This window comes from Kitasatospora sp. NPDC057738, assembly GCF_042798815.1.
GTDB lineage: Bacteria > Actinomycetota > Actinomycetes > Streptomycetales > Streptomycetaceae > Kitasatospora > Kitasatospora lactacystinica.
This window is the reverse complement of the sequence record NZ_JBHVJT010000048.1, coordinates 1-56,109: the sequence shown is the minus strand read 5'-3', so window position 1 is coordinate 56,109 and position 56,109 is coordinate 1. Positions and strand designations below refer to the sequence as shown.

General features: G+C 72.9%; 54 protein-coding genes and 1 rRNA gene (1 of these 55 only partly in view). 18 read left to right on the top strand and 37 right to left on the bottom strand.

The annotated features are described in order from the left end of the window. The 5 genes from ftsH to dacB all read right to left on the bottom strand — a co-directional run. Positions 1–1,654 carry the 5' portion of an ATP-dependent zinc metalloprotease FtsH gene (gene ftsH / locus ACFVGO_RS24860; RefSeq protein WP_359909371.1) on the bottom strand. The gene continues 401 nt to the left of window position 1, outside the view, so only the first 1,654 of its 2,055 coding nucleotides appear in the window; it begins with the start codon at positions 1,652–1,654; its stop codon lies beyond the left edge, outside the window. A gap of 226 nt (positions 1,655–1,880) precedes the next feature. After that, on the bottom strand, positions 1,881–2,435 hold the full coding sequence (hpt, locus tag ACFVGO_RS24855) for a hypoxanthine phosphoribosyltransferase (RefSeq protein ID WP_280685463.1): 555 nt from the start codon (positions 2,433–2,435) through the stop codon (positions 1,881–1,883). Between the two features lie 71 nt (positions 2,436–2,506). Next, positions 2,507–3,634 (bottom strand): tRNA lysidine(34) synthetase TilS, encoded by a 1,128-nt coding sequence (tilS, locus tag ACFVGO_RS24850; RefSeq protein WP_359909374.1) that lies wholly within the window; start codon positions 3,632–3,634, stop codon positions 2,507–2,509. Between the two features lie 283 nt (positions 3,635–3,917). Continuing rightward, positions 3,918–5,090, bottom strand: coding sequence for a zinc-dependent metalloprotease (locus ACFVGO_RS24845; RefSeq protein WP_380634094.1), 1,173 nt, complete (start codon positions 5,088–5,090; stop codon positions 3,918–3,920). Between the two features lie 108 nt (positions 5,091–5,198). Then, complete coding sequence (gene dacB, locus ACFVGO_RS24840; RefSeq protein WP_380634091.1) at positions 5,199–6,833, bottom strand: D-alanyl-D-alanine carboxypeptidase/D-alanyl-D-alanine-endopeptidase; 1,635 nt, start codon at positions 6,831–6,833, stop codon at positions 5,199–5,201. Between the two features lie 76 nt (positions 6,834–6,909). Between dacB and ACFVGO_RS24835 the strand changes: the two genes are divergently transcribed. Both ACFVGO_RS24835 and ACFVGO_RS24830 read left to right on the top strand, forming a co-directional pair. Then, positions 6,910–7,401, top strand: a complete 492-nt coding sequence (locus ACFVGO_RS24835) for an inorganic diphosphatase (RefSeq protein ID WP_188300447.1) — start codon at positions 6,910–6,912, stop codon at positions 7,399–7,401. 245 nt (positions 7,402–7,646) lie between these two features. Further along, positions 7,647–8,315, top strand: coding sequence for a heme oxygenase (biliverdin-producing) (locus ACFVGO_RS24830; protein WP_380634088.1), 669 nt, complete (start codon positions 7,647–7,649; stop codon positions 8,313–8,315). 76 nt (positions 8,316–8,391) lie between these two features. Here the strand turns inward: ACFVGO_RS24830 and ACFVGO_RS24825 are convergent, their stop codons facing one another. Then, entirely contained in the window at positions 8,392–10,023 is a 1,632-nt protein-coding gene (locus ACFVGO_RS24825; RefSeq protein ID WP_380634085.1) for an HtaA domain-containing protein, read from the bottom strand. A gap of 55 nt (positions 10,024–10,078) precedes the next feature. Continuing rightward, positions 10,079–11,638 carry an HtaA domain-containing protein gene (locus tag ACFVGO_RS24820; RefSeq protein ID WP_380634082.1) on the bottom strand — a complete coding sequence of 520 codons (1,560 nt, stop codon included), beginning with the start codon at positions 11,636–11,638 and terminating at the stop codon, positions 10,079–10,081. A gap of 169 nt (positions 11,639–11,807) precedes the next feature. Here ACFVGO_RS24820 and ACFVGO_RS24815 point away from each other — a divergent pair, with 169 nt between their 5' ends. From ACFVGO_RS24815 to ACFVGO_RS24805, 3 genes are read left to right on the top strand one after another with little or no spacing between them, the layout of a single operon-like run. Next, complete coding sequence (locus tag ACFVGO_RS24815) at positions 11,808–12,824, top strand: hemin ABC transporter substrate-binding protein (RefSeq protein ID WP_380354424.1); 1,017 nt, start codon at positions 11,808–11,810, stop codon at positions 12,822–12,824. Continuing rightward, positions 12,821–13,882: a FecCD family ABC transporter permease gene (locus ACFVGO_RS24810; protein ID WP_380634078.1), complete on the top strand. Its 1,062-nt coding sequence runs from the start codon at positions 12,821–12,823 to the stop codon at positions 13,880–13,882. Before ACFVGO_RS24815 ends, ACFVGO_RS24810 begins: the two co-directional genes overlap by 4 nt. Further along, positions 13,873–14,697: a heme ABC transporter ATP-binding protein gene (locus tag ACFVGO_RS24805; protein WP_380354432.1), complete on the top strand. Its 825-nt coding sequence runs from the start codon at positions 13,873–13,875 to the stop codon at positions 14,695–14,697. The genes ACFVGO_RS24810 and ACFVGO_RS24805 overlap by 10 nt, the downstream gene beginning before the upstream one ends. A gap of 58 nt (positions 14,698–14,755) precedes the next feature. Here ACFVGO_RS24805 and ACFVGO_RS24800 read toward each other — a convergent pair whose 3' ends face one another. The 3 genes from ACFVGO_RS24800 to ACFVGO_RS24790 all read right to left on the bottom strand — a co-directional run bounded on the left by ACFVGO_RS24800 (position 14,756) and on the right by ACFVGO_RS24790 (position 16,716). After that, positions 14,756–14,965 carry a dodecin gene (locus ACFVGO_RS24800; RefSeq protein ID WP_359909395.1) on the bottom strand — a complete coding sequence of 70 codons (210 nt, stop codon included), beginning with the start codon at positions 14,963–14,965 and terminating at the stop codon, positions 14,756–14,758. Between the two features lie 98 nt (positions 14,966–15,063). Next, on the bottom strand, positions 15,064–16,023 hold the full coding sequence (locus ACFVGO_RS24795) for an asparaginase (RefSeq protein ID WP_380354420.1): 960 nt from the start codon (positions 16,021–16,023) through the stop codon (positions 15,064–15,066). A gap of 72 nt (positions 16,024–16,095) precedes the next feature. Beyond that, positions 16,096–16,716, bottom strand: a complete 621-nt coding sequence (locus tag ACFVGO_RS24790) for an ABC transporter substrate-binding protein (protein ID WP_380634074.1) — start codon at positions 16,714–16,716, stop codon at positions 16,096–16,098. 633 nt (positions 16,717–17,349) lie between these two features. Here ACFVGO_RS24790 and dtd point away from each other — a divergent pair. Beyond that, positions 17,350–17,790 carry a D-aminoacyl-tRNA deacylase gene (gene dtd / locus ACFVGO_RS24785; protein ID WP_224283110.1) on the top strand — a complete coding sequence of 147 codons (441 nt, stop codon included), beginning with the start codon at positions 17,350–17,352 and terminating at the stop codon, positions 17,788–17,790. A gap of 7 nt (positions 17,791–17,797) precedes the next feature. Here dtd and ACFVGO_RS24780 read toward each other — a convergent pair whose 3' ends face one another. The 3 genes from ACFVGO_RS24780 to ACFVGO_RS24770 all read right to left on the bottom strand — a co-directional run bounded on the left by ACFVGO_RS24780 (position 17,798) and on the right by ACFVGO_RS24770 (position 19,963). Beyond that, entirely contained in the window at positions 17,798–18,760 is a 963-nt protein-coding gene (locus ACFVGO_RS24780; RefSeq protein WP_359909431.1) for a folate-binding protein, read from the bottom strand. Positions 18,761–18,779: 19 nt separating this feature from the next. Further along, positions 18,780–19,244 (bottom strand): Fur family transcriptional regulator, encoded by a 465-nt coding sequence (locus ACFVGO_RS24775; RefSeq protein WP_359909404.1) that lies wholly within the window; start codon positions 19,242–19,244, stop codon positions 18,780–18,782. Positions 19,245–19,360: 116 nt separating this feature from the next. After that, positions 19,361–19,963 carry an FABP family protein gene (locus ACFVGO_RS24770; RefSeq protein WP_359909407.1) on the bottom strand — a complete coding sequence of 201 codons (603 nt, stop codon included), beginning with the start codon at positions 19,961–19,963 and terminating at the stop codon, positions 19,361–19,363. Positions 19,964–20,311: 348 nt separating this feature from the next. Here ACFVGO_RS24770 and ACFVGO_RS24765 point away from each other — a divergent pair, with 348 nt between their 5' ends. Next, the gene (locus ACFVGO_RS24765; protein WP_359909410.1) at positions 20,312–20,674 is read left to right on the top strand and encodes a DsrE family protein; all 363 of its coding nucleotides are present in this window, start codon (positions 20,312–20,314) and stop codon (positions 20,672–20,674) included. A 15-nt stretch (positions 20,675–20,689) separates the two neighbouring features. Here ACFVGO_RS24765 and ACFVGO_RS24760 read toward each other — a convergent pair whose 3' ends face one another. From ACFVGO_RS24760 to ACFVGO_RS24730, 7 genes are all read right to left on the bottom strand, one after another. Continuing rightward, positions 20,690–20,962 carry a DUF3099 domain-containing protein gene (locus ACFVGO_RS24760; protein ID WP_359909413.1) on the bottom strand — a complete coding sequence of 91 codons (273 nt, stop codon included), beginning with the start codon at positions 20,960–20,962 and terminating at the stop codon, positions 20,690–20,692. A 73-nt stretch (positions 20,963–21,035) separates the two neighbouring features. After that, positions 21,036–21,326, bottom strand: a complete 291-nt coding sequence (locus ACFVGO_RS24755; protein WP_030059605.1) for a DUF1416 domain-containing protein — start codon at positions 21,324–21,326, stop codon at positions 21,036–21,038. Positions 21,327–21,379: 53 nt separating this feature from the next. Then, positions 21,380–22,213 carry a sulfurtransferase gene (locus tag ACFVGO_RS24750; RefSeq protein WP_380354414.1) on the bottom strand — a complete coding sequence of 278 codons (834 nt, stop codon included), beginning with the start codon at positions 22,211–22,213 and terminating at the stop codon, positions 21,380–21,382. Positions 22,214–22,445: 232 nt separating this feature from the next. After that, positions 22,446–22,526, bottom strand: coding sequence for an Ms5788A family Cys-rich leader peptide (locus tag ACFVGO_RS24745; protein WP_353652343.1), 81 nt, complete (start codon positions 22,524–22,526; stop codon positions 22,446–22,448). A gap of 266 nt (positions 22,527–22,792) precedes the next feature. Next, positions 22,793–23,524, bottom strand: coding sequence for a DUF2993 domain-containing protein (locus ACFVGO_RS24740; protein WP_359909419.1), 732 nt, complete (start codon positions 23,522–23,524; stop codon positions 22,793–22,795). A gap of 193 nt (positions 23,525–23,717) precedes the next feature. Continuing rightward, a complete protein-coding gene (locus tag ACFVGO_RS24735; RefSeq protein WP_380634067.1) occupies positions 23,718–25,250 on the bottom strand; it encodes a hypothetical protein in 1,533 nt (510 codons plus the stop codon). A gap of 5 nt (positions 25,251–25,255) precedes the next feature. After that, on the bottom strand, positions 25,256–25,549 hold the full coding sequence (locus ACFVGO_RS24730; RefSeq protein WP_380354408.1) for a MoaD/ThiS family protein: 294 nt from the start codon (positions 25,547–25,549) through the stop codon (positions 25,256–25,258). Positions 25,550–26,267: 718 nt separating this feature from the next. On the opposite strand from ACFVGO_RS24730, the gene ACFVGO_RS24725 reads away from it, so the two are divergent. From ACFVGO_RS24725 to ACFVGO_RS24705, 5 genes are all read left to right on the top strand, one after another. Beyond that, entirely contained in the window at positions 26,268–26,999 is a 732-nt protein-coding gene (locus tag ACFVGO_RS24725; RefSeq protein WP_359915060.1) for a response regulator transcription factor, read from the top strand. Positions 27,000–27,146: 147 nt separating this feature from the next. Further along, a complete protein-coding gene (locus ACFVGO_RS24720; RefSeq protein ID WP_359915062.1) occupies positions 27,147–28,205 on the top strand; it encodes a LacI family DNA-binding transcriptional regulator in 1,059 nt (352 codons plus the stop codon). A gap of 115 nt (positions 28,206–28,320) precedes the next feature. Continuing rightward, positions 28,321–29,577, top strand: a complete 1,257-nt coding sequence (locus ACFVGO_RS24715; protein ID WP_380354405.1) for a S1C family serine protease — start codon at positions 28,321–28,323, stop codon at positions 29,575–29,577. Between the two features lie 68 nt (positions 29,578–29,645). Then, positions 29,646–30,416, top strand: coding sequence for a response regulator transcription factor (locus ACFVGO_RS24710; RefSeq protein ID WP_359915066.1), 771 nt, complete (start codon positions 29,646–29,648; stop codon positions 30,414–30,416). Then, positions 30,413–32,023 carry an ATP-binding protein gene (locus ACFVGO_RS24705; protein WP_380634059.1) on the top strand — a complete coding sequence of 537 codons (1,611 nt, stop codon included), beginning with the start codon at positions 30,413–30,415 and terminating at the stop codon, positions 32,021–32,023. The genes ACFVGO_RS24710 and ACFVGO_RS24705 overlap by 4 nt, the downstream gene beginning before the upstream one ends. On the opposite strand, the gene ACFVGO_RS24700 is transcribed toward ACFVGO_RS24705, so the two are convergent. The 6 genes from ACFVGO_RS24700 to ACFVGO_RS24675 all read right to left on the bottom strand — a co-directional run bounded on the left by ACFVGO_RS24700 (position 31,930) and on the right by ACFVGO_RS24675 (position 39,561). Further along, positions 31,930–33,729, bottom strand: a complete 1,800-nt coding sequence (locus ACFVGO_RS24700; RefSeq protein ID WP_359915072.1) for a bifunctional metallophosphatase/5'-nucleotidase — start codon at positions 33,727–33,729, stop codon at positions 31,930–31,932. The two genes, ACFVGO_RS24705 and ACFVGO_RS24700, sit on opposite strands and share 94 nt — an antisense overlap. Before the next feature lie 196 nt (positions 33,730–33,925). Next, complete coding sequence (locus ACFVGO_RS24695) at positions 33,926–35,275, bottom strand: ATP-binding protein (protein WP_359915075.1); 1,350 nt, start codon at positions 35,273–35,275, stop codon at positions 33,926–33,928. Between the two features lie 85 nt (positions 35,276–35,360). Further along, the gene (locus ACFVGO_RS24690) at positions 35,361–36,935 is read right to left on the bottom strand and encodes an SCO6880 family protein (RefSeq protein WP_359915077.1); all 1,575 of its coding nucleotides are present in this window, start codon (positions 36,933–36,935) and stop codon (positions 35,361–35,363) included. A 7-nt stretch (positions 36,936–36,942) separates the two neighbouring features. After that, positions 36,943–38,175: a hypothetical protein gene (locus ACFVGO_RS24685; protein WP_380634054.1), complete on the bottom strand. Its 1,233-nt coding sequence runs from the start codon at positions 38,173–38,175 to the stop codon at positions 36,943–36,945. Between the two features lie 52 nt (positions 38,176–38,227). Further along, a complete protein-coding gene (locus ACFVGO_RS24680) occupies positions 38,228–39,043 on the bottom strand; it encodes a hypothetical protein (RefSeq protein WP_380634051.1) in 816 nt (271 codons plus the stop codon). A 167-nt stretch (positions 39,044–39,210) separates the two neighbouring features. Beyond that, complete coding sequence (locus ACFVGO_RS24675) at positions 39,211–39,561, bottom strand: hypothetical protein (protein WP_359914191.1); 351 nt, start codon at positions 39,559–39,561, stop codon at positions 39,211–39,213. A 248-nt stretch (positions 39,562–39,809) separates the two neighbouring features. Here ACFVGO_RS24675 and ACFVGO_RS24670 point away from each other — a divergent pair, with 248 nt between their 5' ends. Further along, the gene (locus ACFVGO_RS24670) at positions 39,810–41,009 is read left to right on the top strand and encodes an NlpC/P60 family protein (RefSeq protein WP_380354392.1); all 1,200 of its coding nucleotides are present in this window, start codon (positions 39,810–39,812) and stop codon (positions 41,007–41,009) included. Between the two features lie 193 nt (positions 41,010–41,202). Next, positions 41,203–41,925 carry a phosphatase PAP2 family protein gene (locus ACFVGO_RS24665; protein WP_359914186.1) on the top strand — a complete coding sequence of 241 codons (723 nt, stop codon included), beginning with the start codon at positions 41,203–41,205 and terminating at the stop codon, positions 41,923–41,925. 99 nt (positions 41,926–42,024) lie between these two features. Here ACFVGO_RS24665 and ACFVGO_RS24660 read toward each other — a convergent pair whose 3' ends face one another. Continuing rightward, positions 42,025–42,216, bottom strand: a complete 192-nt coding sequence (locus tag ACFVGO_RS24660) for a hypothetical protein (protein ID WP_359914184.1) — start codon at positions 42,214–42,216, stop codon at positions 42,025–42,027. 133 nt (positions 42,217–42,349) lie between these two features. On the opposite strand from ACFVGO_RS24660, the gene ACFVGO_RS24655 reads away from it, so the two are divergent. Together ACFVGO_RS24655 and ACFVGO_RS24650 are read left to right on the top strand one after the other, a co-directional pair. Continuing rightward, on the top strand, positions 42,350–43,249 hold the full coding sequence (locus ACFVGO_RS24655) for a hypothetical protein (RefSeq protein ID WP_359914181.1): 900 nt from the start codon (positions 42,350–42,352) through the stop codon (positions 43,247–43,249). 217 nt (positions 43,250–43,466) lie between these two features. Next, positions 43,467–43,655: a hypothetical protein gene (locus ACFVGO_RS24650; RefSeq protein ID WP_359914178.1), complete on the top strand. Its 189-nt coding sequence runs from the start codon at positions 43,467–43,469 to the stop codon at positions 43,653–43,655. 130 nt (positions 43,656–43,785) lie between these two features. Here ACFVGO_RS24650 and ACFVGO_RS24645 read toward each other — a convergent pair whose 3' ends face one another. Then, complete coding sequence (locus tag ACFVGO_RS24645; RefSeq protein WP_359914176.1) at positions 43,786–44,154, bottom strand: metal-sensitive transcriptional regulator; 369 nt, start codon at positions 44,152–44,154, stop codon at positions 43,786–43,788. Between the two features lie 359 nt (positions 44,155–44,513). On the opposite strand from ACFVGO_RS24645, the gene ACFVGO_RS24640 reads away from it, so the two are divergent. Then, complete coding sequence (locus ACFVGO_RS24640) at positions 44,514–45,134, top strand: DUF47 family protein (protein ID WP_359914173.1); 621 nt, start codon at positions 44,514–44,516, stop codon at positions 45,132–45,134. A 5-nt stretch (positions 45,135–45,139) separates the two neighbouring features. Further along, a complete protein-coding gene (locus ACFVGO_RS24635; RefSeq protein ID WP_359914171.1) occupies positions 45,140–46,135 on the top strand; it encodes an inorganic phosphate transporter in 996 nt (331 codons plus the stop codon). Between the two features lie 160 nt (positions 46,136–46,295). Here ACFVGO_RS24635 and pstB read toward each other — a convergent pair whose 3' ends face one another. The 9 genes from pstB to rrf all read right to left on the bottom strand — a co-directional run. After that, a complete protein-coding gene (gene pstB / locus ACFVGO_RS24630) occupies positions 46,296–47,072 on the bottom strand; it encodes a phosphate ABC transporter ATP-binding protein PstB (protein WP_359914169.1) in 777 nt (258 codons plus the stop codon). Positions 47,073–47,114: 42 nt separating this feature from the next. Next, complete coding sequence (gene pstA, locus ACFVGO_RS24625) at positions 47,115–48,185, bottom strand: phosphate ABC transporter permease PstA (RefSeq protein WP_359914166.1); 1,071 nt, start codon at positions 48,183–48,185, stop codon at positions 47,115–47,117. Further along, positions 48,182–49,159, bottom strand: coding sequence for a phosphate ABC transporter permease subunit PstC (gene pstC, locus ACFVGO_RS24620; RefSeq protein WP_359914163.1), 978 nt, complete (start codon positions 49,157–49,159; stop codon positions 48,182–48,184). The genes pstA and pstC overlap by 4 nt, the downstream gene beginning before the upstream one ends. Positions 49,160–49,309: 150 nt before the next feature. After that, positions 49,310–50,446, bottom strand: coding sequence for a phosphate ABC transporter substrate-binding protein PstS (gene pstS, locus ACFVGO_RS24615; protein ID WP_359914160.1), 1,137 nt, complete (start codon positions 50,444–50,446; stop codon positions 49,310–49,312). Between the two features lie 229 nt (positions 50,447–50,675). Next, positions 50,676–51,203: an NUDIX hydrolase gene (locus ACFVGO_RS24610; protein ID WP_359914157.1), complete on the bottom strand. Its 528-nt coding sequence runs from the start codon at positions 51,201–51,203 to the stop codon at positions 50,676–50,678. Position 51,204: 1 nt separating this feature from the next. Next, positions 51,205–52,293 carry a CHAD domain-containing protein gene (locus tag ACFVGO_RS24605; protein WP_359914154.1) on the bottom strand — a complete coding sequence of 363 codons (1,089 nt, stop codon included), beginning with the start codon at positions 52,291–52,293 and terminating at the stop codon, positions 51,205–51,207. Positions 52,294–52,397: 104 nt separating this feature from the next. Next, positions 52,398–54,668 carry an RNA degradosome polyphosphate kinase gene (locus ACFVGO_RS24600; protein WP_380354384.1) on the bottom strand — a complete coding sequence of 757 codons (2,271 nt, stop codon included), beginning with the start codon at positions 54,666–54,668 and terminating at the stop codon, positions 52,398–52,400. Positions 54,669–54,939: 271 nt separating this feature from the next. Next, positions 54,940–55,950: a mycothiol synthase gene (gene mshD, locus ACFVGO_RS24595; RefSeq protein ID WP_380634040.1), complete on the bottom strand. Its 1,011-nt coding sequence runs from the start codon at positions 55,948–55,950 to the stop codon at positions 54,940–54,942. 72 nt (positions 55,951–56,022) lie between these two features. Next, positions 56,023–56,109: ribosomal RNA gene (rrf, locus tag ACFVGO_RS24590) — 5S ribosomal RNA — on the bottom strand; the annotation flags it as partial.

Here is a 56,109-nt window from a genome sequence, read left to right as displayed (position 1 = left end):
CCGAGTTGTCGTTGCCGAACTTGATCGCACCCAGGCGCTCGGTCATGCCGTACTGGGTGACCATGGCCCGGGCCGTCGCGGTGGCCTTCTCGATGTCGTTCGAGGCGCCCGTGGTCGGGTCGTGGAAGACCAGCTCCTCCGCCGCGCGACCGCCCATCATGTAGGCGAGCTGGTCGAGCATCTCGTTGCGGGTGGTGGAGTACTTGTCCTCCTCCGGCAGCACCATGGTGTAGCCGAGGGCCCGGCCGCGGGACAGGATGGTGATCTTGTGCACCGGGTCGCTGTACTGGCAGGCCGCCGCGACCAGGGCGTGGCCGCCCTCGTGGTACGCGGTGATCTTCTTCTCCTTGTCGGACATGATCCGCGTGCGCTTCTGCGGACCGGCCACGACGCGGTCGATCGCCTCGTCCAGGATGCCGTTGTCGATCAGCTTCTTGTCCGAACGGGCGGTCAGCAGCGCCGCCTCGTTGAGGACGTTCGACAGGTCGGCACCGGTGAAGCCGGGGGTGCGCTTGGCGACGGCCGACAGGTCGACGTCGGGCGCGATCGGCTTGCCCTTCTGGTGCACCTTGAGGATGTCCAGCCGGCCCTGGAGGTCGGGGCGCTCCACCGCGATCTGGCGGTCGAAGCGGCCCGGGCGCAGCAGCGCCGGGTCCAGGATGTCGGGGCGGTTGGTCGCGGCGATCAGGATCACGCCGCCCTTGACGTCGAAGCCGTCCATCTCGACCAGCAGCTGGTTGAGGGTCTGCTCGCGCTCGTCGTGACCGCCGCCGAGGCCCGCGCCGCGGTGCCGGCCGACGGCGTCGATCTCGTCGACGAAGACGATCGCCGGGGCGTTCGCCTTGGCCTGCTCGAAGAGGTCGCGGACGCGGCTGGCGCCGACGCCGACGAACATCTCGACGAAGTCCGAGCCGGAGATGGAGTAGAACGGCACCCCGGCCTCGCCCGCGACGGCGCGCGCCAGCAGGGTCTTGCCGGTACCGGGCGGGCCGTAGAGCAGCACGCCCTTGGGGATCTTGGCGCCGACGGCCTGGAACTTGGCCGGCTCCTGGAGGAACTCCTTGATCTCGTGGAGCTCCTCGACCGCCTCGTCCGCGCCGGCGACGTCGGCGAAGGTGGTCTTCGGGGTGTCCTTGGTCAGCAGCTTGGCCTTGGACTTGCCGAACTGCATGACCCGGGAGCCGCCGCCCTGCATCTGGTTCATCAGGAACAGGAAGACCAGGACGATGATCACGATCGGGAGCATCGACAGCAGCAGGCTGACGAAGGTGCTCTGCTTCTCGGGGCTGATCGTGTAGCCCTCGGCGAGCGTGCTCTGGTCCTTGTCGTTGACCTGCGCCTGCAGCTTGTCGGCGATGGCGACGCCCTGGTCGCCGATGTACGAGGCCTGGAACTTGGTGCCGGACGGGGCCTTGCCCGTACCGGCGCTGGGCAGTGCGGCGCCGTCCTTCAGCTGGATCTTGATCGTGTTCGAGTCACCGGTGGTGATCTGCGCCGACTTGACGTTGTGCGCGTCGATCGCCGCGACGACCTGACCGGTGTCCACCGTCTTGTAGCCGTTCGAGTCCGAAACGACCTGCATCAGTACGATGACGGCGAGGACGGCCAGCACGATCCACATGATCGGCGCACGGAAGTATCGCTTGACGTCCATCCATGCGGGGCGTTGCCGCCCCGTCCCTCCTGCCACTCAACGGCGCCGGGGACTGTTGACCGCGGCGCGTCCGAATTGATGCTCATGTGAAGAGCGGTTTATTGGACCGTACCGCAGTCCGACCCACCCATGGCGGGAGCACGGCGACACGGCTTTGGTTCTCTGTCTCCCGGGTGCAACGGGCGGGAACGGCCCACTGTTCCCGCCCGTCGCCCGAACGGGGACCTCAGCCGCCGTAGACGTGCGGCGCGAGGGTGCCGATGAAGGGGAGGTTGCGCAGCTTCTCCGCGTAGTCCAGGCCGTAGCCGACCACGAACTCGTTGGGAATGTCGAAACCGACGTACTTCACGTCGATCTCGACCTTGGCCGCGTCCGGCTTGCGGAGCAGGGTGCAGACCTCCAGCGAGGCCGGACCACGCGAACCCAGGTTGCCCAGCAGCCAGGACAGCGTCAGACCGGAGTCGATGATGTCCTCGACGATCAGGACGTCACGGCCGGCGATGTCGGTGTCCAGGTCCTTCAGGATCCGCACCACGCCGGAGGACTTGGTGCCCATGCCGTACGAGGAGACGGCCATCCAGTCCATGGTGACCTGCGAGTGCAGGGTCCGGGCCAGGTCGGCCATGACCATCACGGCCCCCTTGAGGACGCCGACGATCAGCAGGTCCTTCCCTGCGTAGTCCCGGTCGATGCGCTCGGCCAGCTCAAGGAGCTTGGCGTCGATCTCGTCCTTGCTGATGAGCACCTTCGCGAGGTCAGCGCCCATGTCGTTCTGGTCCACCGGGGATACGTCCTCAAACGTTCGGGGTCTGTGTGGCCGGCGGTCGGCTCCCCCGGGGCATGCCTCGCCCGTCAGTCGCCCTGCCGCCGAAAGACCAGCGTGCCACACCTGCGGGTGGCCTCGACTCCCCCGGGTAGGTGCAGCGGGCCCTGTCCGCGCCATCCGGTGACCAGCAGGTCGATCGTCTCCAGGTGCCGGGCGAACAGGTCCCCGGCCGGACAGCCCGCCCGCAGCGCGGCCCGGCGCAGCACCCGGCGGCGCACGGCGGGCGGCAGTTCGGCCAGTTTCACGGCGTCCAGGGCGCCGTCGCCCGTACGGAGGTCGCGTTCGGCCAAAGAGGCCCACTGGTCGAGGGCGTCGGCGTCGTCGCGGAACAGCCGGGCGGTCCGGGCCAGCGCCTCGACCACGCCACCGCCCAGGTGCTTCTCCAGGACCGGCAGCACCTCGTGGCGGACCCTCGAGCGGGTGTAGGCGGGATCACAGTTGTGCGGGTCGTCCCAGACCGGGATCGACTGGGCGGCGCAGGCCTGCCGGGTGGCGGCCCGGTCCAGCTCCAGCAGCGGGCGGCGGTAGCGGCCCTTGTGGGCGGGCATCCCGGCCAGCGAACGGGAGCCGGAGCCGCGGGCCAGGCCCAGCAGCACGGTCTCGGCCTGGTCGTCCCGGGTGTGGCCGAGCAGCACCGCGATCGCTCCGTGGCGGTCGGCGGCCGCGTCCAGGGCGGCGTAGCGGGCGTCCCGGGCGGCGGCCTCCGGGCCCCCGGCGCGGCCGACCCGCACCGGGACGGCCTCCACCGGGTCGAGGCCGAGCGTGCGCAGCCGGTCGGCCACCTGGGCGGCGCGCTCGGCGGAGCCGGCCTGGAGCCCGTGGTCGACGGTGACGGCGCCGACCCGCAGGCCGATCTTGGGGGCCTCGAAGGCGGCGGCGATGGCCAGCGCCATCGAGTCCGCGCCGCCGCTGACCGCGACCAGGATCAGCGGTGAACCGGGCGCGGCCGGGGTGCGGGGCAGCCCGGAGGGGTGGCGCGCGGCGTTGCCGATCAGGGTGGTGCCGACCGCGGCGCCCACCAGCGGCGCCCCGGCCGGGCGCTCGCGGGGCTCGCGCACGGGCGCGGTGAAGGTGGTACCGGCCTCGGCGGCGAGGTCGGTGAGCGTACGGCGAACGGCCAGGCGTATCGCGGCGACAGCGGGGTGAGGGCCCACGGCGGAAGACTCCTCGTCGGAGGGGACAGGACTCGCGGCGGACGCGGCGGGGACCGCGCACCGCATGAGCGCCCTGTTACCGGGCGCTCACAGATGGTGGCAGAAAGGAGCGACCCGCTACGCCACCCGCGCCACCGGTACGACCACCGTCCCACGTACGGGTGAATGAAGAAACGCTTCTTCACCCGTCGTCTGGCCGATTGGACCACTCGTACGAGCGGGTTTGACCGACGCGCGCCGCTTGCCGCCCGGCTCACGGCGCGCCCGCGTCAGGAGCACCCGCTCAGCGGGCCACCCGGGCCACCCAGGCGGCCGGATCGTGGATCTCGTCCTTGGTCGGCAGGGTGTTCGGGGAGGTCCACACCCGGTTGAACCCCTCCATGCCGACCTGCTCCACCACGCCGCGCACGAACACCGCGCCGTCCTGGTACTGGCGCAGCTTCGCGTCCATGCCGAGCAGCCGGCGCAGCAGCAGGTCGAGCCGGTTGGCGCCGCGGTCCCGGCGCTGCTGGAACTTCTCCCGGATCTCGGCGACCGTCGGCACCACGGCCGGGCCGACGCCGTCCATCACCACGTCCGCGTGGCCCTCCAGCAGCGACATCACGGCCGTCAGCCGGCCGAGGATCTCGCGCTGCGCGGGCGACTGGACGATCTCCAGCAGGTTCCCGGAGGAGGCGCTCTCCCGGTTGCCGCCGCCCGGCAGGCCGCCGAACGAACCGGCCGCGTCCCGCAGCCGCTCCAGCAGGGCGCCCGGGTCGACGTCCGTCTCGGAGAGGAAGGACTGCACCTCGGACTGGATGTGGTCGCGCAGCCACGGCACCGCGGTGAACTGCGTCCGGTGCGTCTCCTCGTGCAGACAGACCCAGAGCCGGAAGTCGGACGGGTCGACGTCCAGCTCCCGCTCGACGTGCACGATGTTCGGCGCCACCAGCAGCAGCCGGCCCGGCCCGGGGCCGTCCGGCCCCAGCCGCGGCTTGTCGAACAGCGCCGCCGGGCTGTCCGGCGCCTCCAGCGGGGGCTCCGCCGGGGCGAAGGTCTCGTACTGGCCCAGCACCTTGGTGGACAGGAACGCCAACAGCGCCCCGACCTCGATCCCGGTGGCCTTCTCGCCCACCGCGCCGAACACCCCGGCCGTCGCGCTGTTCGCCCGACGCGCCTGGAGCTTCTCCACCAGCGGCTGGACGACCGTGCGGAAACCCGCCACGTTGGCCCGGATCCAGCCGGGTCGGTCCACCACCAGCACCGGCGTCGCCGCGGCCCGGGACAGGCTGGACGAACGCATGCCGGTGAACGCCCGCACGTGCTCCTCCGCCTCCAGGGCGTGCCGGCGGAGCTCGGCGACCACCGCCGCCGCTTCCTCCCGGCTCACTTCCGGCCCCGGCCGCACCAACCTGGTCGCGGTTGCGACCGCGAGGCTCCAGTCGACCATGTCAGCACCGCCACTCGCGCTCGTCATGCCCTCACCGTACGTGCTCCCCACCACCGGCGGCAGCCACCCGCCGCCAAGACCTCTCCCCCGACGGCCGATCGGCACGGCCGGCGCGACGGGGCGGGCGGGGCCGGGTCAGTGGCAGCCGCAGCCGCCGAGGCGGCCGGCGACCCGGTCCATGGCGGCACGGGCGGTGTCGGCGGGGGCGGTGGTGCGGGTCATGACGGCGAAGGCGAGGAGGCGGCCGTCGGCGTCGACGACGGTGCCCGCGAGGGTGTTGACGCCGTTGAGGGTGCCGGTCTTGGCGCGGATCAGACCGGCCGCGTCGGCGGCGCCGGACCCGGAGCCGTAGCGCTTGTTGAGGGTGCCGGTGAAGCCGGCGACCGGGAGGCCGGTGAGCACCGGGCGCAGGGTGGGGTGCTGCTCGGAGGCGGCCAGCGCGAGGAGCCGGGTCAGGACGGCGGGCGGGATCGCGTTGCCCGGGTGCAGGCCGCTGCCGTCGTTGAGCACCACGCCGCCCATCGGCACCCCGAGCCGGGTGAGCTCCTGGGTGACGGCCGCCGCGGCGCCCTCGAAGCTCGCCGGCTGGTGGGCGGCGACGGCGACCTGACGGGCCATCGCCTCGGCGAGCTGGTTGTCCGAGGTGGTCAGCAGGCGCTCCACCAGCCGGGCGACCGTCGGCGAGAAGACCTCGCCGAGCGGGGCCTGACCGGAGGCGGTCGGGGCGGGGGCGGGCGCCGCGGCGGGGGCGGCCTTGCCCGTCACGGTGATGCCGCGGGCCCTGAGCAGGGCGGCGAAGGTCTCGGCGGCCGCGGCCGCCGGGTCGGCGACCCGGTCCGGCGCGTCCTCCCGGCTCTTCGGGTCCACCCTGCCCTCGTCCACCATCAACGGGACCACCAGGGCGATGTTCTGCCCGTCGTGGTTCCGGTGCTGCGGGCTGCCCGCGTACAGCGACAGGTCGTAGTCCAGCCGGACCGTCGTGGTGCCGAGGCTCTTGAGGGTGTCGGCGGTCTGCCGGGCGAGGAGGTCCAGCGAGGCGGGGGCGGTGTCGGCGTCGGCCGGCTGCCCGCCGATCTGCACCTGGTCGGCGGGCAGCGCGGTGAGCGTCGGATCGCCGCCGCCGACCAGGGTGATCGTGCCCGGGTCCGCGCCCCGGACCACCCGGGTGTGCAGCCGGGTGTCCCCCGGGATGAGGGACAGGGCCGCGATCGCGGTGGCCAGCTTGGTGGTGGAGGCGGGGGTGGCCGGGGTGTTCTCCCCGGAGCCGTACAGGAGTTGGCCGGTGCCGGCGTCCGCGACGGCGAAGGTGACCTCGCCGAGGCTCTTGTCGGCGAGGGCGGCGGCGAGCGCCTGCTGGAGGCCCTGCGCGGTGGGGACGGCGGCGCCCGTGTCGCCGTCCACGGCGGCCAGGACGGCGCTCGGCGCGGGCGCCGGGCGTGCGCCGGGCGCGTCGCTGCCGCCGGCGGTGGGGGCGGCGGGCGCGGAGGCGACGGGCGGCGCGGCCCGACGGGTGGGCTCGGCACCCGGACCGTCGTTCGACCGGGGTCCGGCACCGCCCTTCCCGTGGTCGCCCTTCCCCCGGTCGCGGCCGCCCTGCCCGTCGTGGTCCTCGTCCTCTCCCCGCCCGGCACTGTGCCCGCCCGGCGGCGGGGACGGCTGCGCGTACGCACCACCCGAGGTCAGGACCGTACCGACGACCAGCAGCGCCGCTCCGACCAGCCCCGCGGCCGTCCCCCCGCGACGGCGCGCCGCCCCTCCCCCTGCTCCCACCGACCGGCCCCTTTCCCGAGCACTCGCTCCCGTAGGAGACACTTGGATTCTGTCAGTCCCTACCTTGGAGGAACCGTTGGAGTTCGACGTCCTTATCGAAATCCCGAAGGGCTCTCGTAACAAGTACGAGGTCGACCACGAGACCGGCCGTCTGCGGCTCGACCGGATGCTCTTCACCTCGACCCGCTACCCGGCCGACTACGGCTACGTCGAGGGCACGCTCGGCGAGGACGGCGACCCGCTGGACGCCCTGGTCATCCTGGACGAGCCGACCTTCCCGGGCTGCCTGATCAAGTGCCGCGCCATCGGCATGTTCCACATGACCGACGAGGCCGGCGGCGACGACAAGCTGCTCTGCGTCCCGGCGACGGACCCGCGCTGGGAGCACCTGCGCGACATCCACCACGTGTCGGAGTTCGACCGCCTGGAGATCCAGCACTTCTTCGAGGTCTACAAGGACCTGGAGCCCGGCAAGTCCGTCGAGGGCGCCGACTGGGTCGGCCGCGCCGAGGCCGAGGCCGAGGTCACCGCTTCGATCAAGCGTCTGGCGGAGCAGGGCGGCCACTGAGCCGTCGTTCCGATCTCATTCGATCGAGAGCGGTTCGAGGCAGGTCGGGACAGCCCGGGGCCGGGGTTCGCGGATTTCTTCCGCGGGCCCCGGCCTCTGTCGTTCCCGGGGACGGGACGGTTTGCCGACACCCTGTCGGCATGATGTGAAGTTAGGTTAGGCTAACCAAAACATTCGGTCCGACTCCGAACGGCCGACCCCGCACGGCCAACTCCGAACGGCCGACCCCGAACCCTGGAGGCCGCATGCCCACGCCCGCGCCCGCCCCGTTCTCCACCGTGCTCCGCACCGCCAGCAGCGAGGAGCACGAGGCCGCCGAGCAGTCCACGTTCATGAGCCGGCTGCTGGGAGGCCGACTCGGGATCGAGGCGTACGCCGACCTCACCGGCCAGCTCTGGTCCGTCTACCGGGCCCTGGAGGAGCGGGCGGAGCAGCTCGCGCGGCACCCGCTGGCGGGCCCCTTCATCGACCGGGCCCTGCTGCGCACCGCCGCCGTCGAGCGCGACCTGGCGCACCTGCGCGGGCCCGACTGGCGGGACGGCCTGGCACCGCTGCCGGCCACCGCCGCCTATGTCGCCCGGGTGGAGGAGCTGGCCGCCGCGTGGCCGGCCGGGTACCTCGCGCACCACTACACCCGCTACCTGGGCGACCTGTCGGGCGGCCAGATCATCCGGGGCGTGGCCGAGAAGACCTGGGGCTTCGAGCGCAAGGGCGACGGCGTGCGGTTCTACGTCTTCGAGGAGGTCGACAACCCGGCGGCCTTCAAGCGCGAGTACCGGGCCAAGCTGGACGCGGCCGGGGAGGCGATGGACGAGGTCGAGCGGCGCCGGGTGGTCGAGGAGTGCAAGCGGGCCTTCGTGCTCAACGGGGCGGTCTTCCGCGACCTGGATGCGCGTTACCCGCTGAGTGCATAAACGTTTCCCCCTGGTTTTCGAGGGACGGCCCCGGCGAGCGGTTGCTCGCCGGGGCCGTCGCCGTCTCCGCCCGCCGTCAGGCCCGGGCGGCACCGCGGCGGTTGCGCACCAGCACGGTGGCGCTGCCGCCGACCAGCAGCAGCCCGGCCGCGGTGGCCAGCAACGGGACCACCGGGGTGTCCGCACCGGTGGCGGCCAGCGAGCCGCCGCCCGTACCGGTCAGGCCGCTCGTGGTCAGCGAGGCGCCACCGGACGTACCGTTGCCGGCGCCCCGGCCGCCGCCGGCCGCCGAGCCGCCGCCGGTGGAACCGGCGGGCGGGGCGGTCGGCAGCTCGGCGTCCTTGTCGAAGGCGAGCGTGGCGCTGACCGGGTCCAGGGCCGTACCGGCCGGGTAGTTGGAGAACGCCGGCACGCCCTCGGCCGTGAGGGTGGCCGGGACGTTCGCCAGCGTGACCACGCCGCCGACCGGCTTCAGGGCGGAGGCCGGAACGTCCAGCCTGGCGATCCTGGCACCGCGCAGCGAGGTCGACGCGCCGTCCGGGGACCTGCCGTTGACGTCGGCGGTCAGGAACGCTCCGTCCCGGCCGATCGTCAGGCCCAGCTTGGACAGCGTGGTGTCCAGCGCCCAGCCGTCCTTGCCGGGGTGCCCGAGGAAGCGGACCGAGCCGTCGAAGGCGGCGGTCAGCGAGTGGTCGGCGGTGTTGTACGCGCCGGTGGCGCCGCCGAAGCGGTAGTCGGCCGCGCCGCCGCCGAACTCGACCTTCCCGGCGGCCATCGGCGACGCCAGGTAGGCGCGGAAGCTCTCCTTGACCTTCCACTCCAGCGCCCCCTTCAGCACCGGCAGGCCGGACGGGACCGTGCCGGGGCTGCCGCCCGCGGACGGGGTGGCGCTCGGCGACTGGCCGGCCGAGGGCGAGGAGGTGGCCGAGGGCGTGCCGGACGGGGTCGAGGTCGGCACGGCGGTGGGCGTGGCGGTGGGGCTTCCGGTCGCGCTCGGGCTTCCGGTCGGATTCGCGCTCGGACTCGCGCTCGTGCTCGCGCTCGGCGAGGAGGTGGCGGACGGCGCGGTGGTGGCCGTCGCGGTCGGCGAGGGCGTGGCCGGGCCCTGCTTCAGCAGCAGCGACAGCGGGTCCATGTCCGCCCCCGCCGGGTAGAAGCCGGCGAAGGCCCGGGCCCCCTGCTCGGTCAGCTCGGCCGCGGCGGGCACCCCGTTGGTGGTGTCCCGCGCGACGGTGAACGTCACCAGCGGCACGTCGTCCCGGCGGGTGACCTCGGTGGCGCCCATCGACTCCTTGGAGGCGGTGTCGGCGGTCAGCGTGCCGGTGGTGCCGGAGGTGGTGATCCGCAGATCGCTGAGCGCGACGTCCAGGGCGCCGTGGTGGGCGGTGAAGTGCACGCCGCCGGTGAAGGAGGAGCTGAGCGCGTGCGTGGTGAGGTCGTACGCCGCGTTCGCCAGGCCGAAGTGGAAGGTGCCGTCGGCGTTGCGGGTCGCACCGCCGGTCAGCTCGATCGCGCCGCCCTGGGAGGCCGGGCCCTCGATGTAGGAGCGGAAGCTCGCCTTCACGCCCCAGTCCAGCGCGCCGGTGTCGTACGTGACGCTGCTCGGTCCGCCCGCGCCGAAGGCCAGTGCGGGGGCACCGAGGGCGGTCAGGCCGAGACCGGCGGTGACGGCCGCGAGGGCGGCCGGCCGGGTGCGGTTGCGGGACATGCTGGGTACTCCGTTCGGATGGGGGGAGGGAGCGGGGGGACGCTCCCGGGAGGGGTCAGGCCGCTTCGTCGGCGTCGGGCCCGGCGGCCGGGGCCCCGGCCGCGGCGGCCGCCCGACGGCGGCGGACGAGCAGGCCGCCGGTGATGGCGAGGGCCGCCACCAGCACCGCGCCACCGGCCACGGCGGCCACCGGGACGCCGTCCGAGGAGGAGGCGGCGACGGGCGCGGCGGCCGGGGGGACGGCGGGGCTCGCGGGCGCGCCCGGCGGGGTGGCCGGAGCGCTGCCGAGGTCGGGCAGCGGGGGAAGTGCGGCGGCCGGGTCGAGGGCGACGGCGAAGCTCAGCGGGTCCATCCCGGTGCCCGCCGGGTACAGCCCGCCGAAGGCCTCGGCGCCGCCCTCGGTGAGTTCCAGCGGCAGTTCGACGGCCCGCAGCAGGCCGCCCTCGGCCTTGAGGCCGGCCGGGTCGAAGGTCGCCAGCTCGACACCGGGGAGCTGGCGGGTGCCGCCGTCCGGGGTCCGGCCGGAGACGTCGGCGAGCAGTCGGCCCCGGCCGCCGGAGACGGTGACGCCGGGGTTGGCGAGGGTGAGGTCCAGGCCGTAGCCGTCGCCGGCGCGCATTCCGGTGAAGCGGACGGTGCCGGTGAAGGCCGCGGTCAGCTCGCCGGTGGCCGGGTCGTACCCGCCCTTGGCCGGGGTCCAGCGGAAGAACGCGCCACCGTCCGCCGCCCCGCCGCCGAGCTCCCAACGGCCCTGGGCGACCGCGCCGGTGACGTAGTCCCGGAAGGTGCGGCGGACCCCCCAGTCGAGGGCGCCGTCGGCGAACCCGGTGCGGGCCGGGGCCTGGGCGGTCGGCCCGCCCGTCGGCCCGCCCGTCGGCCCGGACGCCGGCCCGGTGGTCGGAACCGGCGTCGGCGTGGTCGCGGGAGCGGCGGTGGGCGCCGGGGTGGCGGCCGGCGCGGGCGCCGCGGGCTTCTCCTGGGCGGCGGGCAGGTTGACCGACAGCGTGAGCGGGTCGAGGGCCGTACCGGCCTGGTAGAAGCCGCCGAAGGCCTTCGCCCCGGCGTCGGTGAGGGTCGCCGGGACGCCGCTCAGCGTCAGGGTGCCGGCCGCGCCGCGCAGGTCGACGCCGGCCAGCGAGAGGTCGGCCAGCCTGGCCTGGCTCGCGCTGCTCACCTGGCCGGTCTCCCTGGACTTGCTGCTGACGTCCGCGTACAGCCCGGCCGCGCCGCCCTGGACGGCCCTGAAGGTGAGCCGGCCGACGCTCAGGTCGAGCGCGTCGGCGCCGTTCTCCCGGTGCCCGGTGAACCGGACGCCGCCGGAGAAGGCGGCGGTCAGCGCACCCGCCGCCGGGTCGTAGGTGCCGTTCGCGGAGTGGAACCGGAAGGTGCTGCCGCCGACCGTGGCCGCGCCGCCGGTCAGCGACCAACTCCCCTGGGCGATGGGCCCGGTGACGTAGGTCAGGAAGGACTGCTTGATCCCCCAGTCCAGTCGCCCGCCGGAGACCCTGCCCTCGGCGGCCGACGCCGGTCCCGGTGACAGGCCCACCGCCAGCAGGGCGGCGAGGGCGGCCACCAGGGTGGCGGCCAGACGGCGGAGCCGGCTGGACAGGGGCACGGCGGATCACTCCTCGGGGGGCACGGGGGGATGGCGCAGGGGGGCAGGCAACGGCCACCCCCTTGCGGAACTGAGGTAAGGCTAACCTAATATATGAGTCAAGAGCCCCCGCCGCCCCGCTCCCCCACCCCGGGCAGCACGGCACCAACTCCCCGTGAAGGGAACCAGGTTGAGCAGCAGTACGATCCGATCCAGGGCGGCCCGCGGGCCCGTCCTCCTGCTGCTCGCCCTCGGCCTGCTGCTCGCCCTCACCGCCTGCGGCACCGCCGGGGGAACGGTCACGGCAACCGCCTCCCGGGCACCCGACACGGTCGAGCCGCCCGCCACCGAACCCGTCCCGCACCTTCCGGCCACCACCGCCTCCGCCGACGGCCGCCAGGTCACCGTCACCAGCGCCGAACGGATCATCCCGCTCAACGGCAGCCTCGCCGAGCTGGTGTTCAGCCTCGGCCTCGGCCCCAAGGTGGTCGCCCGGGACGTCTCCACCACCTTCCAGCAGGCCGCCGCGCTCCCGGTGATCACCCAGGCCCACGACGTCTCCGCCGAGGGCGTGCTCTCGCTGCACCCCACCGTCGTCCTCGCCGACCGCTCCACCGGCCCGGCCGAGGCGATCGCACAGATCCGGGCGGCCGGCGTCCCGCTGATCGTCCTGGACGACGCCAAGCGGCTGGCCGACGTCGGCCCGCGCATCGACACCGTCGCCGCAGCCCTCGGAGTCCCCGACGCCGGACAGCAGTTGAAGGAACGCACCGCACAGCGGATCGACGAGGCCACGGCCGCCGTCCCGGCCGCCGGCCGCCACCCCAGGGTCGCCTTCCTCTACCTGCGCGGCAGCGCCTCCGTCTACCTGCTCGGCGGCCCCGCCTCCGGCGCCGGCTCGCTGATCGAGGCGGTCGGCGGCGAGGACGCCGGCACCGCCGCCGGCCTCACCGGCGACTTCACCCCGCTCACCAGCGAGGCCCTGGTCAAGGCCGCGCCCGACGCGATCCTGGTGATGAGCAAGGGGCTGGACTCGGTCGGCGGCGTGGACGGCCTGCTCAAACTGCCCGGCGTCGCCCAGACCCCGGCCGGGCTCGACCGCCGGATCGTCTCGATCGAGGACGGCCGACTGCTCAGCTACGGCCCGCGCACCCCGCAGGTGCTGCGGGACATCGCCGCCCAGCTCTACCCGGCGGACGCCAAGTGACCCTCGCCGCGAGCCGGAAGGCCCTCCCGACCGTCCGCCGCACCATCCTGCTCACCGCCGGGCTCACCGCCGCCCTGGTCCTCTGCGCCCTGCTCGCGGCCGGGGTCGGCGCCTACCGCATCCCGCTCGGCGACATCCTCGCCTCCACCGCCCACCGCCTCGGCCTCGGCGGCCACGCCCTGGACCGGGTACCGGAGTCGGTGCTCTGGAACGTCCGGCTGCCGCGAGTGGTGCTCGCCCTGCTGGTCGGCGGTTCGCTGGGCTGCGCCGGCGCGCTGATGCAGGGCGTGTTCGGCAACCCGCTCGCCGAGCCCGCCGTGATCGGCGTCTCCTCGGGCGGCGCGGTCGGCGCGGTGGCCTGCATCGTGCTCGGCCTGGACGCCCTGGGCAGCTGGACGGTCACCGCCTTCGCCTTCGCGAGCGGCCTGCTGACGGTCTTCGCGGTGTACGCCATGGCCCGCTCCGGCGGGCGCACCGAGGTGGTCACGCTGATCCTCACCGGCGTCGCCGTGAACGCCTTCTGCGGCGCCCTGATCGGCATCCTGCTGTTCACCGCCGACTCCGCCGCGATCAGCCAGGTCACCTTCTGGCAGCTCGGCTCGCTCGCCCAGGCCACCTGGGGCAAGGTGCTGGCCGTCCTGCCGTTCGCGCTGGCCGGCCTCGCCGTCGCCCCGCTGTACGCCCGCAAGCTGGACCTGCTGGCCCTCGGCGAGCGCCCGGCCCACCACCTCGGGGTGGACGTCGAGCGGATGCGGCTGGTGCTGATCACCGTCGTCGCGCTGCTCACCGCCGCGGCCGTCGCGGTCAGCGGGATCATCGGCTTCGTCGGCCTGGTCGTCCCGCACCTGCTGCGGATGCTCGCCGGCCCCGGCCACCGCTTCCTGCTGCCCGCCTCCGCGCTCGGCGGCGCGCTGGTGCTGGTCGTCGCCGACCTCGCCGCCCGCACCCTCGCCGAGCCGGCCGAACTGCCGCTCGGGGTGCTCACCGCACTGATCGGCAGCCCGTTCTTCTTCTGGCTGCTGCGCCGGACCAGGACCAGGCAGGGAGGCTGGGCGTGAAGCTGCGCCGCCACCGGGAGATCCCCGAACGACCCGTACCCGGCACCGAGTTGCTCGCCGCCGAGGCCGTCCGACTGGAGGTCGGCGGACGCCCGCTGCTGGCCGGCGCCGCCGCCCGGGTGGCGGCCGGCGAGGTGGTCGCCCTGCTCGGGCCGAACGGCGCGGGCAAGTCCACCCTGCTGTCCGTACTGGCCGGCGACCTCCGGCCGGACAGCGGCGGGGTCACCCTGCGCGGCCGTCCGCCGAGCGACTACGACGCCGCCGAACTCGCCCTGCACCGGGCGCTGTTGCCGCAGTCCGCCGCACTGTCCTTCCCGTTCCCGGCCGACGAGGTGGTCCGGATGGGCCGCGCGCCGTGGGCGGGCACGGCGGCGGCCGCCGAGGACGCGGCGGCCGTGGCCGAGGCGATGGCCGCCACCGAGTCCACCGCCTTCGCCGGGCGCCCGTTCACCGCCCTGTCCGGCGGCGAGCGGGCCCGGGTGGCGCTGGCCCGGGTACTGGCCCAGCGCACCCCGCTGCTGCTGCTGGACGAACCGACCGCCGCCCTCGACCTGCGCCACCAGGAGCTGGTGCTGCGGGTCGCCCGGGCCCGGGCCGCGGCCGGGGACGGGGTGGTCGTGGTGCTGCACGACCTGTCCCTGGCGGCGGCCTACGCGGACCGGGTGGTCCTGCTGACGGACGGGGCGACGGTCGCGGACGGGCCGGTCGCCGAGGTGCTGCGGGCCCCGCTGCTCAGCGAGGTGTACGGGCACCCCGTGGAGGTGCTGGCGCACCCGCGCACCGGGGTGCCGCTGGTGCTGCCGGAACGCGGCTGAACCGGGCCGGTCCTGCCGGGCCGGGCCCGGTCGGGCTCGGTCGGGCTTCCGGGCCCGGTCAGTCCTCCAGCCGGAAGCCGACCTTGATGCACACCTGGTAGTGCTTGATCCGGCCCTCCTCCAGGTGTCCCCGGACCTGCGAGACCTCGAACCAGTCGAGGTTGCGCAGCGTCCGGGAGGCGCGCTCCACCCCGTTGCGGATCGCGGCGTCGACGCTCTCGGTCGAGGACCCGACGATCTCGGTCACCCGGTACACATGGTCGGTCATGGCGGACTCCTCAGCTGTGCGACGGCCCCCGGTCCACCGTGCACCGGCCCGGGTCCGCCCGCACCCGGACGGGTCGGCCGCCGACCGCCCGAAACGCCCTAGAACGCCGCCCGCACCTCGCCGACCGGCACGCCGCCGCCGAGCAGCGGGGCGGCGCCGATCCACTCGACGGTCGCGTCCGCCCCCGTCACCCCGAGCCGGCGCAGCGCCGCCGCCAGCACCGGGCCGCGGGCCCGCTCGCCGCCGTCCTCGATCTTGAAGGCCAGCGCCCGCCCGTCCGGCAGCGCGACCACCTGGACGGCCTCGGCGCCCATCTTGGACAGCGCTCCCGGCACCGCCCGCATCAGCCGGGTGTCGGCCCGGCGGGTGCCGGCCACGTACTCGGGGTGGGCGCGCATCGCGTCGGCGACGCGACGCGGCTCGGTGCCCTCGGCGGCCAGCACGAGGCCGCGGTAGCCGCGGGCCAGCCCGGTCAGCGACACGGCCAGCAGCGGCGCGCCGCAGCCGTCCACCCCGGCGTGCGCGGCGGTCTCGCCGGTGGCCTCCTCCAGCGCCTCGCGGGCCAGCCGCTGGATCGGGTGGGCCGGGTCGAGGTAGCTCGCGGTGTCCCAGCCGTTGGCCGTGCAGGCGGCCAGCCAGCCGGCGTGCTTGCCGGAGCAGTCCATCAGGATCGGGGCGCGCTCGCCGCCGGCGGCGAGCAGCAGCTCCGCCTCGGTCTCGTCCAGCGGCAGGTCGGCCGGGGTGCGCAGGGCCGACTCGTCGAGCCCGGCGGAGCCGAGGATGCTCCGCACACCATCGAGGTGAAACGATTCTGCGGAGTGGCTGGAGGCCGCCAGCGCCAGCAGCTCGCCCTCGATCGCCAGCCCGGCCCGCAGCGTGGCCACCGCCTGGAACGGCTTGGCGGTCGACCGCGGGAAGACCGGGGCGTCCGGGTCGCCGAGCGCGAACTCGACCGAGCCGTCGGCCGCGAGCAGCACCAGGGAGCCGCGGTGGCGGCCCTCGACGAAACCGGAGCGCACGACCTCGGCGAGAACGGGCGTGGTGGCGGGCAGGGACATGGCGGGTGAGCCTTCCGGGGCGAGGGTGGGCCGGGCGGGAGCCGGGCCCACCGCCCGCGGCGACTCACCCGGTCAGAGCGGCCCCCCTGCGAGCAGGTCGTCGACCCGTGCTTCCCCATCACGGTACCTGCGGGTGATCTCGGCATTGCAACCGTCGGCCGTGCGCAGCAGCCGCTGGCGCCGTCCGGACACCTCCCGCTCGTGCGCCCGCAGCCGCTCCAGCGCGGCCAGCAGTTCCTCGGCCGGGTGCGCGGCCAGGTCGGCGAGCTGGACGTCGCCCATCAGGGCGTCCGCCTCCAGCCCGGACTCCCGGGTGCGCGGCGGGCCGAGGGTGACGTGCCGGGCCGAGCGCCGCACGGTGGAGGGCGCGTCGGTCAGGATGGCCGGCAGCCGGTCCAGCAGGTCGCCGGGGGCCGGCTCGGGGCCGGGCGGGCCGGCGGTAGGGACCGGGCCCGCGCCGGGCCGCCGGTCGAGTTCGGCGCGCAGGATGTCCATCCGCCCGTGCAGCAACCGCCGCAGGTACGACAGGTCGGCCTCCTGCTCCAGGGTCTCCCGGCGCAGCACCCGCAGCTGCTCCAGGCCCAGCCGCTCCAGGTCGGGTTCGTCCCCCGCGCCCGCCGCCGGGCCGTGCGGGCCCCCGGGGGGCCGCACCACCGGCCCGGACCGGTCCCGCGCCGCGCTGCTCGCGTCCATCACCCAACCACCTGACGTCGTCCGATCCCGCCCGCTCGCGGCACCCCGTCCCTGCCGCCGGTCCGGCCCGTCCCCCGACGGGCCGCACGTCCCGTCCACCGGCACGCCCGGGAACCCCCGGAGGCTCCGGTCCCCGGCCGCGACCGCCCACCGGGGCGGCACCGCCAGACGCCTGACCTACCGGCTCGACCGCCAGGCCGAACCCGGCCCGGGGCGGCGGACCTCCTGGCGCCCCGGACCCTTCGTACGGTCCACCAGCGTGCCACCCCGCCCGGCGCACGCGCACCGCCCGTGCACCCGAACGGCCCCCTGGCGAACAGGGGTGGCTGATATGACCGGTCCTTTCCGCAGGAAGAGCAGCGCCCGATTCGGCGCAGGCGCGCGCCCAGGGGCACGCAGAGCCGCTTCACGCGCCCCTGGTGTGCGCCCTGGGGAGGCAGCCGGGGCGCACGGGAAGGGTGCGGCACGGGCCCGGAGGCACGACGGGGGCGCGGGGGCGGTGGGGCGGTGGGCGCACGGCGTCCGACGCGGCGGCAACGGGCGCGCGGGCCGATGCGCGGGGAGGCCCCCACGGCCACCGGGGGCCACCGGGGGCCCTCCGGGGGCCGTACGGCGCTCCGGCACAATGGCGGCATGCGAGCAGTGGTGCAGCGAGTGACCGAGGCCCGGGTGACCGTGGCCGGTGAGACCGTCGGCGCGATCGAGGGACCGGGGCTCTGCGTCCTGGTCGGCGTCACCCACGACGACACCCCCGCGAAGGCCGCCCAGCTGGCCCGCAAGCTCTGGACGCTGCGGCTGCTGCCCGCGAACGACGAGGGCGTCGAGCAGAGCTGCTCGGACCTCGGCGCCCCGCTGCTGGTGATCAGCCAGTTCACGCTCTACGGCGACGCCCGCAAGGGCCGCCGCCCCACCTGGAACGCCGCCGCCCCCGGCCCGGTCGCCGAACCGCTGGTGGACGAGGTGGTGGCGCAGCTGCGGGCGCTGGGCGCCAAGGTGGAGACGGGCCGGTTCGGCGCCGACATGCAGGTGGCGCTGGTGAACGACGGCCCGTTCACCGTCCTCGTCGAGGTCTGAGCGGCCCCTACTGCGGGACGATCACGTCCTGGGTGCCGGGCACCGTCCCGGCCAGCAGCACGGCGTCCACCGGGACGTTCCGCTTGACGATCGCCAGCGCGATCGGCCCCAGCTCGTGGTGCCGGGCCGAGGAGGTCACGAAGCCCAGCGCCCGCCCGTCCGGGTCGGTGGCCAGCCGCACCTCGGTGCCGTGCGGGGGCAGCGACTCCTCGGTGCCGTCCAGGTGCAGGAAGACCAGCCGGCGGGGCGGCCGGCCCAGGTTGTGCACCCGGGCGACGGTCTCCTGGCCGCGGTAGCAGCCCTTCTGCAGGTGGACGGCGGTGCGCAGCCAGTCCACCTCGTGCGGGATGGTCCGGTGGTCGGTCTCGAAGCCCAGCCGCGGCCGGTGGCCCTCGATCCGCAGCGCCTCGTACGCCCAGACCCCGGCCGCCGGGCCGTACCCGGCGGTGAGCCGCCCCAGCTCGCCGCGCGGCACGAACAGGTCACGCCCGTACGGGAGTTCGCGGACGGCGGCGGCGCCCTCCACGGAGGCGGTGGAGCCCGCCGGCAGGTGGACCACGGCGTACTCGGCGGTCGCGTCGGCGACCTCCACCCGGTAGAAGAACCGCATGCCGTCCAGGTAGGCGACCAGCGCCTCCTGGGTGCCCGGCTCGACGTGCGCCCAGGTGGTGGTGCCGTCGTCCACGAGGTAGAGCGCGTGCTCGACGTGCCCGTTCGGGGAGAGCACCAGCGCCTCGGCGGCCTGCTGCGGCGGCAGCTCGCTGACGTGCTGGGTGAGCAGCAGGTGCAGCCAGGAGAGCCGGTCCGGGCCGGTCACGGTGACCACGCCGCGGTGCGAGAGGTCGACGAAGCCGGCGCCCTGCGACAGGTTGCGTTGCTCGCGGAAGATGTCGCCGTAGTGGGCGGCGACACCCTCGTCGGCCCCCTCGGCGGGGACGGCTCCGGGCAGGGAAAGCAGCGGGCTCTTCACACCGGTCATACCGGCCAGCTTACGGCTGCTCCCCGGCGACCTTGGCGGTGCAGTCGGCACAGCGGCCGAAGATGGCGAAGTGCTTGAGGTCGGTGTCGAAGCCGTGCCGCTCGCGCAGGCTGTCGATCAGCGGCTGGGCGATCTCGGTACTGGTCTCGGTGACCTGCTCGCAGTCCCGGCAGACCAGGTGCAGGTGGTGGTGGCGGCCGGCCAGGTGGTAGGTCGGGGCGCCGTGGCCGAGGTGGGCGTGCGACACCAGCCCCAGCTCCTCCAGCAGCTCCAGGGTCCGGTAGACGGTGGAGATGTTGACGCCGCTGGCGGTCCGGCGGACGTGGCAGAGGATGTCGTCGGGGGTGGCGTGGTCGAGTTCGTCGACGGCCTCCAGCACGAGCTGGCGCTGCGGGGTGAGCCGGTACCCGCGTTCGCGCAGGTCGGCCTTCCAGTCGCCGGAGAGCTGCCAGTCGGTGGTGCCGGTGTCCGCCACGGTACTCGTCCCTGCCAATGGTCGGGGGTCCTGGGGCAAGTGTAGGGACCGGCCGCGGGCCGGTCCCTACCTCGTGCACGGAAGTGCCGGTCGTGCGACCGGCCTGCGCCATCGGCCTACTTGAAGAACGCGATGCCGTCGTCCGGCAGGTCGTTGATGTCCTTGATCAGCTGGGCCGGGCTGAGCACCTTCTTCAGCTGCGCGGACATGTACGGGCGCAGCGGCACGTTCGGGGCGGCCTTCTCGCCGACCCAGAGCAGCTCGCCGTTGACGAAGCCGTACAGCCGCTTGCCGCCCGAGTACTCCGGGGAGCCCTCGATCCGGGCGACCGCGTCGGTGGAGACGTCGACCTGCGGCTTGCCGTCGGCCAGCTCGCCGTACCAGATCTCGACCGTGCCGTCGTCGCGCACGGAGGAGATCTCGATCCCCCGGGCGCCGCTGGTGCCGTCGTGGTTGCTGGTGATGCGCCAGAACGCGTGCTCGTTCTCCAGCGGACGGACCTTCTCGCCCTCCTCGTTCAGCACCCAGGTGCGGGAGCGGAACTCCAGGAAGGGGCGGCCGTCGTGGCGGATCACGATCTCCTGGCCGAAGTTGCACTTCTCCGCGCCCGGGCCCCCGTCACCCGGCAGAGGGGCGTAGACGCCCGCGCCCTCCCAGGTGCCGAGGAGGAAGGCGAGCGGGACGACGTCCTTGTGGAGGTCGGAAGGGATCTCGATCATGTTCCTGGTCGCTGTTCTCGTCGGTGTGGGCCTGCCTCAACCGTACGGCAGGCTCAGCGCTGGCCCTGGTACAGCTTCATCACCGAGAAGATGGCGAACCAGGTGATCAGCACGGCCATGAGGGCCAGCAGACCGTCGAAGAAGATTTCCAGACCGGACACGGGTGGCTCCCAGGCGGCGACAGTGTGGTGGATTGTGCTCGGCTCACTCTATCCGCCGGGTTCCGGCCGGTCGCGGTGAGCCCCACCACGTCGCGGTTCGCGCCGCCTTCCCGCGGCTGCCCAAGCTTTGCCCAAGGGTTCCGGGGATGCCGGACGGCGGGGGCGGCCCGACCTCTATGGTGGCGCCATGTCGAAGAAACTGGTCATCAAGGTCACCGCAGGGGCGGACGCGCCGGAGCGGTGCTCGCAGGCGTTCACGGTGGCGGCGGTGGCCGTCGCCAGCGGGATCGACGTCTCGCTCTGGCTGACCGGGGAGTCCTCCTGGTTCGCGCTGCCGGACCGGGCGGCGGAGTTCGAACTGCCGCACGCGGCACCGCTTCCGGACCTGCTGGAGTCGATCCTGGCGGCCGGCTCGGTGACGCTGTGCACCCAGTGCGCGGCCCGGCGCGGCATCGAGCAGAAGGACACCGTCGAGGGTGTCCGCATCGCGGGCGCCCAGGTCTTCGTCAGCGAGATCATGGCGGACGGCGTCCAGGCGCTCGTGTACTGACGCCTCCCCCGGGCCCTACGGGTGCTCCTCGTGGTCGGGGCGGTCCCGGTCGTGGCCGGGCTCGTCCCACTTCGGGTCGTCCCAGCGCGGGTCGTCCCACCAGTCGTCGTCCGGGTCCCGCTTGTTGGCGAACACCGCGGCGGCGGGCGGGATGACCATCGCGACCACGCACATGCCGATCGCCGCGCCGACCGAGAAGAACCGCACCACACCCCAGGCCATGACGAACAGCCCCAGGCACACGCCCATCATGGCGAAGTAGTAGCGACGCCGCCGCCTTGCCTGCACCCCTCCACGGTACGACCGAGGGCCCCTGCACGGCAGGGGCCCTCGGGGTGATCCGGGAACGTCGCGGCTCCGGTCAGACCGCGATCGCGACCTCGACGGCGGTGCCCTGGGAGGCCACCACCTGGCGGTCCACGGTCTGGCCCGGCACCAGCGCGCGCAGGGTCCACTTGCCCGGGCGGGCGAAGAACCGGAACTGGCCGGTCGCCGAGGTGGGCACCTCGGCCGTGAACTCACCGCCCTCGTCCAGCAGCCGGACGTAGCCGTTGACCGGCTCACCGTCGCGGGTCACCGAACCCTGGATGATCGTCTCGTTCGCCACGTCAACTCCTGCCAGGTCCGGGCCGCCGGCCTTCGCACCGCACATGTCTGCCTACCTTCTGACTTACTGGCCTTCTGACTTACGGGTCGGGCCTGGGCTCAGTTGCCGAGCTCGATCGGCACGCCGACCAGGCTGCCGTACTCGGTCCACGAGCCGTCGTAGTTCTTGACGTTCTCCTGGCCGAGCAGCTCGTGCAGCACGAACCAGGTGAGCGCGGAGCGCTCGCCGATGCGGCAGTAGGCGATGGTGTCCTTGGCCAGGTCGATGCCCTCGGCCTCGTACAGCGCCTTGAGCTCGTCGTCGCTCTTGAAGGTGCCGTCGTCGTTGGCGTTCTTGGCCCACGGGATGTTGCGGGCGCTCGGCACGTGGCCGGGGCGCTGCGACTGCTCCTGCGGGAGGTGGGCCGGGGCCAGCAGCTTGCCGGAGAACTCGTCGGGCGAGCGGACGTCGACCAGGTTCAGGGTGCCGATGGCGGCGAGCACGTCGTCGCGGAAGGCGCGGATCGAGGAGTCGACGGCCTGCGCCGTGTACTCGGTGGCGGGGCGGGCCGGCACCTCGGCGACCAGGTCGCGGGAGTCCAGCTCCCACTTCTTGCGGCCGCCGTCCAGCAGGCGGACGTCGCCGTGGCCGTACAGCTTGAAGTACCAGTAGGCGTACGAGGCGAACCAGTTGTTGTTGCCGCCGTACAGGACGACGGTGTCGTCGTTGGCGATGCCCTTGGCGCTGAGCAGCGCCTCGAAGCCGGCCTGGTCGATGAAGTCGCGGCGGACCGGGTCCTGGAGGTCCTGCTTCCAGTCGATCCGGACGGCGTTGCGGATGTGGTTCTTGTCGTACGCGGAGGTGTCCTCGTCGACCTCGACGATCACGACCTTCGGGTCGTCCAGGCGGGCCTGGACCCAGTCGGCGTCGACCAGGACGTCGCTGCGGCTCATGGTGGGTTCTCCATCCGAGGGCGGTTGTACGGAAGGTGCTGCTCAGGAGGGTGCTGCAGGGTGCCCGAGTGGGTGCGGTCCGAAATCCTGTCCGAATACCGGGACGAGGGGGCGGACCGGCGCGGCCGGGCAGTGAACTGCGGAGTACCTCGGCGACCGCCCGCTCACAGAGCCGGACGCGGTCACCGGAAAGATCGGCGGCGGGCTTCAACTGCCCAGCCGGAGCGCCGAATCAGCGCATTCGACACAGACAGGCGGACACGCGGCACAGGTCTACCGCCCGCCGCTTCGTGAGGTCCGTCTGTCGCTTCATGCCGACGATGCTAGGGACACCGGAGGCCCGCTGTCATCAGCGTATCGAATGGTGGGATCGAAACGACCGCATGATGGGATTTTGCCCCGGACGGGCCCGCGGGAGCCCGAATCGAAGCCGTCCGAACGCATGCGCGGGGCGGAAACGGCACCGCTCCACGGTCCGCGCTGGACAGCGCGTCTCGCGGAGCGGAACGTTTCGGGGGACCGAGACCGGGACGGGGACCGGGACGGGGACCGGGATGGAAACCAGGACCGGGCCGGGGATCAGCCCAGCAGCTTGACGCCCTTGCCGTCGAAGGTCAGCTGGAGGCCCTCCGGCAACGGCGTCACCCCGCTGCCGCCGTCCTTGTCGGCCAGCTTCAGCCCGGCCGGCAGCGAGTCCAGGGTGAAGCTCATCGGCTCCAGCTGCTGGTTGGTGGCACCGGCCACCAACCCCGCCAGCGAGCTCAGCCGGAAGCCGTCCACCGTGACGGTGTTCCCCTTGTTGTGCACGGTGCCCTCGCCGATCGCGATCGGCCCCAGCGAGGCCTTGACCTTGCCCGGACCGGCGTAGGACAGCGTCAGCCGCGAGTTGCCGCCCACCGGCAGCTTGGCCCCGTGCAGCAGCTGGGAGGCCGGCGGCAGCAACTGCGCGAGGTCCGGGTACGAGATCACCCCGCTGCCGGTGCCGCTGTCCACCGTGGCACTGCTCATGCTGTCGCTGACCTTGACGCCGGAGAGCTGCGCCTTGAACGAGTGCAGCGCCACCTGGTGACTGCCGTCCCCGACGGTCAGGCCGTCGGAGGAGATCCGGACGTCGTCCAGCTTCATCGACACCACCTGGGTGAGGAACGGGAAGCCCTCGATCGAGACGTCCGGGCGCTGGCTCATCCGGCCGCTCTTCACGATCCGGTCGGCGGCCTCGTCCTCGGCCACGCCCACCGCGATCCGGTCGGCCCCCAGCAGCAGGCCGGAGAGCACCGCCAGGCCGATCGTGGCCTTCAGCCATCCGCGCATCGTGTCCCCCGTCGTCGCCGCTCGCTGTGGTCGTTCGTCGCTGAAATCGTTCGCAGTGGGTCGTTCGCAGTGGGTCGTTCGTCGTTCCGCGGCGGACGCGGGACACGTCCGCCCTCGCACGACCGTACGACGTCCGGCTCCGGAACATGGTTCCGGAGCCGGAATCCGACCCTGCGCGCAGCGGACGGGAGGATCAGGCCAGCAGCTCGGTGGCGATCCAGATCAGCGGCGCGGCCACCGCCAGCGGCAGCGCCACCCCCGCCGTCATGTGCACGAAGCGGGACGGGAAGTCGTACGCCGCGACCCGACGGCCGACCAGCGCACCCAGCCCGGCCAGCGCACCCAGCGCCACCGGCGCCCCGACCAGCAGGCCCAGCACCACCGCCGCGGCCAGACCCAGCACCGGGCCCAGCTGCTTCGGTCCGGGCAGCGGCGCCGCGGCCAGCAGGGTGGCCAGCGCCACCGCGCCCACCGCGGCCGGCACCCAGTCGGCCAGCAGCAGCATGGTGCACAGCGCGGTCACCACGGTGGCCGAGCCGAGCACGGTCAGCGCGTAGAACCGCTCCTTCGGGTCCGACGGACGGAACGTCTGCAGCACCAGGACGAGCAGGAAGAACCCGCCCAGGGTGCCCACCACCGCCGCCACGCCGCCGTCGGAGTCCGCCAGCAGCACCGCCACGTCCGCCGTGAAACCGGCCAGCGCGGCGAGCAGGATGCCCTGCCGGGCCGGCCACATGCCGTTCAGCCGGAACCAGCCGGCCGCCGTCAGCAGCTGGAGCAGCGCGACCACCAGGGCCAGCGCGACCTGCCCGAGCGCGGCACCGCCGGCCAGCAGCGCGGCCGCACCGGCGGTGATCAGGGCCGGCTGCAGGCCCGGGTCGATGATCGGCGAGCCGGTCCGGCCGCGCGGGCCCGCGGGCGGCGCGGACTGCGGCGGGACGGCCGGGAACGGCGCCGCGGCGGGGACGCCCAGCGGGCCGGGGGCCCCGGCCGGACCCGGCACGCCGGGGGCGGTCGGGCGCTTGAGCGTCATGGTCGGCGGATCGAAGGCCTCCGCCGGCTGCGGCCCGGGAGCCGGCTGCGCCGCGGGAGCCGCGTGCCGGGCCCGCGGCCTCGACGGCTGCTGGAGCTGGAGCTGGATCGTCGGGTCCGGCTGGGGCTGCACCGGCTGCTCCGGCTGCTCCGACTGCCGGCGCCGCTGCTGCCTCGACTGCTGCGGCTGCGGCTGCGGCTGCTGGAACTGGTGGGGCTGGTGGGGCTGCGGCTGCTGGTACGGCTGGGGCTGTTGCGGCTGCTGGGGCCGGGGCTGCGGCTGGAACTGCTGCTGGTGCGGCTGGTGGGGCTGGTGCGACCGGGGCGGCGCGACCGGCACCGAACCGGACACCACCACCGGCGGAAGCAGCGCCGTCACCTCGGCGTCGTCCACGGCCGGCACCGGCGGCATCACCGTGGTCGCGGCCGCGTCGTCGAACGCGGGCACCGGCGGCATCACCGTGGTCGCCGCCGCGTCGTCCACCGGGAAACCGTACGGCGACGGCTGGCCCGGCTGCTGTGGCGGGACGTGCGACTGCTGCGGGCGCGGGTGCTGCTGCGGGTGCGGGTGCTGCTGCTGCGGGTGCTGCTGCTGCGCCCGGGGCGGGTACGGCTGCTGCAGTTGGTGGGGCTGCTGCGGCCATCCGCCGTAGCCGCCGCGGTTCGGGTCGTTCGGGTTGTTCATGTCCGTCACGCCGCTCAGCCTCCCGCGAACGGGGGGAGGACCTCCACCGTCCCGCCCTCGGTCAGGGCGACGGTCGCGTGGTCGCGGCCGCCCACCTGGGCCCCGTCGACCAGGTACGAGCAGTGCCCGAGCAGCCGGACGAGCTTCGGCCGGTCGGCGTGCCGTTCCCTGGCCGCCGTCAGCGCCTCCGCCAGGGTCGCCGCCTCGTACGGCTCCTCGGCCAGCCCGGCCTCGGACTTCGCCGCCGCCCAGTAGCGGATCGTCCCGCGCGCCCGGGCGCCGCTCGCGGGCTCGGTGGTCACGCCCATCGGGCCACCCCTTCTCGTCGTCCTCGCCCGGTGCCGGTGTCCCGGTCCGGCTCGACACCTCAACGGCCGCCCGACCACCCGAACGATGGACCCGAACAGCGACTTCGATGCGCGTCCCATGATGGCGTGTCCGCCGCCACGAGCGGCAATCGCCCTGGCCGGGCCGGCACGGAGAAACGCACCTGAGCGCCACCGGGGTGCGCCGGACCGGCGCTCGAAGCTGTGTCCAGCCTCACCCGGCGCACGCCCGAATTGGGCGAACCGCCGGATTCCCGCACTCCCGGTGGAGGGGGCGGTCGGCTATCCTCGACCACCAAGAGGGATCCGGGCAGAGTCGCCCCCGGGTCCTTTTGTGCTTTCAGGACGCCAGTACGGACGTTCTTGCGATTCGTCGGCCCACCCCCGGCGCGCAGCAGGAACCGCCCCGCCTGACGCGGCACAACGACGTGCCCCGGCCGGCCGGGGCACCGCCACCGGCACCGGGCCGCCACCCGGCACCGGACCAGACCGGAGGGTTCGCGGTGATGAACAGGGCAGAAACGGTGCGCCAGGGGTTGCGGGACCCCCGGCCGACCCGCCGTCGTGCCCTGCTCGCCGTCCGCTCCCCCGGTTCGCCGCGGCCGACCGTCGTCCTCCCCTCCCCCTCAGCACGTGCGCCATCCGGCTGTGGCGGCAGCCGTAACGCGACCGCGACGACCCGGAAAGGGGACCACCGGGCATGAGTTCTCTCCTCCTCCTCACCAATGCGCTGCAACCCTCCGCCGAGGTGCTGCCCGCCCTCGGACTGCTGCTCCACAACGTCCGGGTGGCGCCCGCCGAGGGCGCGGCCCTGGTGGACACCCCCAGCGCGGACGTCATCCTGGTCGACGGCCGGCGTGACCTGCCGCAGATCCGCAGCCTCTGCCAGTTGCTGCGCTCCACCGGCATCGGCTGCCCGCTGATCCTGGTGGTGACCGAGGGCGGCCTGGCCGCCGTCACCGCCGAGTGGGGCATCGACGACGTCCTGCTGGACACCGCAGGCCCGGCCGAGGTCGAGGCCCGGCTGCGGCTCGCCCTCGGCCGCCTCCAGGTCGTCACCGACGACAGCCCGATGGAGATCCGCAACGGCGACCTCTCGGTCGACGAGGCCACCTACTCCGCCAAGCTCAAGGGCCGGGCGCTCGACCTCACCTTCAAGGAGTTCGAGCTGATCAAGTACCTCGCGCAGCACCCCGGCCGGGTCTTCACCCGGGCGCAGCTGCTCCAGGAGGTCTGGGGCTACGACTACTTCGGCGGCACCCGGACCGTGGACGTGCACGTCCGGCGGCTGCGCGCCAAGCTCGGCGTGGAGCACGAGCAGCTGATCGGCACCGTGCGCAACGTCGGCTACCGCTTCGTCGTCCCGGAGAAACCCGACAAGGGCGAGCGGCCGGAGCTCGCCCAGCGCCCCGCCACCCCCCTGGACGCCTGAGCCGGGCCCGCCCGGACACCGCTCCGGAGCCGGGCGGGCCGCGCCCCGCCCGGCTTGTCCGGTTCCTCCCGGAGGGGCCCGTCGGCCTGCCGAACAAGGCCCCGGACCCCACTGCCGCCCCGGAGGCCACACGCGTAGACTCCCCCCGTGGCCAAAGTGACGCGCGACGATGTAGCCCGGCTGGCTGGTACCTCGACCGCGGTCGTCAGCTACGTCATCAACAACGGGCCGCGCCCGGTCGCGCCCGCGACCCGGGAGAAGGTCCTCGCGGCGATCGATCAGCTCGGCTACCGGCCGAACAGCGTCGCCCAGGCGATGGCCTCCCGCCGCACCAACCTGATCGGCATGGTCGTCCCGGACGCCCGCCAGCCCTTCTTCGCCGAGATGGCGCACGCCGTGGAACGGGCCGCCTCCGACCGCGGCAAGCTCGTGCTGATCGGCAACTCCGACTACGTGGACGACCGCGAGGTGCACTACGTCCGCGCGTTCCTCGGGATGCGCGTCTCCGGCCTGATCCTGGTCAGCCAGGGCCCCTCGCAGCGCGCCGCCGAGGAGTTCGCCGCGATGGAGGGTGCCAAGGTGGTGCTGCTGCACCGCCGGCCCGAGGCGATCGACGACGTCGCGGTGGTCACCGACGACGTGGCGGGCGCCGAGGCCGTGGTGCGCCACCTGCTGGAGGTGCACGGGCACCCGTACGTGGCCTGCTTCGGCGGCCCGGTCGAGTCCCCCGCCCCCGGCGACCCGGTCATCGACCACGTCGAGGGCTGGCAGCGCGCCATGGACGCGCACGGCATCCCCACCGAGCCGCACCTGATCGACGCGCCCTTCCACCGCTACGGCGCCTACGACGTCGCGCTCGGCCTGCTCCGCTCGCCGGACCGGCCGCGGGCGATCTTCTGCTCCACCGACGACCAGGCGATCGGCGTGCTGCGGGCCGCCCGCGAGGTCGGCCTGCGGGTCCCGGAGGACCTCGCGGTGGCCGGCTTCGACGACGTGCCGGAGGCCGCGCTCGCCGACCCGCCGCTGACCACCGTCGCCTCCGACCGCGACGCGATGGCCCGGGCCGCCGTGGACCTGGTGCTGGACGACTCGCTGATGGTGCCCGGCTCGGACACCGAGCGGGTCCGCACCTTCCCGTCCCGGCTGGTCATCCGCCGCTCCTGCGGCTGCGGCGGCTCCGCCCCGGGCCGATCCGTACCGGAGTAGCCGATTCCGCTCGGCAGGCCGCCTGACCAGGCTTTATGAGAACCCAACGGGCTTCTCTCCCCGTTCTGAGCCGGTTCTCATGCACTCCTCATGCAGCGGGACGAGCTTGGTCGGCATGAGCGAACAGCAGCGGTACCCCGGCGAGCAGTACGGCCCGTACGAGCCCCACGCGTCCCACCCGCAGCACGACCAGTACGGCCAGTACGAGCAGTACGGCCCGTACGGCCAGTACGAGCAGCAGGGCCCGGACCGGGCCCCGGAACCCCGGGTGATCGAGGGCACCGTGCTCGGCGCCGGCCGGACCGCCGACGCCCACGGCACCACCGGCCCGGCCGGGTACGGCTACCGCGAGGACCACTCCGGCGGCGTCTTCGACGGCCCGCCGCCGCCCCCGCCCACCCCGCCCGAGCCGCCCACGATCCTCGGGCCGGGCTCCCCCGAGGGCCCCGGCGACCACGGCAACCGGGCCCGGCGCGGACTGCTGCGCGGGCGGCTCGCCCTGGTCACCGCCGTCGCCGCGATCGCCGCCGTCCTCGGCGGGGTCACCGGCGGCCTGGTCGCCGGTGACCGGCAGGGTGCCGACAACCGCGTCGGCACCGTCGCCAGCCCGGTCTCCGCCCGCTCCGACGGCAGCGCCGACGTGGCCGCCATCGCCGCCGCCGTCTCGCCCAGCACCGTCCAGATCACCGTCAAGAACGGCAACGGCACCGCCACCGGCACCGGCGTCGTCCTCGACACCGACGGCCGGATCCTCACCAACTACCACGTGATCGACACCGCGACCGCCGGCGGCCGGATCACCGTCACCTTCAAGGACGGCTCCACCGCCCAGGCCACCGTCACCGGCACCGACAAGGCCCTCGACGTCGCCGTGATCACCGCGACCGGCGCCAAGAACCTCACCCCCGCCGTCCTCGGCGACTCCTCCGCCGTGGCCGTCGGCGACCCGGTCGTCGCCATCGGCAACCCCGACGGACTCACCGGCACCGTCACCTCCGGCATCATCAGCGCCGAGAACCGCGACGTCACCGTCCAGCTCGACGAGGGCAGCACCAGCAACAACGGCGGCTTCGGCCTCCCCTTCCTCCCCGGCGTCCCCGGCCTGCGCGGCACCACCCCGCAGCCCACCGGCGGCAGCAGCACCACCTACAAGGCCTTCCAGACCGACGCCGCGCTCAACCCCGGAAACTCCGGCGGCCCGCTGATCAACGCCAACGGCCAGGTCATCGCCGTCAACTCGGCGATGTACGCGCCCGGCGGCTCCGGCTCCTCCGGCGGCGGCTCGGCCGGCAGCGTCGGCCTCGGCTTCGCCATCCCGATCAACGACATCAAGCAGGTCCTGCCGAAACTCGAAGCCGGCCAGAACCTGTGAGCCACACTCGCTGAGACGGACAATTGCTCCCAGCAGGCCCTCCACCCGACGAGAAAGGGCACCCGCCCATGACCCCGTCCGCCGACGACCGCACCACCGCCGAGGCCGGCCACCCCTCCGCCCGGCTCCTCGTGGTCGACGACGAACCCGCCCTCCGGGACGCCCTGGAGAGCAGCCTCGCCTTCGAGGGGTACGAGGTCGCCACCGCCACCGACGGCTACGAGGCCCTGGAATCCGTCGAACGCGACCGGCCCGACCTCGTCCTGCTGGACATCATGATGCCCCGGATGGACGGCCTCACCGCCGTCCGCCGGATGCGCTCGCGCGGCGACACCGTCCCGGTCCTGATGCTGACCGCCCGCGACGCCGTCGGCGACCGCGTCACCGGCCTCGACGTCGGCGCCGACGACTACCTCGCCAAGCCCTTCGAGCTCGACGAACTGCTCGCCCGCGTCCGCGCCCTGCTGCGCCGCAACGCCCTCGCCGCCGAGGCCGCCGCCCGCGCCGCCGTCGAGGACGAGAGCGAGGTCCTCTCCTTCGCCGACCTGCGGATGAACACCGCCACCCGCGAGGTCACCCGGGCCGGCAAGCCGATCGAGCTCACCCGCACCGAGTTCATGCTGCTGGAGATGTTCCTCGCCCACCCCCGCCAGGTCCTCACCCGCGAACAGATCCTCAAGGCGGTCTGGGGCTTCGACTTCGAGCCCTCCTCCAACTCCCTGGACGTGTACGTGATGTACCTGCGCCGCAAGACCGAGCAGGGCGGCATGCCCCGCCTGATCCAGACCGTGCGCGGCGTCGGCTACGCCCTGCGCCAGGCCGCCGGCACGAGCGCGTGAACAACGTTCCGCCCCCTCCGCTGACCCCTCCGCAGGCCCGGACCCGCACGCCCGACCGCCGACAGCGCCTCCTCCACTGGTTCCGCTCCCGCTCCCTGCGCAGCCGCCTCATCTTCCTGAGCGCGGCGGCGGTGGCGGTGGCGATCGCGCTGTCGGCACTGGCGTGCTGGTTCATCGTGGAGAAGCAGCTGTACGGGCAGGTGCGGGCCGACCTGGCCGGCGCGACGCTGCCGCCGCCGCCCCGCGGAGTGCTCAGCCTCCCGTGCTACGCGACGCCGGATCTCGCCCTGCAGAACCAGCCGGGCAGCACAGCTACGGAGAACAGCGCAGCAGTCGTCAGGGACACCCAGTACGTCGTGGCCAATCCGGTGGGCGTCTGCCTGCCCCCGTACGCGACCAAGGCGATCGTGGTCCAGCCCGGTGACTCGGCGGGGTTCAGCCTCAGGAACGGCCAATCGATCATCCGTGACGGCCAATTCACCGACGGTACTCCTGCGGTCGTCCGTATTTCACTGACCCACTTCTCGTCACGCCCCGCTCTGCTGATGGTGGCCACCTCCACCCAGCCCGTCGAGGACTCCCTCCAGGGCCTCGCCATCCTCCTCGGCTCGGTCTCCGTCGGCGGCATCCTGCTCGCCGCCGTGGCCGGCCGCCTGGTCGCCCGCTCCGCCCTGAAGCCCGTCGACCAGCTCACCGACGCCGTCGAGCACATCGCCCGGACCGAGGAGGTCGGCACCACCATCCCGGTCCACGGGGACGACGAGATCGCCCGGCTCTCCACCTCCTTCAACTCGATGAGCACCGCCCTCGCCAACTCCCGCGAGCGGCAGACCCGGCTGATAGCCGACGCCGGGCACGAGCTCCGCACCCCGCTGACCTCCCTGCGCACCAACGTCGACCTGCTGATCCGCAGCAACGACACCGGCCGCCCGCTGCCCGCCGCGACCAAGACCAAGCTGCTCGGCAACATGAAGGCGCAGATGCAGGAGCTCACCCTGCTGATCGGCGACCTGCTCCAGCTCTCCCGCCCGGACACCCCGAAGAGCGGCCCGGCCCTCACCGTGGTCGCCCTGCACGAGATCGCCGGACGGGCCGTCGAGCGGGCCGAGCTGCGCGGCCCGGGGCTGGTGTTCGAGACCGACACCGAGCCCTGGTACGTGCACGGCGACGCGGCCGGGCTGGAACGCGCGGTGATCAACCTGTTGGACAACGCGGTCAAGTACAGCCCGCCCGGCGGCACCATCGAGGTCCGGCTGCACCAGGGCGTGCTGACCGTCCGCGACCACGGCCCCGGGATCCCTCCGGACGAGCTCCAGTACGTCTTCGACCGGTTCTGGCGCTCGCCCTCCTCACGCCAGCTGCCCGGCTCCGGCCTCGGGCTGTCGATCGTCGCTCAGAGCGTCCGGGAGGCGGGCGGCGAGGTCACCCTCGGTCCGGCGGCCGACGGCGGCCCGGGCGCGCTGGCCACCGTCCGGCTGCCCGGCGGCCCCGCCCCTCCCGGGCCGGCTCACGGTCAGTCGATGTCGCTGCCCGGGCCGATGATCTTGATCCGGTCCTGCGCCGGGGCCTGGAGCGGCGAGGCCGCCGAGCTGTGGGCGCTCAGGTAGGTCGCGAAGAGGTCCAGGTCCGAGGCGCCGACCAGCTTGTCGGTGCCGGCCGCGAAGGCCGGGAAGCCGTCGCCGCCGCCGGCCAGGAACTCGTTGGCCGCGACCCGGTAGGTGGCGGCCGGGTCGACCGGGGCGCCGTTCAGCCGGACCGAGTCCAGGACCACCCGGTCCGCGCCGGTCTTGCGCATGTCCAGGGTGTAGTGCAGGTTCGAGGACACCTGGAGGACCTTCGGCGCGGCGGTGTTGGAGCCGCTCACCTGCTGCTGGAGCAGCTGGATCAGCTGGGCGCCGGTCAGCGTCTTGACCTGCATCATGTTGGTGAACGGCTGGACGGTGAACGCCTCGCCGTAGGTCACCACGCCGTCGCCCTCGCCGCCGGAGGCCTTGTAGACCAGGTCGGAGCGGATGCCGCCGGGGTTCATGAAGGCGACCTGCGCGCCGCCCTTGTCGGCCGGGGCGAGCCCGGCGAGCTGCGCGTCGGCGATCACGTCACCGAGCGGCTTCTCCAGGTCGCTGTTGCCGCGGCCGTTGATGTCCGAGGCGATGTAGCCGATCGGACGGTTGGCGATCGGGGCGGCCAGCTTGGAGTAGCGGTCGACCAGCGCCGTCATGTCGGGCGCCTTCTCGACCGTGCGGCGCACCACGTGGTTCTCGGCCTTGACCGAGGGGCGCACGATCTCGCCGGTGGTCTTGTCCAGCTTCATGTCGATCTCGGTGAAGAGCCGGCCGAAGGAGGCGGCACTGGTCACCGAGCGCGGGACGCCGTTGGGGTCGGGGATGCTGCAGGCGTACGCGTTGTGGGTGTGGCCGGTGACGATGGCGCCGACCGCCGGGTCGATCTTCTTGGCGATGTCGACGATCGGGCCGGAGATGCCCTGGCCGGCCGCGCCGCAGTCGTAGTTGTAGACGCTGCTGGCCGGGTACCCGCCCTCGTGGATCAGCGCGACGATCGAGTTGACGCCCTTGGCCTTGAGCTCGGCGGCGTACTTGTTGATCGTGGTGACCTCGTTGGCGAACTTCAGGCCCTTGACGCCCTCGGCGGTCACGATGTTCGGCGTGCCCTCCAGGGTGACGCCGATGAAGCCGACCTTCACGCCCTGGGACTTGGTGATCCAGTACGGGGCCAGCAGCGGCTTGCCGGTCTTCTCGTCGGTGACGTTGGCCGACAGGTAGTTGAAGTTGGCGCCCTTGAAGGTGCGGCCGGGCTCGTAGCAGCCGTCGGTCGGGTGGCAGCCGCCGTCCTGCATGCGGCGCAGCTCCTGCGCGCCCTCGTCGAACTCGTGGTTGCCCACGGAGGTGACGTCCAGGCCGAGCTTGTCCATCGCCTCGATGGTCGGCTCGTCGTGGAAGAGCGCCGAGGTGAGCGGGCTGGCGCCGATGATGTCGCCGGCCGCGACGGTGATCGAGTCGTCGGCCGGGATGCGCGCCTTGCGCAGCTCGGTGGCCAGGTACTCGATGCCGCCGGCCGGGGTGGCGACCTCCTTGCCGGTGGCCGGGTCGATCTCCTTGATCGTGCCGGACGAACCGGCCGGGGGCTCCAGGTTGCCGTGGAAGTCGTTGATCGCCAGCAGCTGGAGGTTGACGGTCTTGTGGCGCTTGGCGTCGGCGTCGGCGGCCTGGGCGGCCGTCGGCACGACCACCGTGCCGAACAGACCTGCGGCGGCGACGACGGCGAGCGCCGTCCGTCGGGATCTGACGGTGAGCATGAAGGGTTCCCCTGCACCTTGGAAGGAGCACCGGCTGTGGACAGCATCGGCGTTCGAACATGTGTTGCGACTGCGAAGCCTAGGGTCAACGCGCGTAGCTGTCAGGACGTCGAACGTAACGAGAGGATTACCTACTGACGAACCGTCGCCGTCCGCCGGATGCGGAGACCGTGCGGAAGAGCCCCGACGACCCCGCTCAGACTCCCGGCTCGGAAGCCAACTGCCGTTCCGCACGCACCCGTTCGGCCACTGCGTCCTCGGTCATCGCGCGGTCGGTGTAGACCAGCGGACGCTCGGCCTCGGTGATGATGTGCTTGACCACCTGGACGTTGCCGTTGACGTCCCAGACCGCGATGCCCGGCGACAGGGTGGGGATGATCTCCACCGCCCAGCGCGGCAGGCCCAGCACCCGGCCGGTGGCCCGCGCCTCCTCGGCCTTCTGCATGTAGATCGTCCGGGTGGAGGCCATCTTCAGGATCGCCGAGGCCTCCTTCGCGGCCGCGCCGTCCACCACGTCGGACAGGTGGTGCACCACCGCCACGAAGGACAGGCCGAGCCGGCGGCCGAACTTCAGCAGCCGCTGGAACAGCTGGGCCACGAAGGGGCTGTTGATGATGTGCCAGGCCTCCTCGACCAGGAAGATGCGCTTCTTCCGGTCCGGCCTGATCCAGGTGTGCTCCAGCCACACCCCGACGATCGCCATCAGGATCGGCATCGCGATCGAGTTGCGGTCGATGTGCGAGAGGTCGAAGACGATCAGCGGCGCGTCCAGGTCGATGCCGTCGGTGGTCGACCCGTCGAACATGCCGCGCAGGTCACCGTCGACCAGCCGGTCCAGCACCAGCGCCACGTCCAGGCCCCAGGACTGCACCTCGTCCACCGCCACGCCCAGCGACTCCACCGAGGACAGCTCGGGGCTGCGCAGGGTGTCGATGATGTCGTTCAGCACCGGCTGGCGGTCCTGCACCGAGGCCACCACATGGGCGTGCGCGGCCTTCAGCGCGAAGCCCGCCCGCTCCTCCAGCCCGCGCCCCATCGCCACCTCGACGATGGTGCGCAGCAGCGACAGCTGGCCGGTCTGGGTGATCGCCGGGTCCAGCGGGTTGAGCTTCACCCCGCCGTCCCGGGCCGCCATCGGGTCCAGCCGGACCGGCTTTATGCCCAGCGCGTTGGCGATCAGGTTCCACTCGCCCACGCCGTCCTCGCCCTGCGCGTCCAGCACCACGACCTGGCGGTCACGGAACCTCAGCTGCCGCAGCACGTACGTCTTCTCCAGCGCAGACTTGCCGTTGCCGGACTCCCCGAGCACCAGCCAGTGCGGGGCGGGCAGCTGCTGCCCGTACAGCTGGAAGGGGTCGTACACGTACCCCTTGCCGCTGTACACCTCGCGGCCGATGATCACACCCGAGTCCCCCAGCCCCGGGGCGGCGGTGGGCAGGTAGACGGCCTGCGCCTGGCCGGTGGAGGTGCGCACCGGCAGGCGGGTGGTCTCCACCTTGCCGAACATCAGGCTGGTGAACGCATCGGTGAGGTTGCCGAGCGCCATGGGCGGTCTCCTGACGGGTCAGCGGTGGACGGACGTGCGGGTGCGCGGGTTGCGGGTGCGCGGGTGCGCGGGTCGGCCGGTGCGCTCAGCGGCGGATGCCGGTGGCGAACGGGAGGGTGTTGACGAAGGCCCGGTGGTGCTCGCGGTCGCACCACTCCAGCTTGAGGTAGCTCTTGCCGGCCGAGGCCCGGATGGTCCGCTTGTCGCGGGCCAGCGCGTCGGGGTTGCGCGAGGAGACCGTGATGTAGCCGACCAGGTTCACCCCGGCCGCGCCGGAGGCCAGGTCGTCGCCGCGCTGGTCCACCCGGCCGGTGTGGGCCAGGTCGCGCGGGTCCACCGTGCGGTTCATCTTGGCCGCACGGCTGGCCTCGGCCTCGTCGTTGGTCTTCTCGGTCAGCATCCGCTCGATCGCGACGTCGGTGGGCTCCAGGTCCATCGTCACCGCCACCGTCCGGATCACGTCCGGGGTGTGCACCAGCAGCGGCGCCAGGAAGTTGACGCCCACCGGGGTGAGCGGCCACTCCTTGATCCACGCGGTGGCGTGGCACCACGGCTCCCGGGTCGCCGACTCCCGGGTCTTCGCCTGCAGGTACTGCGGCTGGGTCGCGTCCAGCTCGGCCGGCCAGGCGTTGCGCCGGGACATCGCCTGGATGTGGTCGATCGGGTGGTCCGGGTCGTACATCGAGTGCAGCAGCGAGGACAGCCGGGCCTGGCCCAGCGGCTGGCGCACCCGGATGTCCGCCTCGGCCAGCCGGGCGCAGATGTCCGTCAGCTCGCGCGCCATCACGGCCGCCAGCCCCTCGTCGTCCCGCGCCCGCCGCCCGGTGGCCGTCCGGCCCATCGCGTGCGCCTCGGCCGCCAGGTCACGGGTGTAGTGCATGCAGGCCACCAGGTACGCCCGGTGCTGCTCCGAGGAGGTCGACACCATCGACTGGAGCTGGTCGTACGAGTCCTGCAGCCAGCGCGGCGAGGACGGGTCACCGCGCCGCTCGACGTCCTTGGCGTGCGCGTCCGGGTCCGCCGGCAGGGTCCGGGCCAGGATCTGCAACCGGGTCACGAAACCGTCCCCGTTGGCGACGTGCTTCAGCAGCGTCCCGAACCGGTCGACCAGGGCCTCCTGGTCCTCCGAGTCGCGCAGACCGACGCCCGGGCCCTCGATCTCGATCGCGGCCGTCACCGTACGCCGCTCCAGGTGCATCAGCACCCCGACCTCGTCCGGCCCGAACGGCGCCGCCAGCCAGCGCAGCCGCCCCACCCCGGGCGGCGGGCCCACCTCCACCTCCCGGCCGTCCAGCCGGGTGCCGGCGTCCATCACGTCCGAACGCCACACCGCCCGCCCGCTGCGGACCGTCCGACGGTAGGTGCGGTTGATCTCCACCCACTTGTAGAACGTCCTCTTGCGGTACGGCACGTACACCGCCGCGATGGCGAGCGCCGGCAGACCGACCAGACCACCGATCCGCAGCGGCAGGACCGGCATCAGCAGGCCCCAGAGCATGCCGAGGAAGGCCCCGAAGATGATCAGCACGATCTCGCCGGACTCCCGGTTCCGGCCGATCGGCGCGTTCGGGCGGGCCTTGCCGATCAGGTAGGTGCGGCGCTGGTGCACGTACGGCTGGGCGTACTGGGCACCGTACTGGCCGAGCGGTTCACTGCTCACTTACCCGTCACCCTCCCTTCGCTGGATTGCTGTCGCGGATCGGAACCGGGGCCTGCGGCGGCCCGCCCTGCGGCGGCGGGGCCGGCGTCCGGCCCGCGTGGGCGGCGATGCCCGGCGCGACCGAACCGCCGCCCGCACCCCCGCCACCCGTGCCGGCCCCCTGCGGACCGCGGTCGCCGTGGGTGGTGATGCCCTGCTTCATCAGGTTCGCGGTGCCGTTGATCATCGCCGAACCGGCCTGCACGGCGTTGGCCCGGGCCCCGCGCATGTTCAGCAGCTCGTCGCCGAAACCCGGCACGAAGCGGTACACCGCGGCACTCGCGAAGATCGACAGGAACAGGATCGCCAACCCGGACAGCACCCGGGCGAAATCGTCGTCGGCCCCGGACCCCGTCGCCACCGCCCCCGCCAGGCCCAGGATGACCACGATGATCGGCTTCGCCAGATCCACCGCCAGCATCACGCCCGCCCAGCGCCGCACGTGCTTCCACAGCTGCCGGTCCACCAGCCCCGCGTACACCGCCGTCCCCAGCAGCGCGCCGACGTACAGCATCGCCGCCCGGATCAGCAGCTCGATCCAGAGCACCGCCGCCGCCAGCACCGCGACCAGCGACACGATCACCAGGATCAGCGGACCGCCGCCCACGTCACCCTTCTCCAGCGTGTCGGCGAACCCGCCCAGGTACGACCCGGTGTCCGTCTTCGTCCCGACCGCTATCGCCTTGGTCAGCCCGTCCGTCACGCTCACCACGGTGAACAGGATCAACGGCGTGAACGCGGACGCCACCACCGTCAGCCACAGGAAGCCGATCGCCTCCGAGAACGCCGTCGTCAACGGCGCCCCCCGCACCGCCCGCTTCGCCACCGCCAGCAGCCACAGCACCAGCGTGATCACCGTCGACACGGCGAACACCACGGCGTACTGCTGCAGGAACGACGCATTGGTGAAGTCCACCTGCGTCGTCCCGTCGATCGCCCCCGACAACTTCCGCACCACCCACGCCGCGGCCTGCGCACAGCTCTTGGCCAACGACCCGAGGGGGTCGGTCACGGCCCCGACGGTGCCGCTCCCGGGGAGGGAGCTCCCCCCGGGCTTGTCCACGCAGAGAATGCCGTTCCCTGAGATCGGCAGGTCAGGGCAATTGGCGTTGGCGCTGGGCGTCGGAGTGGCCGTCGGCGAAGGCTCTGCGAACACCCGCTGGGCCGCCGACAGTGCCGCCACCTGCAAGGTGGCCAGCACACCGGCGAGGGTGCCCACACGGCGCCGTGTGCCGGAACGGCGTGAGGTCTGGTCAACGCGCAAAACGGAACCCCCCGAACTGCTGGACGGCGCCGGTGATCTCATCGGCGGTGGCGGCCTGCTGGTCTGCGGGCACCGGCGCGGGGCCCTGCCTGCTGGTGTAGTCGGTGAGCTTCCAGTCGCTGCCCGTCCAGTGCAGCGAGAGCGTGAGGGTGAACCAGTTGGTGGTCACCGGCTGGACGGAGCGTTCGCCGGCGAGGCCGGTGAGGCCGGTGCACCACACCTCGATCTTGGCGTCGCCCTCGCTGTAGCCCGTCGATTTGGTGCCGACCGGGACGGTGCGGCTGACGAAGGTGAGGCCCTTGGGCGCGCGGCCCTGGGCGTCGAGGCCGTAGCGGGTGGCGGTGTCGCCGCCGAAGCCCTGGTCCAGCCGGCTCTGGAGCCCGGCCAGGGCGCCCGGGTCTGTGATGGTGGCGACGATGCCGTGCCGGCTGTCGGTGCGGAACATGTCCGCGGAGCCGATCGCCACCGCGTAGTTGGTGGCGGCCGACTGGGCGCCCGGTTCGGTGTGCGGGTAGCCGGTCGGGATGCCGTTGACGGTGGTGCCGGCGGGCTGGTCGCCGCTGGGGGCGGGGCCAGCGCCGGTGCCGGAGCCGGCGCGGTCGGTGGAGGAGCCGTCGCTGCCGCTACCGGTGCCGGGTGCGACGCGGTTGGCGACGGCGATGGCCACCACGAGCAGGGTGACGACGGCCAGGACGGCCAGCAGGGCGCGCAGCGGACGGGTCTGACGGTGGTTCGACGGGGGGGAGGACTGTTCGCCGACCGGCAGGCGCGTACGGGTGCGCGGCTGGTCGTCGGACAACGGCACGGCGGCCCTCCTGGTGCGGGGAGCCGGGGCGGCTCCGGGGGCCCTCCGTCCGGGGGCGGGCGCGGACGGGGGGTGGGAACGGGGGTGGATTCCTGGCGGGTCGGCTGTCGGAGGGGGTCCGGGCGGGGGCCCGGCCTCAGGCAGGTCGGACTACTGCTGTCCGATCGTCAGATCGCCATGCCGTAGACAATGGTGAACAGGGTGCCCAGTGATCCGATGATGAACACGCCGGTCAGTCCGGCGACGATCAGTCCCTTGCCCTGTTCGGCGCCGAAGCTGTCGCGCATCGCGGTCGCACCGATCCGCTGCTTGGCCGCGCCCCAGACCGCGATGCCGAGGCAGAGGAGGATGGCGACGGCCATGATGACCTCGACCATCACCCGCGCCTCCGACCCGAGGGTCGCGAACGGCCCCCAGTCCGGGGCGATTCCGCCGATGATGGTGTCGATGTTCGGCTTCTTGGGGGGGTCCTCGGCCAGGTGGCCGACCGCATTGGTGTGCACGCTGCTCAGGTTCATTTCCATCTCACCGCCCGATCAGGCAAATTCAAGGGCCCGGACCCGGCCCGCGCGAAGGGTCGGTACCTATTCTTGGCCAGATCTGATGTCGACTTGGCTACTTCTCGCGAATCGGTCGTGAGGCATCGGACACGTACGCGAGGATGTACACCGTACGAAGGATAGCGCTCACTGTTCGTATCTCTGATGATTGCGGTGAGCAACGCCTTCCGGGACACTTCGACTGACGATTCGTCGGGATGGTGCTGATGGTACTCCGGAAGGCCGGTACGGCCGCCGCCGCTGCGGGAGTTGTTGCGTTCGGGTTCATCGGGCTGGTGACGATGGGGACTTATGCGGCAAGTGGGACGCCGCAGCAGGCGGCGAATCGTTCCGCCCTCTCCCCCGGAACGGTCCCCGCGGCCTACCAGGACCCGATCCAGAAGTGGGGCGCGCTCTGCGCGGAGATCTCCCCGCCGATGCTCGCGGCACAGCTGTACCAGGAGAGCGGTTTCGACCCCAGGGCGCGCTCCGGGGTCGGGGCGCAGGGCATGGCGCAGTTCATGCCCAGCACCTGGCCCGACTACGCCACCGACGGCAACGGGGACGGCAGGGCGGACGTCTGGGACCCGCTGGACGCGATCGCCTCGGCGGCGACCTACGACTGCGCGATCGCCAAGCGGGTCGCGAAGGTCCCGGGCGACCCCCAGGCCAACCTGCTGGCGGCCTACAACGCCGGCGAGGGCGCGGTGGAGAAGTACAACGGGGTGCCGCCGTACAAGGAGACCCAGGGCTACGTGCGGAACATCCAGGCGATGGCCCGCAGCTTCACGGCGCCCGCCTCGCCGACCGCGCCGCTGGAGGTGTCCCCGCAGTCGTCGGCCGCGATCTACTTCGCGCAGACCAAGCTCGGCACACCGTACCTGTGGGGCGGTGAGGGCCTGCCCTCGCAGAGCGGGCGGTTCGACTGTTCGGGCCTGACCCAGGCCGCGTTCGCCAGTGTGGGCATCACCCTGCCCCGGGTGGCCAACGACCAGTGGTACGCCGGGCCGCACCCGTCGCGCGATCAGCTGCGGCCGGGCGACCTGGTGTTCTGGGCGACGGACCTGAGCGATCCGCGGAGCATCCACCACGTCGGGATCTACGTGGGCGGCGGGTACATGATCAACGCCCCGCACACCGGCGCGGTGATCCGCTACGACAAGATCGACACCCGGGAGTACATCGGCGCGACCCGGGTCACCTCGGACGGGGCCCAGGCGCTGCCGACCCGCAACAACGACGGCGCGGTCAACGCTCCGTCCCGCCCGGGCGGGACGGAGCCCACCGCCCCCGCGGGGAACCAGGGCGGCACCCAGGGCCTCCCCCAGGGCGGCGCGCCGGGAAGCGCCCCGGCGACCCCCGCCCGGTCGGCCGTCGCCGCCCCGCCCGCACCTGCCGGGCCGGCTCCCGCCGGGGCGGGTCGGTAGGTGCGGTGGGGCCGGGACGGCGGGGAGCTGTGTGCGCGCTGTGGACGCTGAGTCAAGTTTCCATAACCGCGCGTTTCCGTGGAACGCTGTGTCCCGGTGATGACGTTGGGTCCGGTGGTCCCTCGTCAGCTTTCGGCGCCGGGCGGGCCCCGGCGGGAACGTACAGGTGCAGCGGACCAGAAGGAGGTGCGGCGTGTCGACGCCGCTTGCCGACACGACCAACCCCGACCTCGACCTGCTCTACGCCGTCAACGGCCTGGCCAAGCGCTCCCCGCAGTGGCTGGACCACCTGGTCTCGTGGATCGGCGAGTACGGCATCCTGATCGGCCTGGCGATGCTCGGTCTGGTGGCCTGGCTCCAGGCCAGACGCCGGCCGGACGCGCCGGTGGCGGTGGCCGGGCTGCTCTGGGTGCCGCTCTCGGTGGCCGTCGCCGAACTGGCCAACCTGCCGATCGCCGCGATCGTGAACCGCCCGCGTCCCTTCGTCGACCATCCCGGGCTGCTGGTGCTGGTGGACGGCAAGGCCGGCACCCACTCCTTCGTCAGCGACCACTCGACCATGACCATGGGTGTCGCGGTGGCGCTGTTCCTGGTGAACCGCAGGCTGGGCTGGATCGCCGGCGGGCTGGCGCTCCTCCAGGGCTTCTGCCGGATGTTCATGGGCGTCCACTACCCGACCGACGTGATCGGCGGCTTCGCGCTCGCCGTCGCCGTGGTGCTGCTGCTGGCGCCGATCGCGATGGCGGTGCTGGTGCCGTTCTGCCACGCGCTGAGCCGCACGGCGGTCGCCCCGCTGATCCGGGCGCCCGAGCGCGGCGGTGCGGCCCGCGTCGGGGCCGGTCCGCGTGGCCGTCGCCGCGGGCGCGGGGCGGTGCGGGCCGGGGAGCAGCCGCCGGAGTCCGACCTCGCGGCCTGACGCCGTCTCCCGGGCCCGGCGCGGCGGAGGTGTCCAGGGCCCGGCGCCGCGCAAGTGTCCCGGGCCCGGCGCCGCGGAGGTGTCCCGGGCCCGGTGGGATCAGTCCGGTCCGGCGCCGTTCTCGGCGAGGTGGTCGGCCCCCTCGCGGCGGGCCAGATCGCGCGAGCGGCGGGCCGGGGAGTACCAGCCGCAGCTGCAGGTCGCGAAGGCGAAGGATCCGCGCTCGCCGACCGCGAGGCGGTGTTCGGGCATCCGGGCGGTGCCGGGTGCCGTCGGCAGCTCACTGTGCACGTGGTTCACGGTAGCGCCCGCGCCGGCCCCCGTAACCCTTGGCGTCCCAACTCGTTTGCCCGGAAAGAGCTCTGCCCGCCCGGTGGTGGCCGGCGGGGCAGTCGGGCCCGAGGGGGTTGTCGCGAGGATGAAGATGACCGACCAGCAGCGCACCGGACGGTCGGCACGCCGTCCGGGTCCGCACCTGCGCTCGGCGGCCGGGGCCGCCCTGCTCGCCGCCGTCCTGGCGGCGGGGGCCGCCGGCTGCTCCGGCGGCCCCGTCGACGGCTCCTCCGACCAGCAGTCGGGCGCCCCCGACCAGCTCGCCGCGGACGCGCTGACGGCGGTGCGCAACGCCCCCGACATCACGGGCCGCACCGGCTCCGCGCACGCCGCGACCGAGCTGGTCACCGAGTCGACCGAGAAGAAGGCCTCGTTCAGCGGCACCGGCGGCTACGACTACGTCAAGCGGATCGGCCGGCTGGAGGTCCAGGTGCCGCCGGGTGCGGCGACCACCGGGAAGATCGTCGAGGTGGTCCTGCCGGGCACCGTCTACCTCCAGAACAGCGGTGCCAAGGTCCCCGCGGGCAAGTGGGTCAAGCTGGACGTGCGCCAGCTGCCGGACGGCAACCTGGTCAGCAGCGGGGCCACCGACCCGGCCTCGGCGGCGGGGGCGCTGCGCGGGGCGCAGAAGGCGGAGGCGGTGGGCACCGAGACCGTCGACGGGGTGGCGCTGCACCATTTCCGGGGCACCCTGGACCTGGTGAAGGCGGCCGACGCGACGGGCGGCAGGGGCGGGGACGGCCTGCGGACGGGCGCGCAGACCTTCACCGTCAAGGAGGTCCCGTACGACGCCTGGCTGGACGACCAGGGCCGGCTGCGCAAGGTGGTCGAGGTGTTCACCTTCGCCGGGGTGGCCGGGTCGAAGGAGCCCAAGGACCAGGTGAAGGTGACGTCGACGACCTCGCTGTCGGACTTCGGCAAGCCGGTGGAGGCGGCCGAGCCCTCGGCCTCGGACATCTACCGGATGAAGCCCACGGAGAGCCCGAAGTAGGGCTGGTCCGACACGCCCCGGGCCGCCGGGGCAGCGCTCCGGCGCCGGGGCGAGACGGGGTGCCGCCGGGGCGGGTGGCCGTCCGGGGAGCGACTGCCACCCGTTTCGGCGGCGCCGAGATGGCCCGTCCGTGCCATGTGGACGGGCCCCGAAGTGCCTAGGCTGGACTCCGGGTGGCTGCCGCCCGGGCTGGCGAGGCACTGAAGGGGTGGTGCAGGTGGTGTCGTCCACGGGCGGCCGCAGCGGCGGCCACGACGACGCGGCCCTCGACGAGATCGATCTGGCCGGCGAGCTGATGATCGCCGCGACGGCCAGCTCCGGCGACCGGCTGCCGACCGAGCGGATCGACGAGGTGCTGCTGGACCGGTCCGAACCCGGGCAGTGCGACCGGGAGGCCGACGGCTAGCGGGCTCCGGGCGCTACGCGGGCTCCGGGTGCGACACGGACTCCGGGCGCGACACGGGCTCCGGGCGCGACGCGGGCGGGCCCGCTCCGGGAGCGACGCGCCCCCGGAGCGAAGCGGTCGGCCCGGCGGCTCAGCTGCGCAGCAGGCGGCTGATCGCGGCGGTGGCCTCCGCCACCTTGGCGTCCAGTTCGGCGCCGCCCTCCTCGGCGGCCGCGGCGACGCAGTGCCGCAGGTGCTCCTCCAGCAGGGAGAGCGCGAAGGACTGCAGCGCCTTGGTGCCGGCCGAGACCTGGGTGAGCACGTCGATGCAGTAGACGTCCTCGTCGACCATGCGCTGGAGGCCGCGGATCTGGCCCTCGATCCGGCGCAGCCGCTTGAGGTGGGCGTCCTTCTGCGCGCTGTAGCCGTGCGGGCCGTGGTGCCCGGCCGGGGCCTGGCCGGCGGGCGGCTCGGTCCCCTGCGCGTGCTCCGGCTCGCTGCGCGCTTGCGTCGTGGTCATCGGCCCCGCCTTCGTCTCAGTGCCTGGTGGCTGCGTCGGCCACAAGTGTCCAACACCGGGGCCCTCCGTGGTGTTCCGACGGCCGTCCCGGCATGTGCCGCGGGGGCGCTGGAGGGGGCTCCCGGCGGTTCACCCGTCTGAGCGGCGCCCCGTTCTCCGGTGCGCACGACGGGGACAATCCGGGCGAGGTTCCGTCAGACTGGGGCTCGCGTCCACGTGTGGTGGTGCGCCCGGATCAGCCGGTGCGGCGGCCGAACGGAAGGGGAGGTTCCGGCTCCTTCCCCGACACCCCGTTTGCGTGATTGCGTTCGGTTGCACCTAGCATCGTTCAGTCCCTACCCCGCACATCGGAGATTTCCGTGCGTTTTAGCCTGACCCCGAAGGAGACGAGCTTCTACGACATGTTCGCCGCCGCGGCGGAGAACCTTGTCGTCGGATCGAAGCTCCTTTTGGAGCTGCTGGGATCAGACGTGTCGGCCCGTGCGGAGATCGTCGAGCGCATGCGCGCCGCCGAGCACGCCGGGGACGACACCACCCATGCCGTCTTCCACCAGCTGAACTCGTCCTTCATCACGCCCTTCGACCGCGAGGACATCTACAGCCTCGCCTCGTCGCTGGACGACATCATGGACTTCATGGAGGAAGCCGTCGACCTGGTCGTCCTCTACGACATCCAGACCCTGCCGAAGGGCGTCGAGCAGCAGATCGAGGTGCTGGCGCGCGCCGCGGAACTCACCGCCGAGGCGATGCCGAACCTGCGCAGCATGTCCAACCTCACCGAGTACTGGATCGAGGTCAACCGCCTGGAGAACCAGGCCGACCAGATCCACCGCAAGCTGCTCGCCCACCTGTTCTCCGGTCAGTACGACGCCATCGAGGTCCTCAAGCTCAAGCAGGTCGTGGACGTCCTTGAGGAGGCGGCGGACGCGTTCGAGCACGTCGCCAACACGGTGGAGACCATCGCCGTCAAGGAGTCCTGACCCCCGTGGACATGGCAGCACTCATCGCCGTCATCGGCGTTGCGTTCTTCTTCACGTACACCAACGGCTTCCACGACTCGGCGAACGCGATCGCCACGTCGGTCTCCACCCGGGCGCTCACTCCCCGGGCGGCGCTGGCGATGGCCGCGGTGATGAACCTGGCGGGCGCGTTCCTCGGCAGCGGCGTGGCGCACACCGTCTCCCAGGGGATCATCGAGACCCCCACCGGCAACCAGGGGATGGCGATCCTGTTCGCGGCCCTGGTCGGGGCGATCGCCTGGAACCTGGTCACCTGGTACTTCGGCCTCCCGTCCTCCTCCTCGCACGCGCTGTTCGGCGGCATGGTGGGCGCGGCCCTGGCCGGCGGCACCGAGGTGATCTGGAGCGGGGTCCTCGACAAGATCGTCATCCCGATGTTCGTCTCGCCGGTGGTCGGCCTGGTCGGCGGCTTCCTGGTGATGCTGGCGATCCTGTGGATCTTCCGCCGGGCCAACCCGCACCGGGCCAAGCGCAACTTCCGGGTCGCCCAGACCGCCTCGGCCGCCGCGATGGCCCTGGCGCACGGCCTCCAGGACGCCCAGAAGACCATGGGCATCGTGGTCATGGCACTGACCATCTCCGGCCACCAGTCCGGCAACGGCATTCCGGTCTGGGTGAAGATCTCCTGCGCGACGATGCTCTCGCTGGGCACCTACGCGGGCGGCTGGCGGATCATGCGGACGCTCGGCCGGAAGATCATCGAGCTGGACCCGCCGCAGGGCTTCGCCGCCGAGGCCACCTCCGCGACGGTCATGTACATCTCGTCGTTCGTCTTCAAGGCGCCGATCTCCACCACCCACGTGATCACCGCGGCGATCATGGGCGCGGGGGCCACCAAGCGGATCCGCGCGGTGCGCTGGGGCGTCGCGAAGAACATCGTGCTCGGCTGGTTCATCACGATGCCGGCGGCCGCCGTCGTCGCAGCGCTGATGTACTGGTTCGTCCACCTGTTCTGGGGCTGACGGCCCCGCAGGACGCGCGAACGGACAGGGCCCGCCCCCACATCTCGGGGGCGGGCCCTTTTCCATGTCCCGCGGCGGCACCGCCATGCAGCACCGCGGGACAGCTCGCGGTCCGTCACGCGTCCCGGCGCCTCGGCGCCGCCCGTGACGGGGCTCCGGTCTAGCCGAAGCGGCCGGAGATGTAGTCCTCGGTGGCCTGGACCTGCGGGTTGGAGAAGATCCGCTGGGTGTCGTCCAGCTCGACCAGCTTGCCCGGCTGGCCGACGCCGGCCAGGTTGAAGAAGGCGGTGCGGTCGCTGACGCGGGCCGCCTGCTGCATGTTGTGGGTCACGATGACGATGGTGAACTGCTCCTTGAGCTCGCCGATCAGGTCCTCGATGGCGAGGGTGGAGATCGGGTCGAGCGCGGAGCAGGGCTCGTCCATCAGCAGGACCTGGGGCTCGACCGCGATGGCGCGGGCGATGCACAGGCGCTGCTGCTGACCGCCGGAGAGGCCGGCCCCCGGCTTGTTCAGCCGGTTGTGGACCTCCTTCCAGAGGTTGGCGCCCTTCAGCGAACGCTCCACCACCTCGTCCAGCACGGACTTCTTCTTCACGCCGGAGAGCCGCAGACCCGCGATCACGTTGTCGTAGATCGACATGGTCGGGAAGGGGTTCGGGCGCTGGAAGACCATGCCGACCGAGCGGCGCACGGCGACCGGGTCGACGTTGGAGGCGTAGAGGTTCTCGTCGTCCAGGAGGACCTTGCCCTCGACCCGGGCGCCCGGGATCACCTCGTGCATCCGGTTCAGGGTCCGGAGGAAGGTGGACTTGCCGCAGCCGGACGGGCCGATGAAGGCGGTCACCGAGCGGGGCTCGATGCTCATCGAGATGTCCTCGATGGCCTTGGTGGTGCCGTAGTAGGCCGACAGTCCGCTGACGTCGATGCGCTTGGCCATGATCGTTGCTTCTCTCGTCTGTCTCGTACGTCAGTCGGTCGCTCAGTGCCCGCCCTTGGGCGAGCGCCAGCGTGCGATGCCCCGGGCGACGAGGTTGAGCCCCATCACGAAGGCGATCAGCACCAGCGCCGCGCCCCAGGCACGGGCGTAGCCGAAGTCGTTGTTGACCTGCGAGTACTGGGTCCAGATGTACATCGGCAGGGACTGCTGCGGTCCGTCGAACGGGTTGTTGTTGATGTAGTCGGCGCCGAACACCAGCATCATCACCGGGGCGGTCTCGCCCGTGATGCGGGCGACCGCGAGCATCACACCGGTGGTGATGCCGCCGATCGCGGTGGGGATGACGATCCGCAGGATGGTCTTCCACTTCGGCACGCCGAGCGCGTACGAGGCTTCGCGCAGCTCGTTCGGGACGAGCTTCAGCATCTCCTCGGTGGACCGGACCACGACCGGCATCATCAGGATCGCCAGCGCGAGGCTGCCCGAGAAGCCGGAGTAGCTGAAGCCCAGGGCGAGGTTCCAGAGCGAGAGGATGAACAGACCGGCGACGATCGACGGGATGCCCGTCATGACGTCGACGAAGAAGGTGACCGCCTTGGCGAGCGTGCCGCGGCCGTACTCGACCAGGTAGACGGCGGTCAGCAGCCCGATCGGGGCCGCGATCGCGGTGGCCAGGGCGACCTGCTCCAGGGTGCCGATCAGCGCGTGGTAGATGCCGCCGCCGGGCCCGGACTGGATGACGCCCTTCATGGAGTGGCTCAGGAAGTTCCCGTCGACCACCCCGATGCCCTGCTGGACGGTGTAGAAGGTCAGGGCGACCAGGGGGACGACGGCCAGGATGAAGGCGACCCAGACCACCGAGGTGGCGAAGCGGTCCTTGGCCTGCCGGCGGCCCTCGACCCGGGCCGAGAGGACGTAGCTGATCAGGACGAAGAGCAGGGCCGAGATCAGGCCCCACTGGAGGTGGCTGGCCAGCCCGCCGGCCGCGCCGATCCCGCAGCCGAGGGCGATCGAGCCGACGGCCACGGCGGCCGGGGCCCACTTGGGCAGTCGGTTGGCGGTCAGCGGACGGCCGACCGGCCGGGCGTCCTCGATGACGGCGGTGACGGTCATGCGTTGGCCCCCGAGTACTCCTTGCGGCGGGCGATGATCAGTCGCGCGGCACCGTTCACCAGCAGGGTGATGACGAACAGGACGAGGCCGGAGGCCATCAGCGCGTTGCGGCCGTTGTCACCGGCCTCGGCGAACTTCAGCGCGATGTTCTGCGCGAAGGTGCCGCCGCCCGCGTCGAGGATGTGCGGCGACAGGACGTTGCTGGCGGAGAGCACCACCGCGACCGCGATGGTCTCGCCGAGCGCGCGGCCGAGGCCGAGCATCGAGGCCGAGATGATGCCGGGGCGGCCGAACGGCAGCACCGCGGTGCGGATCATCTCCCAGCGGGTCGCGCCGAGCGCGAGCGCCGCCTCCTCGTGCATCCGCGGCACCTGGCGGAACACCTCGCGGGAGACCGCGGTGATGATCGGCAGGACCATGATCGCCAGCAGGATGCCGACGGTGAACAGGTTGCGCGGGGTGCCGGTCCTGGTCTGGTCGAAGATGTACGTCCAGCCCAGGTACTCGTTGAGCCAGCTGGTCAGGCCGTCCATGTGCGGGACCAGGAAGAGCGCGCCCCAGAGGCCGTAGACGATGCTGGGGACGGCGGCGAGCAGGTCGACCAGGTAGGCGAACGGCTGGGCGATCCTGCGCGGCGCGTAGTGCGAGATGAACAGCGCGATCCCGATGGCCACCGGGACGGCGATCGCCATCGCGATGACGGCACTGACGATGGTGCCGAAGGCCAGGACGGCGATGCCGAAGACGGGCTTCGGGGCGTCCGGAGTCCACTCGAAGCTGGTGAGGAAGTTGCCCTCGTTGGTGGTCAGGGCCAGGACCGACCGCCAGGTCAGGAACGCGGCGATGGCGGCCATGACGACCAGCAGGAGGATGCCCGAGCCCCGGGCGAGGTTCATGAAGATCTTGTCGCCGACCCGGCTGTCGCGCGGCCGGCGTTCCCTGCCTCGCGGGGCGGCAGGGGAGGATGAAGTCATTGGTCTACTCCGGTCTGGTGGTGCCGCCCCGGAAGGGGGACGGCACCATGGCGGCGGTGCCCCGGACGTGGTGCTGGGTGTGGTCCGTTCCGGTGGGGCGGCCCCGGCCCCCCTCGCTCACGGGGCCGCTCCACCGGGGGTCCTGTCGGGTCAGGCCAGGGTGGCGATGACGCCGTTGACCTTGTCGGTCACGGCCTTCGGCAGCGGGACGTAGCCCTTCTCGCCGATGGCCTTCTGACCCGCGTCGCTGGCGGTGTAGGTCAGGAAGGACTTCAGGGTGTCGAGGGTCTCGGCCTTGTTGCCCTTGTCGCAGACGATCTCGTAGGTGACCAGGACCAGCGGGTAGGAACCCTCTTCCTTGGTCGCGTAGTCGAGCTTCAGCGCGAGGTCGCTGCCGGTGCCGGCGGCCTGCGCCTTGGCGATCGTGGAGGCGGCGTTCTCGGCGGTGGCCTCGACCGGCTTGGCGGCGCCCGTGTTGATCGCGGCGCTCTTCAGGCTGTTGGTCTGGGCGTAGGCCAGCTCGACGTAGCTGATCGAGTTCTTGACCTGCTTCACCTGGGCCGAGACACCGGCGCTGCCGTTGGCCGACTGGCCGCCCTTGCCCGCCCAGGCCTTGCCGGCCGGGTAGGACCAGGCGCCGCCGCCGGCGGCGGCGAAGTACTTGGTCAGGTTCTCGGTGGTGCCGGCGTCGTCCGAGCGGTGGAAGGTCTGGATCTCGGTGTCCGGCAGCTTGGCGCCCGGGTTCAGGGCCGCGATCGCCGGGTCGTTCCACTTGGTGATCTGCGAGTCGAAGATCTTGGCGGAGGTCGGGCCGTCCAGGACCAGGTTGTCGACACCGTCGACGTTGTAGACCAGCGAGATCAGACCGCCGACCATCGGCAGGTCGATGCCCTGGCCGCCGGTGCAGACCGCCTTGGAGGCGTCGACCTCGGCCGGCTTCAGGGCCGAGTCGGAGCCGGCGAACTGGATCTTGCCCTGGTTGAACTGCTGGATGCCGGCACCGGAGCCGCCACCCTGGTAGTTGATGGTGCTGCCGGAGCAGGCGGCGGCGAAGCTGGTCTTCCAGACGTCCATCGCCGCGCCCTGCGCGGTCGAACCGGCGGCGATCAGCGAACCGGCCTTGCCACAGTTGATCGCGGCGGCGGGCGCGGCGGAACCGCCGGAGCCACCGGACGCGGTCGTGTTGTTGTTGTTGTCCGACCCGCAGGCGGCGAGCGACAGCGAGCTGACGAGCGCCATGGCACCGATCGCGAGGGCCTTGGAGCGGCCGTTCCGCTGGAGCTTCACAGGGGTGTCCCTTTCTGTGGCATTGCCCTTGCGCGGGCCGTACGGCTACGGCGGCCCAGCACGGGTTTTGCTGTGGTCCGGGGCCCGTTCGGCCCTCCGGTGGTCCCGAAGTTAGGCCGGGTAAGTGACACGACAGCCGGTCGCAAGTGAACGGGGAGTGAACCTCGAACGGATGACAGGAAACTACGTCAGGTAGTAACGGTTGCGTCACGGCAAGGGCGCGGGAAGATCACTTCCACCGTTCCTTCACCGGTGCCGCTCCGGCCGCCCGCACCGGCTTCGCCCCCAGGAGCGCCAGCAGCGCGTCGATCAGCGACCGGTCGTGGTCGTGGGTGAGCCGGGCCCGCGCCTTCCCGGCCGGCAGCCACTCCAGCCGGTCCACCTCCCGGTTGGGCCGGAAGGAGCCGCTGGAGGGCACCGCCGCCCAGTAGCGGACCTCCTTGGGACGGCCCTGCACCCGGTAGTGCCGGGTGGGCAGCTCCGGGCCCAGCAGGCAGCGGAACCCGGTCTCCTCCCGGACCTCGCGCAGCGCCGCGTCGACCACGCCCTCACCGGCTTCGAGCTTGCCCTTCGGCAGGCTCCAGTCGTCGTACTTGGGCCGGTGGATCACCGCGATCCGCGGCCGCCCCAGCCGGCCGCTCTTCTTCGGCCGGCCCGGCAGCCACAGCACCGCGCCCGCCGCCAGCACCACCGGGGCGTGCCCCGCCCCGGTCACGGCCCCCGTCGCCGCCCGGCCGGCGGGCGGGCGCTCGCCCATCTCAGACCGTCCCGGCCGCGGCGGAGTGCCCCCAGGCGTCGGTCGGGACGAGCTCCAGCCAGCCGTCCGGGCCGGGCGGCAGGTCGGGCCAGCGGAGGCCGACGGCGTACCGCGCGGACTCCACCTCCAGCCGCTGGTCGGCGTGCACCACCCCCAGCACGTACGCGGTCGCCGGGGTGATCCGCGGAGTGCGCGCCGCGGTGGCGGCGGTGACGGCGGCGTCCGCCGCCTCCTGCTGCCGGGCCAGCACCAGGTCCAGCCCGTCCAGCTCGGAGGAGGCGCGGCCGCACACCTCCAGTGCGTACCGGGCCCGCTTCACCAGGATCCGCATCCGGGCCCAGGGCGCGTCGTCGGCCGCCAGCGCGGTGTCCGCGTCGGTCGCCCCGCGGGACGCCGGAACCGTGCCCAGCCGGCGCAGCCCGTCCCCGCCGTACGGCGTCGCGGCCCGCCGCAGCGGCAGCTGCTGGGCGCCCGCGGTCAGCGCGGCGAAGGCGGCGGCGGCCTGCGGCAGCAGCACCGCGGGGGCCCGGCCGCCCGCCGACTCCAGCAGCGGGGCGTCGCCGACCAGCAGGGTCATCCGGTCCGCCAGCGCGTGCAGCCGGGCGGAGCGGAGCTCCTGGAGCACCGTGGAGTGCGCCCTGGTCCGGGCCAGGGTCAGCTGCCGGTCCAGCAGCGCCCGCGCCTTGGGGGCGCCCACGTGGCCGGCCAGCATGCCCGTCCCGTCCGGGTCGGTGCCGCTCAGCGAGTCCAGCGCGCCCAGCAGCCGGGCCGAGCGGCGGACGTAGCCGGGCTCCAGCGCCAGCAGGTTGAGCAGCCAGCGCAGCTCGGTGCGCGACTCCTGCGCCCAGGTCTGCTCGAAGACCGAGCCGAAGGTGTGCAGCAGCCCGCCGACCCGCCGGACGGCCCGCAGCAGGTCCGAGGTGCCGGCCGACGGGACGACCGAGGCCGTCCCGGGTCTGGCGCCGACCTCGCCCACCGCCAGCGGCAGCGCGCGCAGGAAGGCGCCGGCCTGGGCGGTGAGGTGGTGGGAAAGGATGTCCCCGGCGGTCGCTGTGGAGGCCGCCTGGGCCGTCATCGGCGCTTCGGTCATGGCGTGGTAGATCCCCGTTCCTCCGAGGTGCTCCCCCGGAGCTGGTGGCCGACCGCCGGGACAGGTCCCCTTGCCGTCCCGGCGGCTTCGCATCAGTGGACGCGTCAGCGCGAGGTCGCGGCCCGGCGGCGCTGGCGCGAGTCGATCAGCAGGTCCTGGACGTGTCGCAGCGGACGGTCCTCGACGTCCTGCGAGTGGCGGGTCCACGCGCCGTCCGGCCCCAGGTGCCAGGACTCGGTCTCGTCCGACACCCCGAGGTCGATCAGCCCGGACAGCTCGGCGCGGTGCGCCGGATCGGTGATCCGCATCAGCGCCTCGATCCGGCGGTCCAGGTTGCGGTGCATCATGTCGGCGCTGCCGATCCAGACCTCCGGATCGCCGTTGTTGCCGAACACGAAGATCCGGGAGTGCTCCAGGAAGCGGCCCAGGATGCTGCGGACCCGGATGTTCTCGCTCAGCCCCGGCACGCCCGGGCGGATCGCGCAGATCCCGCGCACCCAGACGTCCACCGGCACACCGGCCTGGGAGGCCCGGTACAGCGCGTCGATCACGGCCTCGTCGACGATCGAGTTGACCTTGAGCTTCACGTAGGCCGGGCGGCCCGCCCGGTGGTGGGCGATCTCGTTGTGGATCCGTGAGACCAGCCCGTCGCGCAGGCCGCGCGGGGCGGTCAGCAGGCGGCGGTAGGACTCGCGGCGCGAGTAGCCGGAGAGCCGGTTGAACAGGTCCGAGAGGTCCGCGCCGACCTGCGGGTCGGAGGTGAGCAGGCCGAGGTCCTCGTACAGCCGGGCCGTCTTCGGGTGGTAGTTGCCGGTGCCGACGTGCGAGTAGCGGCGCAGGGTGTCGCCCTCCTGCCGGACCACCAGCGAGAGCTTGCAGTGCGTCTTCAGCCCGACCAGGCCGTACACCACGTGACAGCCGGCCTCCTCCAGCTTGCGGGCCCACTTGATGTTGGCCTGCTCGTCGAAGCGCGCCTTGATCTCCACCAGCACCAGCACCTGCTTGCCGGACTCGGCCGCGTCGATCAGCGCGTCGACGATCGGCGAGTCGCCGGAGGTGCGGTACAGGGTCTGCTTGATCGCCAGCACGTCCGGGTCCCCGGCGGCCTGCTCCAGGAAGGCCTGAACCGAGGTGGAGAAGCTGTCGTAGGGGTGGTGCAGCAGGACGTCGCGCTCGCGCATCGCGGCGAAGATGTCCGGCTGGGAGGCCGACTCGACGTCGGTCAGCCCCCGGGCCGTGCCGGCCACGAACTTCGGGTACTTGAGCTCCGGGCGGTCCAGCTCGGCGATCCCGAACAGCCCGGTCAGGTCCAGCGGCCCGGGCAGCGGGAAGACCTCGGCCTCGGTGATGTTCAGCTCCCGCACCAGCAGGTCCAGGATGTACGGGTCGATCGACTCCTCGACCTCCAGCCGGACCGGCGGGCCGAAGCGCCGCCGCATCAGCTCCTTCTCCAGGGCCTTGAGGATGTTCTCGGTGTCGTCCTCCTCCACCTCCAGGTCCTCGTTGCGGGTGACGCGGAAGGCGTGGTGGGCCAGCACCTCCATCCCCGGGAAGAGTTCCTCCAGGTGGGCGCCCATGACGTCCTCCAGCGGGACGTACCGCTGGGGCGAGGCCTCCAGGAAGCGGGCCAGCGACTGCGGCACCTTGACGCGCGCGAAGTGCTTGTGGCCGGACACCGGGTTGCGCACCACGACGGCCAGGTTGAGCGAGAGTCCCGATATGTACGGGAAGGGGTGCGCCGGGTCGACGGCCAGCGGGGTCAGGACGGGAAAGATCTTCTGCCGGAACAGCGTGTGCAGCCGGGCCTGCTCCTTCTCCGCCAGCTCCGACCAGCGGACCACCTCGATGCCCTCGCCGGCGAGGTCCGGCAGCACCTCCTGCTGGAAGGCGGCGGCGTGGCGCGCCATCAGCTCGCGCGAGCGGGTCCAGATCAGGTCCAGCACCTCGCGCGGCTGGAGGCCGGACGCGCTGCGCTGGGCGACTCCGGTGGCGATCCGGCGCTTGAGCCCGGCCACCCGGACCATGAAGAACTCGTCCAGGTTGCTCGCGAAGATCGCCAGGAACTTCGCCCGCTCCAGCAACGGGATGCCCGGGTCCTCGGCCAGTTCCAGGACCCGTTCGTTGAACGCCAGCCAACTGCGCTCGCGGTCCAGGAAGCGGCCCTGCGGCAGTGCTTCGAACTCCTCCTCGTCCGTGGCCGGCAGCTCCGGCGGAATACCCAGCGCGCCGGACATCCGGGCCGTAGGTGACAGCGGGGCAGAGACGGGGCGGGGGATGCTCATGGGCTCCAGCTCCTCCAGCAGCAGGACGGCGTCCGGACGCGAATGGCTCTGCGGGCCGTCGCCCTCGCCCCGGGCCGGACCCGGGGACAGCACCCACCCTCCCGGTGCGGTCCGTACAGGACCGGCCGGTGCGTGGCGGTCGACTCTGCACGAGCGAGACACTACGGACTTCATCCTGTGATCTTCGCGGCAGCAATTGAATCCACGGTAAACACCGCATGGCCAGGAGGAAAGCTGAGTCGGTCGGAGCAAGGGGCGTCGCCGTCCCGTCCCTCGCCCGCGACCGCTCGCGGGGCCGTCCCGGCCGCGTTCGACGCCGCCGGAGGACCGGGGAGTCCGGTGCGCGGACGCCCCGGGGGCCCGACTAGGCCGACCGGTTCGTCCGGTACTGGGCTCGGTACATGAGGTCCACCTCGTGAACGGCGAATCCCAATCGTTCATATACCCGCACGGCGGCCGGATTGTCGGCGTCGACGTAGAGAAGCACGGTGTCCAGCCCGCGCTCCCCGGTGCCGGTGCCGGTCAGGTGGCGCAGGCCTGCCGCGGTCAGCGCACGGCCGAGACCGCTGCCCTGCTCGGCCGGGTCCACCCCGACCACGTACACCTCGCCGAGCTCGGGCTCGGTGGCGGTGGCCGGGTGCACCTTGGTCCAGTGGAAGCCGACCACCCTGCCGTCGCGGGTCGCGAGGAAGAAGCCGGCCGGGTCGAACCACGGCTCGGCGATCCGCTCGGCCAGGTCCTGCCCGGTCCAGGCGCCCTGCTCGGGGTGGTGGGCGAAGGCCAGGGCGTTCAGCCGCAGCCACTCGGCGTCGTCCTCCCCCGGGCGGAAGGTCCGGAGCTCGATGCCCTCGGGAACGGCCACCTCCTCGGTCTGCCGGCCGGTGCGGCGCATCTGCCGCAGCTCTCGGACCAGCTCGGCGCCGTACGCCCCGGCCAGGTGGCGGGCGGCCGGGTGGCCGCCGTGCACCCAGAAGTCCACCGCGTCGCGCCCCGCCCGGTGGGCCTGCTCCAGGACCGCGTCCACCAGCGGGCGGGCCAGGCCGCGACCGCGGGCGGCCGGGTCGACCACCAGCTCGGCGGTGGGGTTGGCCGCCGGGTTCTCCGGCACCTCGAGCTGGCCGTAGCCGAGGACGGCGCCGCTCCCGGTCCCGGATTCGGTCTTGGTGTCGGTGTCGGTGTCGGTGTCGGTCCCGGTCTCGACGAGGTGGATCACACCCGGCCGCGGGATCTCCGCGTTCCGCAACCGAAGCCGGCCCTGCTCGGACACGGCGGCCCGGCCGTCCACCGCCTGGGCCGCCGCCAGAACACGCAGGGAACCGTCGCGCTGCTCGGGCCGGAGCACATCGTCCGCAATGACCGCTGTCTGATCGTCCATGCCCAGACGATACGTCACCGGAAATGCGAAAAGCCCCTGATCCGAGTGGATCAGGGGCTTTTCTGAATAATTGTTCGGCGGCGTCCTACTCTCCCACAGGGTCCCCCCTGCAGTACCATCGGCGCTGTAAGGCTTAGCTTCCGGGTTCGGAATGTAACC

What these genes read in the sequence shown, in the direction of transcription:
- ACFVGO_RS24845 (WP_380634094.1), bottom strand. Translation starts at nt 5,090, where the DNA reads ATGACGAGCGCGAGTGGCGGTGCTGACATGGTCGACTGGAGCCTCGCG.
- ACFVGO_RS24830 (WP_380634088.1), top strand. Translation starts at nt 7,647, where the DNA reads ATGCCCACGCCCGCGCCCGCCCCGTTCTCCACCGTGCTCCGCACCGCC.
- ACFVGO_RS24825 (WP_380634085.1), bottom strand. Translation starts at nt 10,023, where the DNA reads ATGTCCCGCAACCGCACCCGGCCGGCCGCCCTCGCGGCCGTCACCGCC.
- ACFVGO_RS24800 (WP_359909395.1), bottom strand. Translation starts at nt 14,965, where the DNA reads ATGACCGACCATGTGTACCGGGTGACCGAGATCGTCGGGTCCTCGACC.
- ACFVGO_RS24795 (WP_380354420.1), bottom strand. Translation starts at nt 16,023, where the DNA reads ATGTCCCTGCCCGCCACCACGCCCGTTCTCGCCGAGGTCGTGCGCTCC.
- ACFVGO_RS24790 (WP_380634074.1), bottom strand. Translation starts at nt 16,716, where the DNA reads ATGGACGCGAGCAGCGCGGCGCGGGACCGGTCCGGGCCGGTGGTGCGG.
- dtd (WP_224283110.1), top strand. Translation starts at nt 17,350, where the DNA reads ATGCGAGCAGTGGTGCAGCGAGTGACCGAGGCCCGGGTGACCGTGGCC.
- ACFVGO_RS24770 (WP_359909407.1), bottom strand. Translation starts at nt 19,963, where the DNA reads ATGATCGAGATCCCTTCCGACCTCCACAAGGACGTCGTCCCGCTCGCC.
- ACFVGO_RS24765 (WP_359909410.1), top strand. Translation starts at nt 20,312, where the DNA reads ATGTCGAAGAAACTGGTCATCAAGGTCACCGCAGGGGCGGACGCGCCG.
- ACFVGO_RS24755 (WP_030059605.1), bottom strand. Translation starts at nt 21,326, where the DNA reads ATGTGCGGTGCGAAGGCCGGCGGCCCGGACCTGGCAGGAGTTGACGTG.
- ACFVGO_RS24750 (WP_380354414.1), bottom strand. Translation starts at nt 22,213, where the DNA reads ATGAGCCGCAGCGACGTCCTGGTCGACGCCGACTGGGTCCAGGCCCGC.
- ACFVGO_RS24745 (WP_353652343.1), bottom strand. Translation starts at nt 22,526, where the DNA reads ATGAAGCGACAGACGGACCTCACGAAGCGGCGGGCGGTAGACCTGTGC.
- ACFVGO_RS24740 (WP_359909419.1), bottom strand. Translation starts at nt 23,524, where the DNA reads ATGCGCGGATGGCTGAAGGCCACGATCGGCCTGGCGGTGCTCTCCGGC.
- ACFVGO_RS24730 (WP_380354408.1), bottom strand. Translation starts at nt 25,549, where the DNA reads ATGGGCGTGACCACCGAGCCCGCGAGCGGCGCCCGGGCGCGCGGGACG.
- ACFVGO_RS24725 (WP_359915060.1), top strand. Translation starts at nt 26,268, where the DNA reads ATGAGTTCTCTCCTCCTCCTCACCAATGCGCTGCAACCCTCCGCCGAG.
- ACFVGO_RS24715 (WP_380354405.1), top strand. Translation starts at nt 28,321, where the DNA reads ATGAGCGAACAGCAGCGGTACCCCGGCGAGCAGTACGGCCCGTACGAG.
- ACFVGO_RS24710 (WP_359915066.1), top strand. Translation starts at nt 29,646, where the DNA reads ATGACCCCGTCCGCCGACGACCGCACCACCGCCGAGGCCGGCCACCCC.
- ACFVGO_RS24700 (WP_359915072.1), bottom strand. Translation starts at nt 33,729, where the DNA reads ATGCTCACCGTCAGATCCCGACGGACGGCGCTCGCCGTCGTCGCCGCC.
- ACFVGO_RS24695 (WP_359915075.1), bottom strand. Translation starts at nt 35,275, where the DNA reads ATGGCGCTCGGCAACCTCACCGATGCGTTCACCAGCCTGATGTTCGGC.
- ACFVGO_RS24675 (WP_359914191.1), bottom strand. Translation starts at nt 39,561, where the DNA reads ATGAACCTGAGCAGCGTGCACACCAATGCGGTCGGCCACCTGGCCGAG.
- ACFVGO_RS24670 (WP_380354392.1), top strand. Translation starts at nt 39,810, where the DNA reads ATGGTACTCCGGAAGGCCGGTACGGCCGCCGCCGCTGCGGGAGTTGTT.
- ACFVGO_RS24655 (WP_359914181.1), top strand. Translation starts at nt 42,350, where the DNA reads ATGACCGACCAGCAGCGCACCGGACGGTCGGCACGCCGTCCGGGTCCG.
- ACFVGO_RS24645 (WP_359914176.1), bottom strand. Translation starts at nt 44,154, where the DNA reads ATGACCACGACGCAAGCGCGCAGCGAGCCGGAGCACGCGCAGGGGACC.
- pstB (WP_359914169.1), bottom strand. Translation starts at nt 47,072, where the DNA reads ATGGCCAAGCGCATCGACGTCAGCGGACTGTCGGCCTACTACGGCACC.
- pstA (WP_359914166.1), bottom strand. Translation starts at nt 48,185, where the DNA reads ATGACCGTCACCGCCGTCATCGAGGACGCCCGGCCGGTCGGCCGTCCG.
- pstC (WP_359914163.1), bottom strand. Translation starts at nt 49,159, where the DNA reads ATGACTTCATCCTCCCCTGCCGCCCCGCGAGGCAGGGAACGCCGGCCG.
- ACFVGO_RS24610 (WP_359914157.1), bottom strand. Translation starts at nt 51,203, where the DNA reads ATGGGCGAGCGCCCGCCCGCCGGCCGGGCGGCGACGGGGGCCGTGACC.
- ACFVGO_RS24605 (WP_359914154.1), bottom strand. Translation starts at nt 52,293, where the DNA reads ATGACCGAAGCGCCGATGACGGCCCAGGCGGCCTCCACAGCGACCGCC.
- mshD (WP_380634040.1), bottom strand. Translation starts at nt 55,950, where the DNA reads ATGGACGATCAGACAGCGGTCATTGCGGACGATGTGCTCCGGCCCGAG.